This window comes from Tellurirhabdus bombi (assembly GCF_021484805.1).
GTDB classification, from domain to species: Bacteria; Bacteroidota; Bacteroidia; order Cytophagales; family Spirosomataceae; genus Tellurirhabdus; species Tellurirhabdus bombi.
The window spans coordinates 2,306,846-2,364,516 of sequence record NZ_CP090557.1 but is presented as its reverse complement, the minus strand read 5'-3'; the positions used below and the strand labels follow the sequence as shown (position 1 = coordinate 2,364,516).

46 protein-coding genes (2 of these 46 running past the window's edge) are annotated in these 57,671 nt (G+C 48.0%); 26 read left to right on the top strand and 20 right to left on the bottom strand.

The genetic code is table 11. The features are described from left to right. The 3 genes in view from L0Y31_RS10025 to L0Y31_RS10015 are tightly spaced (at most 53 nt apart) and all read right to left on the bottom strand, a layout consistent with a single transcriptional unit that may run on beyond the window. A protein-coding gene (locus L0Y31_RS10025) for a CocE/NonD family hydrolase (RefSeq protein WP_234736992.1) crosses the window boundary here: on the bottom strand, window positions 1-1,481 show its 5' portion. Its footprint begins 382 nt before the window's first position; the window shows 1,481 of its 1,863 coding nt (coding positions 1-1,481); it begins with the start codon at window positions 1,479-1,481; its stop codon lies beyond the left edge, outside the window. A gap of 53 nt (window positions 1,482-1,534) precedes the next feature. Further along, entirely contained in the window at window positions 1,535-3,766 is a 2,232-nt protein-coding gene (locus L0Y31_RS10020; protein WP_234736991.1) for a xanthine dehydrogenase family protein molybdopterin-binding subunit, read from the bottom strand. A gap of 17 nt (window positions 3,767-3,783) precedes the next feature. Then, complete coding sequence (locus L0Y31_RS10015; RefSeq protein ID WP_234736990.1) at window positions 3,784-4,257, bottom strand: (2Fe-2S)-binding protein; 474 nt, start codon at window positions 4,255-4,257, stop codon at window positions 3,784-3,786. 162 nt (window positions 4,258-4,419) lie between these two features. On the opposite strand from L0Y31_RS10015, the gene L0Y31_RS10010 reads away from it, so the two are divergent. The 3 genes from L0Y31_RS10010 (at window position 4,420) to L0Y31_RS10000 (ending at window position 8,054) form a co-directional block, all read left to right on the top strand. Continuing rightward, on the top strand, window positions 4,420-6,114 hold the full coding sequence (locus L0Y31_RS10010; RefSeq protein WP_234736989.1) for a DUF885 domain-containing protein: 1,695 nt from the start codon (window positions 4,420-4,422) through the stop codon (window positions 6,112-6,114). Window positions 6,115-6,192: 78 nt separating this feature from the next. Continuing rightward, the gene (locus L0Y31_RS10005; RefSeq protein WP_234736988.1) at window positions 6,193-7,539 is read left to right on the top strand and encodes a dihydrolipoyl dehydrogenase family protein; all 1,347 of its coding nucleotides are present in this window, start codon (window positions 6,193-6,195) and stop codon (window positions 7,537-7,539) included. A 38-nt stretch (window positions 7,540-7,577) separates the two neighbouring features. Further along, window positions 7,578-8,054, top strand: a complete 477-nt coding sequence (locus tag L0Y31_RS10000) for a DUF4126 family protein (RefSeq protein WP_234736987.1) — start codon at window positions 7,578-7,580, stop codon at window positions 8,052-8,054. 33 nt (window positions 8,055-8,087) lie between these two features. Here the strand turns inward: L0Y31_RS10000 and L0Y31_RS09995 are convergent, their stop codons facing one another. From L0Y31_RS09995 to L0Y31_RS09960, 8 genes are all read right to left on the bottom strand, one after another. Next, window positions 8,088-9,233, bottom strand: a complete 1,146-nt coding sequence (locus tag L0Y31_RS09995) for a mechanosensitive ion channel family protein (protein WP_234736986.1) — start codon at window positions 9,231-9,233, stop codon at window positions 8,088-8,090. Window positions 9,234-9,291: 58 nt separating this feature from the next. Further along, window positions 9,292-10,749 carry a DUF1501 domain-containing protein gene (locus L0Y31_RS09990; protein WP_234736985.1) on the bottom strand — a complete coding sequence of 486 codons (1,458 nt, stop codon included), beginning with the start codon at window positions 10,747-10,749 and terminating at the stop codon, window positions 9,292-9,294. Window positions 10,750-10,761: 12 nt separating this feature from the next. Beyond that, window positions 10,762-14,202, bottom strand: a complete 3,441-nt coding sequence (locus L0Y31_RS09985) for a DUF1553 domain-containing protein (RefSeq protein ID WP_234736984.1) — start codon at window positions 14,200-14,202, stop codon at window positions 10,762-10,764. An 87-nt stretch (window positions 14,203-14,289) separates the two neighbouring features. After that, window positions 14,290-15,813, bottom strand: a complete 1,524-nt coding sequence (locus L0Y31_RS09980; protein WP_234736983.1) for a c-type cytochrome domain-containing protein — start codon at window positions 15,811-15,813, stop codon at window positions 14,290-14,292. 45 nt (window positions 15,814-15,858) lie between these two features. Continuing rightward, window positions 15,859-16,251, bottom strand: a complete 393-nt coding sequence (locus L0Y31_RS09975) for a contact-dependent growth inhibition system immunity protein (RefSeq protein WP_234736982.1) — start codon at window positions 16,249-16,251, stop codon at window positions 15,859-15,861. A 7-nt stretch (window positions 16,252-16,258) separates the two neighbouring features. Beyond that, window positions 16,259-17,863, bottom strand: a complete 1,605-nt coding sequence (locus L0Y31_RS09970; protein WP_234736981.1) for an N-acyl-D-amino-acid deacylase family protein — start codon at window positions 17,861-17,863, stop codon at window positions 16,259-16,261. Between the two features lie 56 nt (window positions 17,864-17,919). Beyond that, window positions 17,920-19,422: a DUF1501 domain-containing protein gene (locus tag L0Y31_RS09965; protein WP_234737150.1), complete on the bottom strand. Its 1,503-nt coding sequence runs from the start codon at window positions 19,420-19,422 to the stop codon at window positions 17,920-17,922. A 2-nt stretch (window positions 19,423-19,424) separates the two neighbouring features. Further along, a complete protein-coding gene (locus L0Y31_RS09960) occupies window positions 19,425-22,190 on the bottom strand; it encodes a DUF1553 domain-containing protein (protein WP_234736980.1) in 2,766 nt (921 codons plus the stop codon). 226 nt (window positions 22,191-22,416) lie between these two features. On the opposite strand from L0Y31_RS09960, the gene nagB reads away from it, so the two are divergent. The 5 genes from nagB to L0Y31_RS09935 all read left to right on the top strand — a co-directional run bounded on the left by nagB (window position 22,417) and on the right by L0Y31_RS09935 (window position 27,127). Further along, complete coding sequence (gene nagB / locus L0Y31_RS09955) at window positions 22,417-24,393, top strand: glucosamine-6-phosphate deaminase (RefSeq protein WP_234736979.1); 1,977 nt, start codon at window positions 22,417-22,419, stop codon at window positions 24,391-24,393. Window positions 24,394-24,528: 135 nt separating this feature from the next. After that, the gene (locus tag L0Y31_RS09950; RefSeq protein WP_310587143.1) at window positions 24,529-25,191 is read left to right on the top strand and encodes an RNA polymerase sigma factor; all 663 of its coding nucleotides are present in this window, start codon (window positions 24,529-24,531) and stop codon (window positions 25,189-25,191) included. Beyond that, a complete protein-coding gene (locus tag L0Y31_RS09945; RefSeq protein WP_234736977.1) occupies window positions 25,122-25,694 on the top strand; it encodes a hypothetical protein in 573 nt (190 codons plus the stop codon). Before L0Y31_RS09950 ends, L0Y31_RS09945 begins: the two co-directional genes overlap by 70 nt. A 118-nt stretch (window positions 25,695-25,812) precedes the next feature. Continuing rightward, entirely contained in the window at window positions 25,813-26,256 is a 444-nt protein-coding gene (locus tag L0Y31_RS09940) for an ABA4-like family protein (protein WP_234736976.1), read from the top strand. Between the two features lie 4 nt (window positions 26,257-26,260). Beyond that, the gene (locus L0Y31_RS09935) at window positions 26,261-27,127 is read left to right on the top strand and encodes a TraB/GumN family protein (RefSeq protein WP_234736975.1); all 867 of its coding nucleotides are present in this window, start codon (window positions 26,261-26,263) and stop codon (window positions 27,125-27,127) included. A gap of 3 nt (window positions 27,128-27,130) precedes the next feature. Here the strand turns inward: L0Y31_RS09935 and L0Y31_RS09930 are convergent, their stop codons facing one another. Then, complete coding sequence (locus L0Y31_RS09930) at window positions 27,131-28,033, bottom strand: PPK2 family polyphosphate kinase (RefSeq protein ID WP_234736974.1); 903 nt, start codon at window positions 28,031-28,033, stop codon at window positions 27,131-27,133. Window positions 28,034-28,222: 189 nt separating this feature from the next. Between L0Y31_RS09930 and msrA the strand changes: the two genes are divergently transcribed. Next, the gene (msrA, locus tag L0Y31_RS09925; RefSeq protein ID WP_234736973.1) at window positions 28,223-28,813 is read left to right on the top strand and encodes a peptide-methionine (S)-S-oxide reductase MsrA; all 591 of its coding nucleotides are present in this window, start codon (window positions 28,223-28,225) and stop codon (window positions 28,811-28,813) included. A 57-nt stretch (window positions 28,814-28,870) separates the two neighbouring features. Here the strand turns inward: msrA and L0Y31_RS09920 are convergent, their stop codons facing one another. Genes L0Y31_RS09920 through kaiC form a run of 4 tightly spaced genes read right to left on the bottom strand, consistent with a single transcriptional unit; the run spans window position 28,871 to window position 32,546 of the window. After that, a complete protein-coding gene (locus L0Y31_RS09920) occupies window positions 28,871-30,178 on the bottom strand; it encodes a sensor histidine kinase (RefSeq protein WP_234736972.1) in 1,308 nt (435 codons plus the stop codon). After that, the gene (locus L0Y31_RS09915; RefSeq protein ID WP_234736971.1) at window positions 30,165-30,491 is read right to left on the bottom strand and encodes a circadian clock KaiB family protein; all 327 of its coding nucleotides are present in this window, start codon (window positions 30,489-30,491) and stop codon (window positions 30,165-30,167) included. The genes L0Y31_RS09920 and L0Y31_RS09915 overlap by 14 nt, the downstream gene beginning before the upstream one ends. Window positions 30,492-30,495: 4 nt before the next feature. Next, a complete protein-coding gene (locus tag L0Y31_RS09910; protein ID WP_234736970.1) occupies window positions 30,496-30,798 on the bottom strand; it encodes a circadian clock KaiB family protein in 303 nt (100 codons plus the stop codon). Between the two features lie 35 nt (window positions 30,799-30,833). Beyond that, on the bottom strand, window positions 30,834-32,546 hold the full coding sequence (kaiC, locus tag L0Y31_RS09905; RefSeq protein ID WP_234736969.1) for a circadian clock protein KaiC: 1,713 nt from the start codon (window positions 32,544-32,546) through the stop codon (window positions 30,834-30,836). 290 nt (window positions 32,547-32,836) lie between these two features. Here kaiC and L0Y31_RS09900 point away from each other — a divergent pair, with 290 nt between their 5' ends. The 4 genes from L0Y31_RS09900 (at window position 32,837) to L0Y31_RS09885 (ending at window position 37,522) form a co-directional block, all read left to right on the top strand. Continuing rightward, complete coding sequence (locus tag L0Y31_RS09900; protein WP_234736968.1) at window positions 32,837-33,100, top strand: hypothetical protein; 264 nt, start codon at window positions 32,837-32,839, stop codon at window positions 33,098-33,100. A 163-nt stretch (window positions 33,101-33,263) separates the two neighbouring features. After that, on the top strand, window positions 33,264-35,684 hold the full coding sequence (locus L0Y31_RS09895; RefSeq protein WP_234736967.1) for an ABC transporter permease: 2,421 nt from the start codon (window positions 33,264-33,266) through the stop codon (window positions 35,682-35,684). A gap of 113 nt (window positions 35,685-35,797) precedes the next feature. Beyond that, window positions 35,798-36,556 (top strand): glucose 1-dehydrogenase, encoded by a 759-nt coding sequence (locus L0Y31_RS09890; RefSeq protein ID WP_234736966.1) that lies wholly within the window; start codon window positions 35,798-35,800, stop codon window positions 36,554-36,556. A 147-nt stretch (window positions 36,557-36,703) separates the two neighbouring features. Beyond that, a complete protein-coding gene (locus L0Y31_RS09885) occupies window positions 36,704-37,522 on the top strand; it encodes a TerC family protein (protein WP_234736965.1) in 819 nt (272 codons plus the stop codon). Window positions 37,523-37,585: 63 nt separating this feature from the next. Here L0Y31_RS09885 and L0Y31_RS09880 read toward each other — a convergent pair whose 3' ends face one another. Beyond that, entirely contained in the window at window positions 37,586-38,251 is a 666-nt protein-coding gene (locus L0Y31_RS09880; protein WP_234736964.1) for a hypothetical protein, read from the bottom strand. 117 nt (window positions 38,252-38,368) lie between these two features. On the opposite strand from L0Y31_RS09880, the gene L0Y31_RS09875 reads away from it, so the two are divergent. From L0Y31_RS09875 to dnaG, 3 genes are all read left to right on the top strand, one after another. Continuing rightward, window positions 38,369-39,853 (top strand): NADH-quinone oxidoreductase subunit N, encoded by a 1,485-nt coding sequence (locus tag L0Y31_RS09875; protein ID WP_234736963.1) that lies wholly within the window; start codon window positions 38,369-38,371, stop codon window positions 39,851-39,853. A 195-nt stretch (window positions 39,854-40,048) separates the two neighbouring features. After that, on the top strand, window positions 40,049-41,941 hold the full coding sequence (locus L0Y31_RS09870) for an amidophosphoribosyltransferase (protein ID WP_234736962.1): 1,893 nt from the start codon (window positions 40,049-40,051) through the stop codon (window positions 41,939-41,941). A gap of 181 nt (window positions 41,942-42,122) precedes the next feature. Continuing rightward, entirely contained in the window at window positions 42,123-44,126 is a 2,004-nt protein-coding gene (dnaG, locus tag L0Y31_RS09865; RefSeq protein WP_234736961.1) for a DNA primase, read from the top strand. A gap of 90 nt (window positions 44,127-44,216) precedes the next feature. Here dnaG and L0Y31_RS09860 read toward each other — a convergent pair whose 3' ends face one another. After that, the gene (locus L0Y31_RS09860) at window positions 44,217-44,642 is read right to left on the bottom strand and encodes a helix-turn-helix domain-containing protein (protein ID WP_234736960.1); all 426 of its coding nucleotides are present in this window, start codon (window positions 44,640-44,642) and stop codon (window positions 44,217-44,219) included. A 376-nt stretch (window positions 44,643-45,018) separates the two neighbouring features. Here L0Y31_RS09860 and L0Y31_RS09855 point away from each other — a divergent pair, with 376 nt between their 5' ends. Next, window positions 45,019-45,720, top strand: a complete 702-nt coding sequence (locus L0Y31_RS09855) for a helix-turn-helix transcriptional regulator (RefSeq protein ID WP_234736959.1) — start codon at window positions 45,019-45,021, stop codon at window positions 45,718-45,720. Between the two features lie 20 nt (window positions 45,721-45,740). Here the strand turns inward: L0Y31_RS09855 and L0Y31_RS09850 are convergent, their stop codons facing one another. Further along, on the bottom strand, window positions 45,741-46,709 hold the full coding sequence (locus L0Y31_RS09850) for a LytTR family DNA-binding domain-containing protein (protein ID WP_234736958.1): 969 nt from the start codon (window positions 46,707-46,709) through the stop codon (window positions 45,741-45,743). 225 nt (window positions 46,710-46,934) lie between these two features. Between L0Y31_RS09850 and L0Y31_RS09845 the strand changes: the two genes are divergently transcribed. Together L0Y31_RS09845 and L0Y31_RS09840 are read left to right on the top strand one after the other, a co-directional pair. Further along, window positions 46,935-47,114 (top strand): hypothetical protein, encoded by a 180-nt coding sequence (locus tag L0Y31_RS09845; RefSeq protein ID WP_234736956.1) that lies wholly within the window; start codon window positions 46,935-46,937, stop codon window positions 47,112-47,114. Between the two features lie 13 nt (window positions 47,115-47,127). Continuing rightward, the gene (locus L0Y31_RS09840; RefSeq protein ID WP_234736955.1) at window positions 47,128-48,258 is read left to right on the top strand and encodes a lysophospholipid acyltransferase family protein; all 1,131 of its coding nucleotides are present in this window, start codon (window positions 47,128-47,130) and stop codon (window positions 48,256-48,258) included. 467 nt (window positions 48,259-48,725) lie between these two features. Here the strand turns inward: L0Y31_RS09840 and L0Y31_RS09835 are convergent, their stop codons facing one another. After that, on the bottom strand, window positions 48,726-49,031 hold the full coding sequence (locus tag L0Y31_RS09835) for a transposase (protein WP_255773002.1): 306 nt from the start codon (window positions 49,029-49,031) through the stop codon (window positions 48,726-48,728). 286 nt (window positions 49,032-49,317) lie between these two features. Here L0Y31_RS09835 and L0Y31_RS09830 point away from each other — a divergent pair, with 286 nt between their 5' ends. The 7 genes from L0Y31_RS09830 to L0Y31_RS09800 all read left to right on the top strand — a co-directional run. Next, on the top strand, window positions 49,318-50,103 hold the full coding sequence (locus L0Y31_RS09830) for a polysaccharide biosynthesis/export family protein (protein WP_234736954.1): 786 nt from the start codon (window positions 49,318-49,320) through the stop codon (window positions 50,101-50,103). Window positions 50,104-50,113: 10 nt separating this feature from the next. Next, window positions 50,114-52,444: a GumC family protein gene (locus tag L0Y31_RS09825; RefSeq protein WP_234736953.1), complete on the top strand. Its 2,331-nt coding sequence runs from the start codon at window positions 50,114-50,116 to the stop codon at window positions 52,442-52,444. Between the two features lie 74 nt (window positions 52,445-52,518). Further along, window positions 52,519-53,172, top strand: coding sequence for a sugar transferase (locus L0Y31_RS09820; protein WP_234736952.1), 654 nt, complete (start codon window positions 52,519-52,521; stop codon window positions 53,170-53,172). A gap of 79 nt (window positions 53,173-53,251) precedes the next feature. Then, on the top strand, window positions 53,252-54,541 hold the full coding sequence (locus tag L0Y31_RS09815; protein WP_234736951.1) for a lipopolysaccharide biosynthesis protein: 1,290 nt from the start codon (window positions 53,252-53,254) through the stop codon (window positions 54,539-54,541). Between the two features lie 207 nt (window positions 54,542-54,748). Further along, window positions 54,749-55,684: a glycosyltransferase family 2 protein gene (locus L0Y31_RS09810; RefSeq protein WP_234736950.1), complete on the top strand. Its 936-nt coding sequence runs from the start codon at window positions 54,749-54,751 to the stop codon at window positions 55,682-55,684. Between the two features lie 64 nt (window positions 55,685-55,748). Next, entirely contained in the window at window positions 55,749-56,807 is a 1,059-nt protein-coding gene (locus tag L0Y31_RS09805) for an NAD-dependent epimerase/dehydratase family protein (protein WP_234736949.1), read from the top strand. 31 nt (window positions 56,808-56,838) lie between these two features. Then, window positions 56,839-57,671, top strand: partial view of a glycosyltransferase family protein gene (locus L0Y31_RS09800; RefSeq protein ID WP_234736948.1) — the 5' portion only. It continues 328 nt past the right edge of the window; the window shows 833 of its 1,161 coding nt (coding positions 1-833); the start codon lies at window positions 56,839-56,841; its stop codon lies off the right edge, out of view.

Genomic DNA, 57,671 nt, shown 5'->3' with positions numbered 1-57,671 from the left:
TCGGCATCCGTACCCGTGGTAGACACTTTCAGATTTGCCAGGATATTGCCCGCCAGCGTAATGTCTTTATCCAGCACCTCCGTTTGAAACACCAGCACATCGGGACGGCGGGCCGCAAAACGCTGGTCTTCTACCATGTAATCGGCGTTCATGTCTATTGAAATCGTCTGCGTAAAAGGAACCGGGCGGGCGGGGTCAGAGACAAACGCGTCGAAACCGGTGTTCTTGGCTGGCGCCTCGAAAGACAGCTTTCCACCCGGCAGCAGGTACAGGCTTTTTTCCGCCGCCGCTTTGGGTGGCCAGGCATCAAAATTGCGCCACTTGTTGGTCCCCGTTTCAAAAATCTGAGCCTCGGGGAATTTAGCGTCGCCCTCGCCTTTCAGAAAATAGCCGAAAAATTTCCGCTCAATATTTTCCTGAAAATACGGTCCTGTTTTCGAGCCAAAATTAACGCTACCGAGTTTGTCACCTTCGCTGTTCCAGCCGCCATGCGTCCACGGGCCAGCCACCAGAATGTTGTAAATACCCGGATTTTGCTTTTCAATCGCTTCGTAAGTCTTGAAAATGCCGTGCAAATCTTCGGCATCGTACCAGCCACCGACAATCATCACCGCGTGTTTGATGCCTTTCAGGTGCGGCAGAATATTTCGCGACCGCCAAAATTCGTCGTTATTCGGATGCTCTAGATTAGCCGTCCAATAAGGATCTTTTCCACCGTAAAACTCCGGTTTTTGCGAGTTTTTCAACGGGCCAAGCTTTAGAAAGAAGTCGTAGCCATCTTCCGTTCCGTAATTAAACTCCGTCGTGGCTGGTTTGCTGGTCGGCGTGCCGTCGGTACGGTTCGTAAAAAATGGATAAAAATTGAAATTATGCGGAATCAGGAAAACGCCGTTGTGGTAACTATCGTCCCGCCACAAATCAGCCATGGGTGCCTGCGGAGAAGATGCTACCAGCGCCGGATGGCCGCTCAATGCCCCCGCCGACGCGTAAAAACCAGGGTAGCTAATGCCCCACTGCCCAACTTTGCCGTTGTTGTTGGGAATATTTTTGGTAAGCCACTCGACGGTATCGTACGTATCCGTGCTTTCGTCCAGGTCTTTGGGCGATTTTTTTACGTCAATGTGCGGCGTCATTTCCTGAAAAACACCCTCGCTCATCCACCGGCCACGAACGTCCTGATACGCGAAAATATACTTATCCTTCATCAGCAATTCTGAAGGCCCAAGACGCCGGGGAAAGGCATCTGTACCGTAAGGCCGGCACGAATACGGCGTCCGCTGCATCAGAATTGGGTACTTCTTTTCGGGAGTCGCATCTTTTGGTACGTAGACCGCCGTAAAGAGCTTGGTACCATCCCGCATCGGGATCTGGTATTCAAATTTGGTGTAATTTTCTTTAATGAATGGATTGGCAGGAGGAGCCTGCGCGGCACCGAGATACGTGATGCCGAGTAACAGCAAAAGCAATAATTTTGATTTCATGGAGAAATGAAGCGTTGTCGGTAGCAAAGCTAAAAAAGAAATGCTTCCGCGCTTTATTTCCCTTTTTTCTTCTCCCCTTTCGCTTCGTTTCCACCCGCCTGTACGGGCAAGTTGCGTACACGTTTCCCACTGGCCCGGTAAATCGCATTGACCAGCGCGGCGGCGGTCGGTCCTTGCGCGGCCTCACCCGCACCAAGAGGGCTTTCTGTCGGGCGATTGATGACTTCCACCTCTACCAGCGGTACATCGCGGAACCGAAAAATTGGGTATGAATACCAGTCACGACTACTGATGTGATGCTGGTCAAAAAGCACTTCTTCCTGCAACGTCCAGCTAGCGGCCTGCACCATGCCGCCCTCGGTTTGGTTTTTAATGCCGTCCAGATTAATGACCTCCCCCGCATCAATCACCGACCACATCTTGACTACCTGTACCACCCCTGTTTTTGGATCAACGGCTACCTTGGCGGCAATCGCACAGTAAGCAGCCACGTTTTTGTAGCGGGAAAAAGCATAGCCAATCCCCTCGTTTTTGGCCACTTTTTCCCGGCGGGTCAACTCCCCTAACTTCTCAATCGCTTCGATAGCCCGCTTATCGGTGAGGTGCGCGATCCGAAACGCCAGGGGATCTTTACCCGCCTTTTCCGCCAACTCATCCATAAACGATTCAATGGCAAATACGTTTCCGTAGGCGCCCAGACTGCGTAGCGCCGATACGCGCAGCGGACCTTCAAAAAAATGAGCGTCTACTTTCAGGTTTGGAATGGCATAATACGGTTCTGAGTTGCGGTAAGCACCACCACTATAGCCCGAAGAAGAAGCCGGAAAACTTTTTTTGAGGTAACGAGCTACCAGTAAATTGCCGGGATCGCCGCCGGGCCGCGTGCTGTGTGAATCCGACCAAACGGCGTATTTCCAATGGGTTATCTTTCCCGTGGCGTCCAACCGGGCCTCTACCTCCGCCTCCATCGCGCTGCCGTATGGCTCCCAGGCGTGCTCTTCCTCCCGCGACCATTGCAACCGAACGTGTTTGCCGGGATAGGCCAAGGCTAGCAAAGCGGCTTCGGCGGCTACGTCGTCCGCGCCATTATGCCCATAACAACCCGAACCGGGCACGCCCTTGATGTGAATCGATTCGGTTGGCAGGTCCAGCATTTTCTTCAAGGCTTCCCGCAGGGGATAAACGCCCTGGCTATGCGTCCAGATGTGTAGTTTTTGGTCTTCGTACAGGGCAACGGCGCACGATGGTCCAATTGAGCCGTGCATCTGATAAGGCCTGAAATAACTGGCTTTTAACGAATTACCGGATACTTCGTCAACCGAAGCCACGTTTCCTTGCTCTTTGACCGATCTGGTTTTGACGGGTAAATTTTTGATGTAGGCGGCTAGATTCTGCCCGCTCGGTAGCGGCTTCGGCGTAGACCACTTTGTCTGTTGCCTGGCAGATAGTTGTGCCTGCATGGCTTCGTATTCTTCCGCCGCGATGATGCCCACAAAAGACCCGTTAATCACCGTTTTTAAAATGCCGGGAACGGCCTGCCTGAGCTTTGCTTCATCGACCGAAATAAGCTTAGCATCGTAAGCGGGCGGGCGCACGATACGGGCGTGTACCATCCCCGGAAACCGCAAATCCTGCACATAAACCGGTTCGGCCCGTACCATCCGCTCAATGTCCTGCCGGGGAATGGCTTTGCCTACCCAGCGATAGGCCGTTTTGGGCTTTAGCGTAACGGGTAGTTTCACGTCGCCTTCCAGTTGCTTTCCGCCGAGTAGCTGCGCAAAAGTCAGTTGTTCTTTTCCGTCCGTTTTCGTGATTTTCCCGTCCTTAATCTGAAGCGTGTTTGCTGGAATATTCCAGTGCTTGGCGGCTAAATCAAGCAACTTTTGCCGGGCTGTAGCTGCAGCGTAGCGCACCGACATCGCGCTGTTTTCAATCGATCCGCTACCCGCCGTGTAACCTTCGTGGGGCGTACGGCCCGTTTCGGCCAGATGTACTTCCACCTGCATTAAATCCAGATCCAGTTCATCGGCGGCGACCTGCGCAATGGCCGTACGAATGCCTTGTCCCAACTCCATTTTCCCGGTTAAGACGCGCACCCGACCGTCGGCCAGTATCTCCAGCCAGGCGTTAATTTGCGGCTGATTTTTTAGACCTCCCGGTACTTCATCCTCAATAACTGATTGATTAGCTTCTGAAAACGTATTATTTAACAACGAAAAACCAATGGTCAGACACCCGGCTTCTTTCAGGAAAGTTCTACGGGAGGAAACGGTCACTTTTCTCATCGGGAGGTGAAGTTTGGTCAGGGATTGAGTTCTTTGGCTGCTTCCGCGATGGCACGCATAACGCGCGGTTGGACGCTACAACGGCACAAAACCCGTTGCATTCCTTCCCGAATGGCGGCCTCGTCGGGCTTTTTATTTTCCATCAACAGCGACACGGCCGAGATCACCATTCCGTTGAGGCAATATCCACACTGAGCCGCCTGTTGGTGCACAAAAGCTTTCTGCACTGGATGCAGCTGGCCATTTTTGGTAAGCCCTTCCAGCGTAACGATTTTTTTCGCCGTCACGGTCGACACCGGAATCAGGCAACTGGGAGCCGCCTTGCCGTCCAGCAGCACCATGCAGGCCCCACATTGCTCCAGACCGCAGCCGTATTTCGGTCCGTTTAGTTCCAGCTTATTCCGCAGCACGTACAACAAAGGCGTTGCCGGGTCAATTTGAACCGTGTGGTCCTTTCCGTTTACGTGGATGGTTACGTCCGTTTTGCTCATCCTGCTCTTCTTTCGGTATAGCTTTAAAACGTTGTTAACGCCATAATGTTGAATGACGAAAGTAGTATCCAGACCGCTAACAAAATCATTATCAGAGAGAAGCACCAAAATATACAGAGATTCTTTTTTTGATTTACCTTAGGCTTCCATTTAGTAGAACTCATGAAACACTATCTACCTCTTCTTCTACTTTTCCTGGCGGCCTGCCAGCCCTCCGACAAAGTCGATACTGATTTTACCGCCTTATCCGACGAATACCTCACGGTTTACATGGATAATAATCCACAAACAGCAGTTTATTTAGGTTTGCATGAATACGACAGTAAACTTGTTGTCCCGACGCAGGCGAATATTGCCCGCCGCCTGAGTCAACTTCAACACTACGATTCCGCCTTTGCCAAACTGGATACCAGCCAGCTTTCGCCTGATTTAAAAATCGATTATAAATTGCTGACGGCAGCCATCAAAAACGACATTTACAGCATTGTTGACCGCAAAGTCTACGAAAATCCGCTGAATTATAGTGTGGCTTTTAACTCTTACATTGAACGCAACTTTGCCCCCGCCGAAGAACGGTTGAAATCAGCCGTAGCGCTAGCAAAACAGGTTCCGGCTTATTACGAGGCTGCCAAGAAAAACATCGGTCCCAGCCCGGCCCGCGAGTGGGTGGACCTGGCCATTGAAAGCGCACGGGGCAGCTCCCAATACATCAAATCGGACGTTATCAGCGCTTTTTCGGGCATTAAAAACCCCGCTTTGCAGCAGGAATTGAACCAAACGATGCAGGCCGCCGCTCAGGCATCCGACGCTTTTGCGGATTACCTGACCCAGAACGTGCTACCGACTGCCAAAGGGTCGTTTGCCATTGGGCTGAGTAATTACAAAAAAATGCTACGCTATAACGAATTGCTGGAAATTGATCCCGACAGCATTCTGGCGATGGGTATGCACCAGATCGAGAAGGAAAAAGCCGAATTTGCAGCAGCGGCCAAAGTAATCGATCCAAGTAAAACTCCCGCCGCCGTTTTTCAAACCCTCCAGGACGAACACCCAACCGCCGACAGTCTGATTGACGACACGCGGCAGCAATGCGAGAAAATCCGGCAGTTTTTACTGGATAAACAAATCATCAGCATCCCTTCGGAAGTGCGGGCAACGGTAACCAAAACGCCCGAAAGCATGGTGGGAGCTACCGCCGCCATGAACACGCCGGGCCCTTTTGAAAAGCCAACCGCGTCTGAGGCTTATTACTACATCACGCTTCCCCGCAAAACCTGGAGCGCCAAAGAAAGCGAAGAGTGGCTGCGGCAATTCAATCGCTACGTGACCGAAATTGTCACCATTCACGAAGCGTATCCGGGTCATTATGTGCAATTTCTGCACCTCAACGCTTCCAAGGCCAGCAAGATTCGGAAGATTTTTTCCAGTTACGCCTTCGTCGAGGGTTGGGCGCATTACACCGAACAAATGATGCTGGAAGAAGGCTTCGGAGCAACCGATCCAGTCACTGCCGCCAAATACAAAATGGCGCAACTTTCTGAGTCTCTGCTGCGCTACTGCCGCCTGGTGAGTTCCATTCAGGAGCATACACACGGTTGGAGCGTGCAGCAATCGACGAAATTCTTCATGGATAATTGTTATTACGCCGAAAAACCCGCCTACGAAGAAGCTCGGCGCGGTACGTTTGATCCGGGTTACCTGTCCTACTCTCTGGGTAAGCTTCAGATTCTGGCACTGCGCGACGAGATTAAGAAAAAGCAGGGCGACCGTTTCAAGCTAAAAACGTTTCATGACGCCTTGCTAGCTCAGGGAATGCCACCGGTCAGCATGATCCGGGAAGTCCTGCTGCGCGAATAGTCAAACACATTTTGCCTACTCCGTTAGTTATTCGTTTAGGGCTTCCGAATAAACCACCCCAAGGATCCCAAACGCAGAATGCAGAAATTTGATGTTGTTGTCATCGGTACTGGCTCCGCCGGCAAAGGCGCGGCGGATCAGTTACATGAAGGAGGGAAAACTGTTGCCATCATTGATAAGCAACCCTTCGGAGGGACCTGCTCCCAACGCGGTTGCGATCCTAAAAAAATACTGGTAGGAGCCGCCGAAATCGTGGCTCGTTCGGAAGAATTGAGCCAGAAAGGAATTGCAGCGGTTGCCTCCATCGATTGGCCAGCCCTGATTCGTTATAAAAAGACATTTACAGACCCTATCCCGGAGAAAACCGAAGCCAGCTTTGCTAAAACGGGCATCAAAAGCTTCCACGGCACCGCTTCGTTTCTTTCGGCCAATACCATACAGGTCGGCGATACGCAGCTGGAAGCCGATTATTTCGTGATTGCCAGCGGGTCGCACCCTGCGCTGCTGGATATTCCGGGCGAGGAGCTTTTGATTGACAGCACCGGTTTCATGGAACTGAAAGAACTCCCCGACCGCATCGTCCTGGTTGGTGGTGGCTATATCGCATTTGAATTTGCGCACGTAGCTGCCCGAGCCGGTGCCCACGTCACAATCGTTCACCGAGGCGAATTACCCCTGGAAGGCTTCGATCCAGATTTGGTAAAATTGCTGGTTAAGGCAACGCAAGGGCTGGGCATTCAGGTGCTACTAAACGCTAAAGTCACTGAAATTAAAGGCGAAGCGGGCCAATTTTCCGTTTTGGTTCGGCAGGACGATAAAGATCAGGTAATTGATACGCGTCTGGTGGTACACGCCGCTGGCCGTCCACCCGATTTAAAAGACCTGGCGGTTGAAAAAGCGGGCGTTGACGCTACGAAAAAGGGCGTGACGGTCAATCCGTACATGCAGAGTGTATCCAATCCTACGATTTACGCTTGCGGTGATGCAGCCGACCGGGGACTGCCGCTGTCACCTCTGGCTTCGCAGGAAGCCAGGCTTGTCGCTACGAATATTCTGGAGGGGAACCAGCAAAAATTTCCGGAGGAGGCTATTCCGTCCGTTGTTTTCACCCTGCCTCCCCTAGCTACAGTTGGCCTATCCGAAGAAAAAGCCCGCGAGCAAGGCAAAAAAGTCAAGGTACTGTTTCAGGAAACGACTGATTGGTATACTTCCAAACGAATCAACGAACCGGCTTCGGGCTTTAAAATCCTGATTGAGGAAGAGTCTGATCTGATCGTGGGGGCGCATTTGCTGGGAAGCAACAGCGATGAATTAATCAATATTTTCACGCTGGCCATCAACCAACGCATTCCGGCCAGCACCCTGGCCAGCACCATTTTTGCATACCCAACCCGCGCTTCGGATCTGAGTCACATGCTCCGATAAAATCTTGAAAATTAACACACAATAACTCAACTAACTTTATGATTTTCACCTATGTAAACGCGGCTAAAATGGGCGTTTTAGCCGGAATGCGCAGCATGATGGCACCTGCTTTTGCCAGCCAGCAACTGATTGAACAAAGTGCCGGAGCTAATCCGAGTGGCCTTGTTCGCTTTTTTAGCTCACCCATTGCGGCAAACGCTTTCAAAGTCATGGCGGCAGGCGAAGTATTTGGCGATAAACTTCCTTTTGCTTCCGATCGCATCGAGCCAAAGGTGCTAGTAGGACGCATTGCTTCCGGGGCCATCTGCGGAGCCGTGGTTGCTGAACTGGACGGAAAGAAAGCGGCTATCGGTGCAGTCATCGGTGGTCTGGCCGCCATCGCCAGTTCTTACGCCTTTTTCTACTTACGCACGAAGTTAACGGAGAAGCAGGGAATCCCAGACCCTTATCTGGCGCTGGTCGAAGATGCCGCGACCTTTGGGCTGGGTATGCAAACCATACGAAGCAAAAATTAGCCTTTGCGTTTCGACCGGGATCGAAGGTGAATTTCAGGTATTCTTAAAAAATTCACCTTCACCCTGCCGGAAGGTATTTTCGGCTGATGCTGCCATTTGCAAGCGCGTAACGGGCAAGCTTTCCGGATAATTTTCGCGGAGAAATACAATAACGTTTTCCCGAATGTAACACCGTAAATCAAAGCCTTCACCCGAATTGCGGGTTGACGTAAGCACGCGTATTTCGATGCAAGTCGGCTTCGTATCGGTGACCTGAACGACGCACACTTCCCGATCCCACAAAGGATTATTTTCGACTAATTCCTTCACCTTCGCTCTCACCTGATCGACGGGCACGTTATAATCGAGGTAAAACATGGACGAACCCAGCACGGAAGCCTGCGAGCGCGTCCAGTTCTGAAAAGGTTTTTCGATAAAATACGTAATCGGCAAAATCAACCGGCGGCGATCCCACAAACGCACCACGACATTGGTCAGGTTGATTTCTTCGATACGGCCCCACTCCTGCTCAGCCACCACCACATCATCAACCCGGATTTGTTGGGTAAAGGCAATCTGAATGCCCGCCAATAAGTTCGCAATGGTACGTTGTGCCGCAAAACCAATCATGACCGAGGCAATCCCGGCGGAGGTCAGAAAGCTCAATCCAATTTTGCGTCCGCCATTGAACGTCAGCAACATAATCGAAAAGCCAATCACCACCACCGCAATCGAAAGCAGTTGCCGGATAAACTGAATTTGCGTAACAAATTTACGGAGGTGCAGATTGACGTCGTTGGCCGTATCGTAGCGCCGGATAATCAACCGCTCGGCGACCTTCATCAGCTGAACAACCAGCCAGGTCGTGGCGATAACAAACGCAATCTCGGCTATTTTCGACGCATATGGATAGCGTTGGAATGCCCGCTCCTGAACGTTAGTGATGATGAGAAAAAAGAGCGAAGGGACAAAAAAGTAAAAAGCAGACCGAATGTGTTGCCGCAATAAGCCCAAAACTTCAGCATTCCGCCGACGCAAAACGAGCTTTACAATTTGAGCCACTATAAAATTGACCAGCAGTCCGGCTGCGACCGAAATTGCCAGTAAAATCCAGCCCGAAAGTTTTCGGTTATGCCGCAACCAGCGGTCAATTTCCGGTCCTAGTTGCTCTATGTTGTTCCAAAAGTCCGTCCAAGTCATGTCTATCAAAAAGGTGGTTTATTAATAAATCCTTTTCAACAGAGAATTGTTGGAAAGGCTATAGCAGCACGGGCTTGATCACTTTACCGTGCACATCCGTTAGCCGATAGCGTCGGCCCTGGTGTTTGAAGATGAGTTTCTCGTGATCGACGCCCATCAGGTGCAGCAGCGTAGCCTGGAAATCATGCACATGAACGGGATTTTGAATGATATTATACCCAAATTCGTCGGTCTCTCCGTACACCATGCTTTTCCGAATACCTGCTCCGGCCATCCAGACCGTAAAGCAACGCGGGTGGTGATCACGACCGTAATTTTCTTTCGATAACTTGCCCTGGGAATAGTTTGTCCGGCCAAATTCGCCGCCCCAAATCACCAGCGTTTCATCCAGCAGACCACGCTGCTTCAAATCCATCACCAAAGCTGCCGACGCCTGATCGACGCTTTTGGCCTGAATCTTTATATCGTTCGGCAAGTTTCCGTGCTGATCCCAACCCTGGTGGTAAAGTTGGACAAACTTGACGTCTTTTTCAATCAATTTTCGGGCTAATAGGCAATTGGCCGCAAACGTCCCCGGCTTCCGCGAGTCAGGTCCGTAAAGATCAAAGATGTATTGAGGCTCCTTGCCAATATCCAGCGTTTCGGGCACCGAAGTTTGCATTCGATACGCCATTTCATACTGCGCCATGCGGTTATTGATCTCTGGATCAAGGACATGCTTGTACTGCTCCTGATGCATTTTAGCCAGGTAATCCAGCATCCGGCGGCGACTGGTTTTGTCAATTCCGGGTGGGTTGTTGAGGTAGAAAACCGGGTCGGGACCGGAGCGAAAAACGACGCCCTGATGCACAGAGGGCAAAAAGCCATTGCTCCATAATTTGGCATAAAGGGGCTGATCGCCATCCCGGCCTTTGGAAAGCAGCACCACAAAAGCCGGCATGTTCTGATTATCCGACCCAAGCCCGTAGCTCACCCACGAACCAAACGAAGGCCGCCCGCCCTGCTGCGAACCCGTCTGGAAAAAAGTAACCGCCGGATCGTGGTTGATCGCATCGGTATGTAATGTGCGGATAAAGCATAATTCGTCCACAATTTTAGACGTATAAGGCAGTAACTCACTGACCCACATCCGGCTATGGCCGTGTTGCGCAAAACGAAACTTCGAAGCAGCCAGCGGAAACCGGCTCTGTCCGGCGGTCATTCCCGTCAGGCGCTGGCCCTTCCGAATGGATTCCGGCAGGTCCTGCCCCCACATCGTTTCCAGCTTGGGTTTGTAGTCGAATAAGTCCAGTTGCGATGGCGCTCCGCTCTGAAACAGGTAGATAATTCGCTTCACTTTCGGCGGAAAATGCGGTTTCCCCAAAGCGCCGCTTTCACCTGGTTTTGTCCCGCCCGCAAACAGGTCTTTAGGGTTCAGCAGGGAGGCCAACGCCAATGTACCGATACCGGCACTGGCACGCCCCAAAAAATTACGCCGACTTAACTGGTCGTGTATTTCGTCCTGAAGATCAGCCATCTACTTGTTGTTTTATCGCTTAATGATTGCTTCATCAAAATTCATAATGGTACTCGCCACCACGGTCCAGGCAGCCAGCTCAGGAGCCGGAAGCCGAGTTTTTAAAGGGTATTCGCCAACGGCTACTAAGTCTTTCGCTCGTTTCTTATCTCTCTTAAAATCAGCCAGTTCTTCTTCATATAATTGCTGCATCAGCGCGATTTCTTGCGAACGTCCCGCCCGACTGATCACCGATTTAAACAGGAAATTGATGTTTTCTTTTGCTTCTTTTTCCTGCGACAGCTGCTGGGCCAGCACCCGCGCGGCCTCTACCAATTGTGGATCATTAAGTGTAACCAATGCCTGCAAAGGGGTCGATGTTTTTTGCCGCCGGACAATGCAGAAATGCCGCTCCGACGCATCAAAATTGAGCATCATGGGCGGTGGTGATGAGCGTTTCCAGAATGTATACATCGACCGTCGGTACAAACTGTCGTTGTGGCTTTGTACGTATTTTGTGGCGTTGCGGGTGGCTAAGGCTTCCCAGATGCCAGCGGGCTGGTAGGGATAAACGCTACCGCCCCCGACTTTGCGAGTTAAGAGTCCGCTGGCCGCTAAAGCCACATCGCGCACCTGCTCCGCCGACAGGCGGTAACTCGGCCCCCGCGACAGGTAAGTATTGTCGAAATCTTTTTCCCGAACGGCATCCGAAACCGCTGACGACTGCCGGTAGGTAGCCGACATGACAATCTGTTTATGCAACGCTTTCATGTTCCAGGGCGATGTGCCGCCACCCCCCTCGCGAAACTGAATGGCCAGGTAATCCAGTAATTCGGGATGCGAAGGCAAGGCCCCCTGATTCCCGAAATCGTCGCTTGATTTTACCAGACCCTGCCCAAAATACTGCTGCCAAACCCGATTCACGATCACGCGCGCAAACAGCGGATTATTCTTACTCAGTACCCATTTGGCCAGCCCCAGCCGATTGCGGGGAAACTCGGCGGGCATTGTTCCAAACGCCGACAAGGTTGCCGGTTTAACTTCTTCGCCGGGCGCATCGTAAGCGCCCCGTTTGAGCAGAAACGTTTTGCGGGGCGTCCTGCGCTCGCGCATCACCATCACCTGATCGGCGTTGGTGTACAGCATCAATTCGTCACCGCGAAGCTGCATGGTTTTTTTATGCGCCGCGCGGTAAGTCGTGTCAACAACCGTTACGTAGAAATTGTACAGCCCAGCTCGTTGGGCAGGAGTTCGTTTCGGAGCGGGTGTTCGCAAAGCCGCCGACAAGGCATCCGGTTGCCCGGCCAACTGGGGCATTTCCAGAGAAGTTAGGCAACGGTCGTAAATGCGGAGTTCATCGACGGCAATGTTCTTGTAGAAATAATCGTGCATGCGGCCAATGTAAAACGGATGCTGCGCCCAGTGCGTCCAGTCTTTTCCGTAGATAATGCTGTGTTTCAGGTTATCGGTAATGATTTTGGTACGGGCGGGCTGACCGTTCAGGTACAGCGACAAGCCCTTCGCCTGGCCTGAACCATCGTACGTAAAAGCGACCTGAAACCACTTTTTAACCGGTACTTTGTCAATCGTTTCGATATCCAGCGCATTGTCCGGCCAGACGTGGCTAAGGGTAACTTTCAACCGCCCGTCCTTCAGCAAATCAAGCTGATAGCCCCGTTGGCCGTCCATGGGTCCCGTGGTGCGCCCCAAAAGCGTTGCTTCCGTTCCCAACTGCGCCAGATTAAACCAACTACTGATCGTAAAAGGCTGATTCTGTTCAAATACCGCGAAGTCGAATGGGAGTTGAATCTGGCTGTCGCCCGGTAGAAAACGCGCTTTGCCAAAACGTCCCGGCACACTTTGGGCATATTTTTCGGGGTCGCCACCCAGTCGGGCGGGGAGCGTGTCATTCACCGAATTAACAAAAAGATTGCGCGGATCTTTATCTAGTTCGGCTTTCATTTTTCGCTTCGCTACGGACTTCTCTGGCTTGGGCGCTGGCTTTTTCCGCTTGGTTTCCTCCTGTTTCCGCCGGGCTTCTTCCCGCTTACTTTTTTCCTCTTCGGCTTTGGTCCAGGCAGCGTAGTCCAACGGATCGGCTTCATCAAATGAGTAATGCGCAATTAAACCCGTCGTTATGGCCGAAGGCAAACTTTGCTCTGCCTGCCCTATCCATTGACTGAATCGGCGCTGGTAATCAGGACGATTTGGTAAGAGATCTGCTTGTAATGGCTTTAATTTCTGATGGATAAAACGAAGCTTTTCTTCGGCTTCCCGAGATGTTAGCGTGATGGTCGGGGCGGCCTCCCCGTTATACGGAATCTGCCCCCGGTCGTTGTTGCTGTTAAAAAAAGCGAATAACGAGAAGTAATCTTTTTGGCTAATGGGATCGTATTTGTGGTCGTGGCAACGCGCGCACTCGACGGTCAATCCCAGCATGGCCTTCCCGAACGTATTAGTTCGATCCGCGACGTATTCCACGCGGTATTCCTCGTCCACAATGCCTCCTTCCTGGCTTTGCTGGTGATTCCGGTTAAAGGCCGTGGCGATGAGTATATCCCGGGCCTTTTCCGGCTGCGCGGGCTTCGGCAGCATGTCGCCCGCCAGTTGCCACGTAATGAACTGATCGTAAGGTAAGTTCTGGTTGTATGCTTTAATGACCCAATCGCGGTAAGGCCACATGGTACGCATGCCATCGTCCTGATACCCGTGGGTGTCGGCATACCGTGCCACATCGAGCCATTCCGCCGCCTGCCGTTCGCCGTACTGCGGGCTGTATAGCAAACGGTTCACTACTTTCTCGTACGCATTGGGCGACTGGTCAGCCAGAAACGCATCGACCTCTGCCGGGCTGGGCGGCAAACCCGTCAAATCCAGCGTAACCCGCCGCAGCAGCATCGCTTTGTCCGCTTCCGCAGCGTGTTTCAGGCCTTTTTCTTCCAGCTTTTTGAGCACAAATTGGTCAATGTCATTGCGCACCCACTGCTTTTCTTTGACTTCCGGTAAGGCGGGTTTTTCGGGCTTGACCAGCGACCAGTGCGGCTTATATTCTGCTCCCTGCTCGATCCACCGCACCAAAATGGCTTTCTCCTCAGCGGTTAAGGTCAGGTTGGATTCTGGCGTAGGCATCCGATAATCTGGATCGTTGCTGACAATGCGGTGGTAAAGCTCACTCTTGGCTAAATTTTCCGGGACGATGGCTCGTTTGCCACTTTCGGCTAAGGCTTCGTAAGCCCCTTCGGGCGTATCCAGCCGCAGACCAGCCTGTTGCTTGGCTTTATCGGGGCCGTGGCAGGCGAAGCAGCGATCCGACAGAATGGGTTTTACGTGCAGGTTATAATCAACTTTTTCGGGCAGTTGCTGTTCCACCGCCAGAATTTCGGCGGGCTTTTCGACCCGGCTGCATGAGGTCCAGCTAAAGGCAAGAAGCGTGACTCCCGCCAGAAAAAGCCGAGTAGCAAGCCAATGATTCATAGGTTAGGTAAGGAATAGTCAACTTGTCAGGCAATTGCCTAGCAGCTACTAAGTTAACTCATTATCCCAATTAATCCCAAAAACGTCCTATTTTGTTCCTTTAGCTTTTGATGCTGCTGAATCGGCTGGTTTGATAAAATCCGCGATGCTATTTTCTGCCAATCCCGTATTGACCTCTACCGAATTGTTCGCTTTTCTCAGGGCCTCCACGCCCGCTTCGGTCACTTTTGTTTGCCAGATATAAAGACTTTTCAACGCTTTCAGGTTACTTAGGTTACTCATTCCCGCATCAGTAATGGCTGTTCCATAGAGATTTAAATACTCCAGATACGGCAGTCCGGTCAAAGTTTTTAGCCCCGCATCAGTAATTTTGGTTTGCTCCAGGTGCAGTTTCTGAAGATTTTTCAATTGGGAAATCTGGCTCATGGCCGCGTCCGTAATCGGCGTATTCCCCAGCTTCAACCAGACAATCTGTTCTTTTAAGGGAAGCAGCAACGCGGCTTGGGCATCGTTAAAAGATCGGGCATTTACCGCGCTTACTTCCAGCAGATGCTGGTCTTTGGCTAAAGGCATAACCAGTAAGCCGGCCTTTTTTAGCGCCTCAATTGCTTTGGCGTCCGGGGCGGCCACCTTTAAAGCCAGTACCGGTGACTCGGTTGGCCCGTTTGTTTTCGCAGAACTACCATCCGGCGCATTCCCACCACCCAAAGCAGCCAACGCAGGTTTCACGTCGTCGGTTATTTTCAAATCCGCCACTCTTTTGTTGAACGAAGCCCCTTCGTTAATCCACCAGGTGAGCAATGTAAGTTGGCTTTCTGTGAGTTGGGTTTTGCCTTTGGGCGGCATGTGCTGGTCGTCTTCCAGCGGCAACAGACAAACCTTAATCAGTTCGCTATCAACGGCTTTCCCCGCTACCAGCACGGGACCGTCTTCACTGCCTTTTTGAATCATTTCCGGCGTATCCAACCGCAAATCCGCTTTCGATTTTTCGGCGTTATGGCACTGAATACAGCGGCTTTTCAAAATTGGACCCACAATTTGCTCGTATACCAAGGCCTGATTCACATCGGTAATGGCTGGCATAGCCACTTCTTTTTCGGGCCGGGGCGGGATGCCTGCCAGTGAGCGCAGTGGTTCGGGCGTATGCTGGGTCAGGTAGTCGGAGCCGTGGGTAAGTGCCCCGCCCAAGTGTCCGGTGGATAGCAGTAACAGCAACGAAACGCCCAGCGCGGGCAGGTACAGCAATTGTCCAAACGAAATTTTATGACTCCATTTTTCGTATTTGGCGGCCCAGGCAACCCACGAGAACAGAGCCACCCCAATCCCCTGCCATTTGTGGCTTTCCAGCGTTTCTTCCTCGTAACCACCAGTTAAGGAAAGCAGATACCCAAAAATACAGGCCAGCGTTGCGCTCACCGCCGACCAGAACAAAATCAGGGTAACGGTGTGCGACGCCACCCGTTGCCGACGCGTCAGCCGGTCAATTTCCAGCAGTCCCGCAATCAGGAGAAAACCAATCGGCAGGTGGACAATCAACGGGTGAAAATGTCCGAAAAACAAGGCCCATTCCGACGGTGCTGCGACGGCGGCCTGCAACAACAAAATTTTCATAAGGGTCTAGGAAAAGGCACTATTTTCTAGGACGAGCTTAGGTTATTACGACAATTCCAGGAAGGGCTCAGCGTTAATGTACCGCTCTTCCACTTCCCACATTCGGTCACGAATCAACTCAAAAACCTGTCGCCACAAAGCCCGATTATTCACCCAGAATGCTTCATCGATGGAAAGCACACTTTGTAAAAGATCGCCGGGGTAAAAATCTCCTTCAACAAACAGATTCTGCTGAAGCTTTTCAATGGCTAGCGGCACCAGATAGGGTAACGAAATACGCTGGCTGATCAGAATACGCACATCTTCTGCCGTAAAGCGGGCCAAAGGCGTTTTGCGCAGCGCGTGTGTTTTCTGCACGGTGTCACTGGCAAAATCCGGCTCGTCCCAGCTTGTTGCTTCTAACTCTTCGAGCGTTTTTTCACGCCAATTCCCCTCCATAGCCGGCTTATTTTTGCGCGTTAGCAATGTTTCCGGCTGCCGCTCCGCTGCCTAGTAAGATCTGTCCCGGGCGCTGGTTGTTATGCTTGCTATTTTCCACAACCGGAACCCCGTTTACCAGAATGTACGAAAATCCTTTTGAATACGCATGGGGCGCTTCGTAGGTAGCCGCATCCCCAACCGTTTTTTCGTCAAAGATCACAATATCAGCGGCGTAGTCTGGTTTTAGCAAACCCCGGTCGGCCAGCCGGAAACGCTGGGCAGGCAAGGAAGTCATGCGCCGAACGGCATCTTCTAGCGGAATAACGGCTTTCTCCCGCACATAGCGACCCAGCACGCGGGCGTTGGTGCCGTATCCGCGCGGGTGGGGCATGTTAGAGCCAAACTTCGCGACTCCGGCGTCGGACGCAATCATGGTATTAGGGTACCGCAGAATGTTCGCGACATCTACCTCCGACATGGTGTGGTAAACCATCTGGATGCGCTTCATGTCGGCTTTTTCCATCAATTCCATCACTAGATCGGCCTCCGTAGCCGCGTTCGATTTTCGGCCTAATTTCTGATTAATCGCCGAAATGCTCATGCCGTTGTAAGTCGTGTCGGGGGCATAATACGCCACCACGGCGTAGTCGTAGCTCTTGCGATTGTTTTTTTTGAGCGAAGCCAGCATCTCCTTCCGAATTTTGACGCGGGTTTCCGAATCCCGGAAGCGGGCCAACACCATCGAGTCGCTATCAGCCAGCGCCCACGAGGGAACAATGCTAGCCAGCGAAGTACTCGAAGCAGTGTACGGGTATTGATCAATGGTTACGTCCATACCTTCCCGCCGGGCGGCTTCAACCAGAGCAATCGTTTCCGAGCTAGTGCCCCAAATCGGCTTACTGGCTACCTTGAAGTGCGAAATTTCGACGGGAATACCGGCCTCGCGGCTAATATGAATGGCCTCTTCGATGGCTGCTTTAACGTTCTCGCCTTCATCGCGAATGTGGGACGCGTAAACGCCCCCGTACCGGGCGGCTACTTTGGCCAGATTCACCACTTCGGGCGTTTTGGCGTAGGTTCCCGGCGTATAAATCAAGCCCGTCGATAGGCCGACTGCCCCATCTTTCATGGCTTGCGCAACCAGCACTTCCATTTCCGCCTGTTCTTTGACCGTTGGATCGCGGAAGGCCGTTTTCATCACTTTGAAACGAACGGTATTGTGCCCTACCATCGCGGCCAGATTGGGTGTAATGCCTTTTAACCGCAGCGAGTCAAAAAACATTTTCAGGTTGGTTGCCGAGCTGCCACAGTTGCCCGTTACCAAGGTAGTGACCCCGTCGTAAATGAAATTTTCAGCACCGGGACGCTCTTCCAGGCTGCCTTCCACGTGCGTATGCACATCGATGAACCCAGGCGCTACGACTTGGCCTTTGGCGTCGATCACCGCTTTGGCACTGGTCGCAGGAATTTGTCCGATCTGCGCCACCTTGCCCGCTTTTATACCCAGGTCGGCGTAATACCAGGGGTTTCCTGTTCCATCTACGATTCGGCCATTTTTAATAACGAGATCATACGTTTGGGCGTAAGACGTAAAACTGATTAGAGCAAGCAGGTAGATGACGTGTTTCATGCGGTCGTGCGTTTACTTGTAGCTGATGAAATCTTACAGCTATAAATATACTGTTTTCAGGCTAAAACTGGCGTTATCACCTTGCCTGCCACGTCGGTCAGGCGGAAAGGCCGCCCCTGAAACTGGTAGGTAAGTTTCTCGTGATCAAAGCCTAGCAAATGTAAAATAGTAGCTTGTAAATCGTGAATATGTACTTTGTCTTTTACTCCGTAATAGCCAATGTCGTCCGTTTCTCCGAAACTAAAGCCTTTCTTAACGCCACCGCCCGCCATCCAGACCGTAAAGGCTTCGAGGTGATGGTCCCGACCCATAAACGGCAACGTCTGGCCATCGCGGTTTTCCTGCATGGGGGTCCGGCCAAACTCGCCGCCCCAAACCACCAGCGTTTCATCGAGTAAACCGCGCTGTTTCAAATCGTTCAGCAGGGCTGCCACCGCCTGATCCGACTCCTTGCACTTATCCCGAAGCCCTATTTCAATGGCTCCGTCGGAGCTGGTTCCGTGTGTATCCCAACCCCAATCGAATAACTGCACGAAGCGAACACCCCGCTCCACCAACCGCCGTGCCAGCAGGCAGTTCCGCGCGAACGACCCTTTGTTGGGATCAACGCCGTACATATCCAGCAGGTATTGCGGCTCGCCTTTTAAATCCATTGCATCAGGCACCGACATCTGCATCCGGAACGCCATCTCGTATTGCGAAATCCGCGTCAGAATTTCCGGGTCTTTTACGTCATTGTATTGCTGCTGGTTGATTTCGGTAATAGCATCAATCGTTTGTTTGCGAATATCGCGGCTCATGCCGTCCGGGTTCGAGACGTACAACACCGGATCACCGTCGGTACGGCATTGGACGCCCTGGTAAACCGTTGGCAGAAAGCCACTTCCCCAGATAGATTTGCCCGCGTCGGGTTGCTTGCCGCCGGACGCCAATACGATAAAACCCGGCAAATCGTCGTTTTCGGAGCCAAGCCCGTACGTCACCCATGACCCAATGCTGGGCCGTCCCAGACGCGCACTGCCCGTGTGCATCAGCAACTGCGCCGGCGCGTGATTAAATTGGTCGGTATACATGGCTTTCAGGAACGTTACCTCATCCGCCACGTTCTGAAAATGGGGCAAATAATCCGACACCCAGGCTCCCGACTGGCCATATTGCGCAAACTTTCCCTGTGGCCCCAGCATTTTGGGTACGCCCCGGATAAACGCGAATTTTTTCCCTTCCAGCAATTCCTGCGGACAGTCTTTGCCATTGTATTTGACCAGTTCGGGCTTATAATCAAAGAGTTCCAGCTGCGAAGGTGACCCAGCCATGTGGATGTAAATTACCTGCTTTGCTTTGGGGGTAAACAGCGACGAACGGGGTGTCATGGGCGCTCCGGCAGCCTGACCAGCCGCCACTGCTGCGCTGCCCTTGTCGGATTTATCCAGAAAACCACAGCTTCCCAACACCGACCCCATAGCCATAGCCCCGAGACCCGTGGAACAAGTATGCAAAAAATGCCGCCGCGTTTCGCGTTGCAGGGCAGCTTGTTGGAGTTCTTTCAGCAGGTTGTTCATCATTACTCTTTCGTAAGTACCTCGTCCAGATTCAAAATGGTATTCGCCGTAACTGTCAGGGCCGCCATTTCTGGAGCCGCGCCCGAACAAGCCATTAATTTGTCGGCACTCGCCCGATTTTCCCGGTATTCTTTTTCGGTGTTTCGATACAGGCGAGCCAGAACCGCTAATTTTTTAGGTGTTAAATCGCGCAGCATGACCCGTCGAAAACCCGCCTGAATTTTTTGTTCCGGTGTTTTACCGCCCTGCTGCATCACTCCCGCCAGCTTTCGGGCCACGTCAATGTAAACGGTATCATTCAGGGTGACCAGTGCCTGTAGCGGCGTATTGGTACGGAGGCGGCGCAACTGGCAAAACTCCCGGCTCGGACTATCAAACGTGATCATCGACGGATACGGGGCCGTACGTTTCCAGTAGGTATACAGCGCCCGACGGTAGCGGTCTTCGCCCTCGCTTAGTTTCCAGCTTGCCCCATCGTACGGCGATTGCCAGATGCCCGCCGGTTGGGGTGGCATGACGCTGGGGCCGTACATCTTCGGACTGAGCAAGCCACTGACCGCCAGCGCCTGATCCCGCACTTGTTCGGCGCTCAACCGCACGCGCGGTCCCCGGGCCAGCCAGCGGTTGAAAGGATCTTCAGCGATTAATGCCGGCGTGGCTTCCGAGCGTTGGCGGTAGGTTGCCGATAACACCAGCCTTTTCAACAGCTTTTTCACCGACCACTGATCGGTTGTGCTAAACTCCACAGCTAGAAAATCCAGCAGTTCGCGGTGCGTAGGTTGTATTCCCTGGGTTCCAAAATCTTCGACCGTTTCGACGATGCCCGTTCCGAAAAGCTGCTCCCAAAAGCGGTTTACTGCTACGCGGGCCGTCAGCGGGTTGTCCGGTCGCACCATCCAACGGGCCAGACCCAGGCGGTTGCGTGGCTCCTGCGGCGACAAGGCGGGAAGCGATTTAGGTACATCGGGCTGCACTTGTTTTCCTTTTACCAGCCAGTTACCGCGCTCAAAAATTGTTGTTTTTCGGGCCAAGTCGCCTTTCCCTTCATACAGGATCGGTGTTGTTTCGACGCTGGCGTTCAGCACCTGGCTCAGCTTTTGTTCCACCTCACTCAGCAACGAACCGTCTTTACTTTCGCTTCCTGGAAATGCTGGCCGGAACGACACCCATTTTACCATCACCCATTCTTTGGGCTGTTTGGGGCTATCCAGCGTCAGGTAAAGATGATGGCGTCCCTTGAGTTCGGGCAGGGCATAGATGACCACGGTATCTTTCCAGGCGTTGCCGGTTTTAGGCACAGGCAAGGTCAACACAGCGGGGCCCGTCGGGCTGTCCTGCCGAAGCGTGACAACGGCTTTGTCGGCGTTTGTTCCCCAGGCCATTACCAGTCGATTGGCGCCGGTCAGGTCAACATGCTTGATGCGCGTTGAACCGCCGTGCTGAAAACCGAAAAACTTGGCATCCAGCAGAGAAGCGTTTACGTACTGGTCAAAGTCGTGTGAATTTATTTTTGGCTCTGTTACCCGAATAAAATCCATCCACTCCCGAACCTGTTGCTGATTTTTCGTGTGGCTGGTCAGCCAGGTTTGCAATTCAGCTACTTTAATGGAGTCTTTGTCTTTGTAAAACCGCAAGGTGGGCGTTTCGCTTTGCACATCCTCGTCGCGGGTATTGTTGAAAAAGGCGAGGTATTTGTAGTATTCATCGTGCACAAACGGATCGTAGGGGTGGCTATGGCACTGCACGCACGAAAAAGTCGTCCCCTGAAAAACATCCCAGGTGGTATTGACCCGATCCAGCAGGGCCGCCACGCGAAACTCCTCGTCCACCGTACCGCCCTCATCGTTGTTCATGGTGTTCCGGTGAAAGCCGGTTGCTATGAGTTGGTCGTCCGTTCGGTCGGGGAGCAAATCGCCCGCCAGTTGCTCAATGGCAAACTGGTCGAAAGGCTTGTCCTCGTTAAAGGCTTTAATGAGCCAGTCCCGGTAACGCCATATTTTCCGGCCGCCGTCCCGTTCGTAGCCTTTCGTGTCGGCGTAGCGGGCCAGATCAAGCCAGAGGGCCGTCCAGCGCTCCCCGTAGGCGGGCAAAGCCAGCAACCGATCCACCACTTTTTCGTAGGCATTCGGCGATTGATCCGCCACGAAATCCGCTACTTCCTGCTCCGTGGGCGGTAAGCCCGTCAGATCGAGAGCAACGCGGCGCAGCAACGTGGCCCGGTCCGCTTCGGGCGATGGTTTTAGCTTTTGCTCCCGCAGTTTATTCAGCACAAAATAATCGATCTCGTTTTTAATCCATGCATGGTCTTCGTGTTCAGTCCAGCCCAGGCGGCTCCAAAACGTTCCGATTTTAGGTAGTTCCGGTTTTTCGGCGGGAGTATAAGCCCAGTGATCGCCCCATTCAGCGCCCTGATCGATCCATTTTTTGAGTAACTCAATTTCTTCTTCTTTCAGCGGGGGAGCGTCCAGCGGCATTCGTTCGTCGGGATTGTCCAACGTCAAACGGCGGATCATTTCGCTGGCGGCGGCATCGCCGGGAATGATGGCCGACTTGCCGGATTTGGTGGGAGCCAGCGCTTCGTGTTTGAAAAGCAGCGAAAAACCTTCGGCCTTTTTTACGCCGCCATGACAGGCAATGCAGTTTTTGTTAAGGAGTGGTTTTATCTGGGTATTGAAATCTACCTTCTCCTCGAAAACGCCTAAAAAGGAGGACAAGGCAATTGCTAAGATTGCACCAATCGCTAAAACTGTTATCCATCTTAGACCCATATCGAAATCAAGGCTTTCTCGTCAAAACAGGAATACCCCAAATTTACCTTTTTTTAATACAAAAACCCGAAATTGCACTTTTTTAGACCTAACACGTACTATTTTCGTGAGGCACCTTTTAGTAATTTTTAAATTTTTTTAAAATAAAACAGTTGGGTATCCGCCGAACAATCCGCAATTTTGAATTATCAATTTGCTTCGCAATCAAAAAACAGCACCATTTGCTATGATCTCCGAACCTTCTGTCCTCAATAATGCTGGTCAGGAAATTTCTTCTGCACACACGGGTGAGCCTATGCAACAGGCCATTACCTACGAAAAAATTCCGACCAATATTTATGCCGACGCCAAAGCTGCCTCTCGCGCTGTAGCTAAGGAAATTGCTGAACTCATTCGGACTAAGCAGCGCGAGAACAAGCCTTGCGTTCTGGGTCTGGCAACCGGATCTTCCCCAAAAACGGTTTATGCCGAACTGATCCGTATCCACCGGGAAGAAGGGCTGAGCTTTCGGAATGTCATTTCGTTCAACCTGGATGAATATTACCCGATGGAGCCTGATTCGCTCCAGAGCTATGTTCGGTTCATGAAGGAACAATTGTTCGATCACGTTGATATTCCGGCGGACGCTTATTTTCTTCCCGACGGCACAACGCCTTACAACCAGATTGCCGAATTCGGACGGTCGTACGAGGAAAAAATCGAAGCCATGGGTGGCCTTGATTTTCAGTTGTTGGGTATCGGGGGGAACGGCCACATTGGTTTCAACGAACCAGGTTCGCTCCAGAACTCCAAAACGCGTCTGATGATGCTTGACCACTCCACGCGGGCAGCAGCAGCGGGCGACTTCGGTAGCCTGACCAAAGTACCGAAAAAGGCCATCACGATGGGTGTCTCGTCGATTTTGAAGGCCCGCCGCGTGGTGCTACTGGCCTGGGGCGAGCGCAAAGCACCCGTTATCAGAGCTGCCGTTGAAGATACCGTAACGGAACAAGTGCCTGCTTCTTATCTCCAGTTACACCCGAATTGCCTCTTTGTAATTGACGAAGCGGCGGCTTCGGAGCTAACCCGGATGAAAGCTCCCTGGTTGGTAGATACGGTGGCCTGGGACAATAAAATGATCAAAAAGGCGGTGACGCACCTGTCATTGACGCTGGGCAAGCCAATTTTGAAACTGACTAACAAAGATTACAACGATAACGGAATGAGCGACTTACTGGCGCAGGTTGGCCAGGCGTACGAACTCAACATCGATGTCTTTAATAAACTTCAGCATACCATCACGGGCTGGCCGGGTGGCAAACCCAACGCTGACGATACCAACCGTCCCGAACGGAAATTACCCGCGCAGAAACGCTGCCTGATTTTTAGTCCGCACCCAGATGACGACATCATCTCGATGGGTGGAACCTTCCAGCGGCTGCACGACCAGGGCCACGAAGTACACGTGGGTTACCAAACATCGGGGAACATTGCCGTTGCCGATGACGAAGCCCTGCGCTTTGCGGACTACGTGGTTGACTTTAACAAGCAATTTGGTATTGACAGCCCGGAAGCCAACCGTATTTTTCAGGATGCGGCGGCCTCGCTGCGGACGAAGAAAGACAGCGAGATGGATACGGCCGAAGTGCGGTATGTCAAAGGATTAATTCGGCGCGGCGAAGCGAAATCGACCTGTCGTTTTGTAGGCATTCCGGTCGAAAACGCGCATTTCCTGAACATGCCTTTCTACGAAACGGGTAAGGTTGAGAAAAAGCCCCTGGGTGAAGATGATATTCTGGCGGTGATGAACCTGATCGAACAGATCAAACCGCATCAAATCTACGCCGCCGGTGACCTGGCCGATCCGCACGGTACGCACAAAGTGTGTCTGGATGCCATCATCGAAGCGGTTCGTCGGCTGAAGGCGTCGGGTGCTGATTTTATGCAGGATTGCTGGGTATGGCTTTACCGCGGTGCCTGGGCCGAGTGGGATATTCACGAAATTGAGATGGCCGTTCCGATGTCGCCTGATCAGTTGATGCGCAAGCGGTTGGGTATCTTCAAACACCAGTCGCAGAAGGACGGCGTTGTCTACCAAGGCACCGACTCCCGCGAATTCTGGCAACGCGCCGAAGAACGCAACCGGGGTACGGCTGAGTTGTATAACCGCCTGGGTCTGGCCGAATACGAAGCCATGGAGGCGTTTGTACGCTGGAAATTTTAAGTTTACATAAGTCTTTTGAAAGCGGCGTAGAGAAGAAACCTTCTTTGCGCCGCTTTTTTAGTTTAAAATTTCGCGCCGCTTTCCAACCTTTCTCCGGCCATTTTGCCCTTTAGAGCGGAACCTTAAAACCAACCTATGTTCCGTGTGTCCGTGCCACCCGAACTTTCCGAACGCGAGCTTGTTGAACGTTGCCAAATCCATGACCGAATGGCTCAACGCTTACTTTTTGAGCGGTATAAAAAGGCTATGTTTACCAAGGCTTTTCGCATTTTAAATGATTACGACCATGCCAATGACGCTTTGCAGGATGCCTTTGTCGAGGTATTTCGCAGCCTATCTTCATATCGTTTTCAGTCAACGCTTGGTGCCTGGATCAAGACCATCGTTGTTCGGCAGGCGCTGCGTAAACTGAAACGGGAAAGCCGTTTTGAAACGCTTTCGCCCGAGCTGCACGACCAGCCCCTGCACCTCCCCGACCAGCTTACCGGTGAAGTCCTTGACCGCGTTATCCGGTCGCTGCCCGATGGCGCCCGCGCTGTTTTTCTGCTTATCGAAGTAGAAGGCTATTCGCACAAGGAGGTAGCGACGTTACTGGACACTTCGGAAAGAACGTCCAAATCACAACTGAACTACTTTTTCTTGTTCCCTCACAGAGCCTGTTGGCTCAATCGCGCGATTCGGTCCGAACCGAATACAGCGAAGAAAACCCGGACTCTTCGCGGCAAAAAATGCGGGAAGCTTTCCGGTACATCACCCGGACAAGCGTTGAAGAGAAGACACTTATCAAGGCTGGATTAAGCATTCCTCTTCCTATTCCAGCGGGCGCTCCCGGCATTTACTATGGCTACGGAATGGAAGCGGGCATTGAGCAAAAATTATCCCCTAGCTTTTCCGTTCAGGCTTTAATAATTGGGCGTCACTACCGGGGAGGTGATTTACGTAAAGAAACGGTTTTGGAAATGCCAGTTTCACTTCGGTATTACTATTCCATCAAAAAACGAATGCGAAAAGGGTTAAGTGCCAACAATTTTTCCAATAATTACGTCGGCTTACAAACCGAAAATATTCTGTATGGGTACGGGCGTTATGAAGGAGATTTATTTGGCCTGAGAAAAAGCACAAAGACTTTCGAGATGCTTAACGCGCTATCCGTTCAATGGGGTATGCAACGTCGGCTTGGGCGTTATAGCTATTTTGATGTAAACTTCACACTCCCTATTCTTCCCACGATAAACCGATTGAAAGTGCCTGCCTTTTATACACCTATCGGAGTAAATATTAAGCTGGGGCTAGGTTGGTAGTCCCATAAATCGATCTCAAAAGCCTGCATTTCAAATGGGATGCGGGCTTTTTTGTTGCCTCGAAAAATATTGTCAAACAGGGCACTTTCCGTATATTGGCCGACTAACCCTTGCCCCTATGAAACCAGATTTAGTCTTTCTCATTGCTAATACAATCGTCCTCCCCCAATGGCTGATTATGGTGGTGGCCCCGCGCTGGCAACCCACAAAATGGCTCATTCGTTACCTGCCTATTCCGGCTCTGCTCGCTTTATTGTATATTTATTACCTGATCAATGGCATCGGTAACTTCGACTACCAATCGTTCAATACACTGGCTGGCCTTAGAGCGGCGTTTAGCAGCGACGAAACCATGCTGGCTGGCTGGATTCATTACCTGGCGTTCGATCTGGTAACCGGTAGCTGGATTTTGCAAAGCAGCCAGCGCCGAAAAGTGCCACACATTGTTATTATTCCGTGCCTGTTGCTTTGTTTTTTACTAGGACCGGTTGGCTTTCTGCTTTACTGGCCTATTCGCTTAAAAACCCGGCGCTCGTCCTCATCCCGTCACGAAGAAGATTAACGTTATGAAAAAATATAGTCTACTTATTGTTTCCCTGCTCACCGTTTCGCTGGCATCGGCCCAGTCGCTGTTGTGGAAAGTGTCGGGTAATGAGCTAAAACAGCCTTCCTACCTGTTCGGGACGTACCATATCCTGAAAGACAGTTACCTCGACGGAACGCCTAAAGTCAAAAAAGCGTACCAGCAGGCGCAGGGCGTTGTGGTTGAAACAACGGTTGATTCATCGGCTATGCTCCAGATGGCCATGCAGGCTATGATGTTCGATAACAGCCTCCGTAAGCTGATTTCGCCGGAAGATTACGAACTGGTTGCGAAGGAATTCCGAGCCTCAACGGGTATTGATCTGGCCATGTTCGACCAGATCAAGCCAGTTTATACAGCCATGATGCTCAGCATGGCCCAAATAGAGAAAGAATCGGATACGTTACGGAAATTTACCGGTTTACCCCTGGATCTATTTTTCGCCAGTGACGGTCAGAAACAGGGCAAAAGCATTACACCGCTGGAAACGATGGAGGAACAAATGGGCTTTCTGCTCAACCACGACTCCATTGATAAACAGGCCGAGCAACTCGTTCAGATTGTCAAAGACAAACGTGAAATGCAACACTCTTCAAAACGCATCACCGACCTTTACCTCAAAGAAGATCTGGCAGGCATGTGGAAGATGAATGAAGAATACAGCCAGAAATACGGCGATACGGCCTATCTGGTAGACAAACGCAACGAAAACTGGCTCAAACGGCTGCCTGCCTTGATGGCTTCCAAACCACTTTTTGTAGCCGTCGGTGCGCTTCACCTGCCTGGTCCTAATGGCCTGATCGAGTTGCTACGCAAGGCCGGTTATACGGTTGAGCCGCAGTTAAACTGACGCTTATTCCTTATTTTGCTGCTCAATAACGGCAATCATGTCCTGAAGCACTTTCTGCTCTTCCGGATCGCTCTGCGGGTAGCTGGTTTTCAGATTTTTCAGCTCTTCGAGCATAATTTTGGCCACAATGAGACGCATGTTCTTTTTGTCGTCGGCAGGAATGATGTACCAGGGTAGTTTTTCCGTTGCCGTTTTCCCGATAGCTTCCTCGTAGGCGTTGGTATACTGGTTCCAGTAGCCCCGTTCTTCCACGTCCTGTCGGTTAAATTTCCAGTTTTTGGACTCGTTTTTAATGCGGCTGATGAGGCGTTTTCCCTGTTCTTCCTTCGAGACGTGCAGGAAAAACTTCACGGTCGGAAAGCCGTTGCGGTGCAGGTATTTTTCTACATTGCGAATGTCTTTGTAGCGGCGCTTCCAGATTTTTTCGCTGTCCATCCATTCGTCTGGCAGATACTGGCTATGCAGAATTTTGGGATGCACTTTTACCGCCAGTACTTCTTCGTAATAAGATCGGTTGAAAACGCCGATAGTCCCCCGCTCTGGCAACCGAACCAGACAGCGCCACATAAAATCGCGTTCGAGTTCCTGGCTGGAAGGCTGCTTGAAAGAATGCACCCGTATTCCCGCTGGATTTACGCCGGAAAACACCCGCTGAATGGTCCCGTCCTTGCCAGCGGCATCCCTTGCCTGGAAGACCGCCAGGAGTCCGTAGCGGTTGTGGGCATACATACGCTCCTGTAAATCACTAATTTCCGTAACCGTTAGGCGCAGTAATTCCTCATATTCTTCGTTTGATTCATAAAGGCTGTCGATCTCGGTATCCCATTTGTTGAGGGAAATTGGCTCGCGACCCGTGTAGCGAAACGAGTCGAGATTTAGGTCAAAAAATGTGTCTTTCGTATTCACAGTGCTCAATAAACTTTCTGGAAAAAGGATATGTTATACAGTTATAAAACTAACCAGAAAATCAAACTAATGGTTATTCCTTCGCTCTGGAAAAGCATTACCGCATGGACATTGGCGTTGCTGCCGGCTCTGTCACTGACTTCATGCGCGCAAAACAATAACTCAGCAGCTACGGCTAAAACTAAACTTATGAATACAGAAAAAATCACCTCCATGGAGGGGCTGGAAAAAGCGACTTTCGGGACGGGCTGCTTCTGGTGTACGGAAGCTATGTTTGAATCGCTGGACGGTGTTCTTTCAGCGACTTCAGGCTACGAAGGTGGCGAAACCAAAAATCCAACGTATAAAGAAGTCTGCTCGGGCGAAACAGGTCACGCCGAGTGCGTTGAGGTTGTTTTTGATCCTAAAAAAGTTACTTACGCTGAACTGCTGGAAGCGTTTTTCCGCAGCCACGACCCAACGCAATTCAATCGCCAGGGCGCTGACGTGGGCACGCAATACCGCTCCGTCGTTTTCTTCCACAATGAAGAGCAAAAACGGCTGGCACAAACGGCTAAAGACGAATTGAATAAATCGGAAGCGTATAACCGGCCTATCGTGACGGAAATCAGTGCGGCCAGCACGTTTTACCCCGCCGAGGATTATCACCAGAATTATTACGCGAACAACCCCGAGCAAGGGTACTGTTCGTTCGTGATTGCTCCGAAGCTGGACAAATTTAAAAAAGTGTTCAAAGAGAAATTGAAAGGGGCGAATAAAGAAGTAGCCAAACACGAATAAAACGCAGAATGGGGCCTGAAAAGGCCCTTTTTTGTTGGTATCCGTCTGAATCGTCGCTTAGTTCGTTGGCAGATAAATACTGAAGGTCGCTCCCTGGTTAGGCGCACTATCTGCTTTGATATAGCCCTGGTGATTCTCAATCACCTTTTTGACAATAGCCAGACCTATTCCTGTTCCCGGATAGGTATTCTTGCCGTGCAACCGCTGAAAAGCCCCAAAAATTCGTTCGGAATACTGGGCGCTAAACCCAATCCCATTGTCAGCAACCTGAATTAAGCAAAAGTGGTTTTGATGCCCTGGCGGCTGATAATCAGGAGGCAATTCATGGCGGGCAACCGTCTGGCGACTGAGCTGGATTACGGGTGAAACGCCAGACTGGGCAAATTTGAGGGAATTGCTCAATAAATTTTGAAAAACCTGCCCCAATTGCATGGAGTCAGCAGGCACCTGCCCTAAATCGGAAACGGTTATGCGCGTTCCTGTTTCATCAATCATCAATTCCAAAGCGCTGATGGCTTCAGCAACAATCTGGTTCAGATCCTGTACCTGAAACGTTTCTGTTGGCACGGTCAGCCGCGAGTAGGTCAATAAGTCCCGCAGCAGCGTAGACATGCGGCTAGCCGACGAAGCCATACGCTCAACAAACTGCTGTCCCTGTTCGTCCAGAACGGAGGCATAGTGCATCGCCAGCAGGTTACCAAACTGTTGAATTTTTCGGAGCGGCTCCTGCAAATCGTGACTGGCGATGTACGCAAACTGTTGCAGGTTCTCATTCAGACGGTTGAGGGCGTGGTTACTCATCCCCAACTCAGCATTGGTTTGTGCTAGCTGCTCATTAGCGGCCTTTAGAAGCTGCTGCGTTTGCTTTTGCGTCGTAAGATCGGTGAGAATAATGCTCAAGCAGGGCCCTTCATCGAGGGCTAGAGGCGTCGCGGATAACAAACACGGAACGCGCACGCTACGTTGCCGAATCATCAGCTCGACTTTACTGAAAGACTCCCAGCTTTGACGAAAGAAATTGTCGTAAATAGCCTGACTCTCCTCGTCAACCAGTGACTCAAACGTGGTTCCTATAACCGACGACAGAGGCTGGTCCACCATCGCGGCAAAGGTGGAATTTCCATACAGAATCAAGCCCTGTTCGTTCACCGTAACGGCCCCCTCGTGCATGGTTTCAATAAAAACCCGGTAGGTTTGATCCGCCGTTTTCAGCGTATAAAGCTCATGGCCTTGCTCTCCCTGCACGACCAGGGCATCTACTTGCCCGGACCGAATGGCTTGGATTGTATCAGTAGCCTCTTCTAACTGAATCCGCAACTGTTCGTTCTCGGTGGCCAGTTGTTGGTACGTTTTAGCTGGTTCCATCCGCGTATAAGCCTAATCCAGTTAGAACCCGTTTTGTATCAGACATGTCACCAATCAACCGACGCCGGGGGTGGGGAGAATATTTTACCAATAAAGGCAGGGCAATCAATTGTTCCTCACTGGCCAGCTGCCCCTGCTGGTGGACATCAATAATTTCCAATGAATAGCGCCCACTCAGATACATATCGCATATTTGTTTAATGTTGGTGATTGCCCGGGCCGAATTAGGCGAGGCTCCTACCACAAACAAACGTAATACATACGGTTCTAGATCATCATCTAGATTTCCCTGCGATATATCTGATGGCTCCATTAGTTTATTTTTGAGTGGACCGGATGTCTAAGCCAACCAACACCTTTTCTTCATTGGATAAATCGCCGATGATCTTGCGAATCGGCTCTGGAACCTTTTTAACTAATGTCGGAACAGCCAGGATCTGGTCACCAGCAGCCAACTGGGGTTTTACCAAAAGATCGATTACTTCAATAACATAACGATCTTTTAAATGTTGCTCGCAATATCTCTTTAAGTTGTTTAGAGCGGTAACCGATTTGGTTGTTTTACCAGCAATATAGAGTCGCAGCTCCCATATAGCTTCTTTTTCTTCTAAGTCGTCCATTTATTTTTAAATTAGTAAGGAGCCTGGATAGCTGCCTATAATTCATTGTGCCGGTTGCGGATCATCTGTTCCCGGTTGCGTTCTAAAATTTCGTTGCGCAGCTCTTCGTCCACGAAGGTTTTGTTTAGCTCTTCCTGGACCGACTCAAACTCTTCCCGCAAGCTGGCAATTTTGGATTCCAGCACCAACCGCTTGCGATCGATCTCCCGGTCTTTGCGACTAACGGCATGACCCCGCAATTCAACCCCCGCTACCTGCTGCAACTGCTGTGCTTCCCGAGCCGAGCCCGTCAGGACGCCCTCCGGTCCTAAGTACACATCCACCAGATCCAGCCCTTTGTCGCTAATGACAAACTCACGAATTTGGTTCGAGTGTCTCATCCCCCGCGACTTAATCACGTAAAGTCCCCGATTTCGCTCGCCGTTGTGCTCAATATCTTTGACCAGCAACCAGGCGTCCACCAGTGATGAAACGCCTTCATCCGTTTGCTCATTCACCAGCGTATTCAAGGACAAAGCCGTTAAAAGCAGCGTAATCTGCTCGGTTTGCAGGAAGTCAATCAGGCGTATGAGCATCGAACGAACTTCGCTTATAGCACCCACCGTAATCAAGTTTGTCATCGGGTCAATAACGACCGCGTGCGGCTTGAACTCCTTTATAAGCTTGTGAATGGTTAGCAGGTGCATCTCCAAGCCGTTTAGCGTCGGGCGGGATGCGTGGAAGCGAAGCAAATTCTGGTCCACATGCGCTTGCAAATCAATGCCGATGGAACGCATGTTCCGCGTAATCTGCTGGGATGATTCTTCAAAGGCAAAATACAGGCACCGTTGCTGACGCTGGCAAATAGAATGCGCAAAGCTGGCCGCCAGACTCGTTTTACCCGTCCCCGCCGTGCCCGAAACCAGAATGCTGCTTCCTTTGAAAAAGCCTTTACCGCCTAGCATCCTGTCCAGAGCCGGAATGCCAGACGAAACGCGTTCGTCGGTTACGTTATGGTCCAGCGTTAACGAGGTGACCGGCAAGACCGATATTCCATCTTCATCAATCAGAAAAGGATATTCATTGGTGCCGTGTACCGAACCCCGGTACTTGACAATGCGGAAAAGCCGGGTCGAAATTTTATTGCTAATGCGGTGGTCGAGTAGGATAACACAGTCTGAAACGTATTCTTCCAGTCCGTTTCGCGTTAGGGTTCCTTCGCCTTTCTCACCGGTAATTATGGTCGTAACGCCTTTGTCTTTCAGCCAGGTAAACAAGCGTCGGAGTTCACTCCGTATAATGCTCTGGTTGGTTAAGTTGGCAAATAGGTTTTCAATGGTATCGAGTACAACTCGCTTCGCACCAATGCTGTCAATGGCGTAGCCCAGGCGGATGAATAATCCATCTAGGTCGTAGTCTCCAGTTTCTTCAATTTCGCTCGCATCAACATGAACATATTCAAGCTTAATGCGTTGTTTCTCTTGAAGCTGGTTTAAATCAAAGCCAAGTGACGCCACGTTCGCCGCTATCTCTTCAGCTTTTTCTTCAAAAGCAACGAAGACGCCGGGTTCGTCAAATTCAGTGGCCCCCCGTACAATAAATTCGATGGAGAACAGCGTTTTTCCGCAGCCAGTCCCGCCGCAAATCAAGGTAGGACGCCCTTTGGGTAACCCACCGCCCGTAATTTCATCGAGTCCCGAAATACCAGTTTGAGTTTTAGGCAATGCCGGAAGTGACGATTTATCCTTGTTAGCTACGGTCTCGCTCATTGATGCTGATAACAATTAAGGTCTTATTGACAAGAGGAATGGGCCTTTGTGATAGGCTCGGATTGAGTCAAGGGAGCTAAGTTACAAGGTTAAAGGTTAAGATGAAAAAGATCACCGAAATAGTCGCTACGACCTGCATTTACTTCGGCAAAAGCTACTTTAAATAGTTACACTCTTAATTAGTATTTAAAGATTTATAAACGGTCTTTTTTTAGCAATCGGCATGGTTTTTGACCCGCAGGTTTTCACTACAATCAATCCGTTTTCTCTCTTAATCTCTCTGAAAACACATGGTAACTAGCTCCGAAATACAGCGTCCTGCTTTGTCATCCAACTTTCTGACGCGCTTCATTCTTACCCTGAAAGGAACAGAAATTTACTTTTCTTACATTACTCAGTTTGTCCAGGCTGGCAACCCGCTGGCTCCCTCCGACCGGCGCTTCCTCACCCAGTATTTGGTTCGGCGCGGCTCGCATCCAATGGCCCTTCAGCGCAGTTCGGATGAGTGGTTGGTAACAATCATCAATAAATTACGTGAGCCGGTCGCTAACTAAGACCTGCTTCGGCACTTTTCAGGCTGTTCGCAATCGGACTGCCTCTGTACGCTTGCGGACAAACGACTCTTCTGTTTAATTAACAATTCACTGTCTATCAATTACTTAATTTAGATGGCATGAAGATTGAGCGCTTCTACATGAACGCCTCACGCTCAAGACCATGCTTCAAAATTACATCAAAATTGCCTGGCGAAACCTGATTCGCAACCGCGCCTTTGCCGCCATTAATATTACTGGGCTGGCTATCGGCCTGGCAACTTGTTTGCTAATTAGCTTATTTGTGCTAGATGAAATAAGCTTCGACCGATTCCACGAAAAAGCAAACCGCATTGTTCGCGTTGTTTTCCGAGGGACGGTGCAGGGCGGCAAAATGAATGAATCGCACGTAATGCCTCCCGTTGCCCGAACGCTCCAAGCCAATTATCCCGAGGTTGAGCAAGCCACGCGGCTTCGCCAGGGCGGGATGCCGCACTATCTCGTCGGTAATAAGCTTTTCAACGAGGAAAGCATGGCTTTTGCCGACTCTAACCTGTTTGAGGTATTCAGTTTTCCGCTGCTTCGGGGCGATTCAAAAACGGCATTGACCCAACCCAATACGGTTGTTCTTACAAAATCGACGGCGCTGAAGCTGTTCGGGCGGGACGATGTGCTGGGGCAAACCATCCTCACCAAAGGAGGCAATACGCCGCTGACCGTGACGGGCGTCATGGATGAAATCCCCGCAAATTCGCACTTTCATTTTGACGTTTTTACCTCAATGGCGAGTTTACCCGAGGCCCAATCTCCCTCCTGGATGACGTCTGAATTTTTCACCTATCTGGTCCTGCCCGAAGGTTACAGTTACAAACAACTGGAAGTCAAATTGCCGCAGATGGTCAGGAAGTACATGGGTCCGCAGATTGAGACAGCTTTTGGCATGGACTACGCGCAATTCCAAAAAAAAGGCAATGACATTGGATTATTTCTGCAACCGCTAACTGATATTCACCTCCACTCTGATTCGCCTTATGACCTGGAAGCTGCCGGTAACATTCAGTATGTCTACCTGTTTGGGGCTGTTGCGGTGTTTATCCTGCTGATTGCCAGCATTAATTTTATGAACCTGTCAACCGCCGGGGCGTCCAGGCGCGCCAAAGAAGTGGGCATCCGCAAGGTGATGGGTTCGGTACGGCTGGAACTGGCTTTTCAATTCCTGATCGAATCGCTGCTCCTAACGGCCATCGCCATGCTCGTAGCCCTGGCACTGGTTTATGCAGCCCTGCCACTTTTCAATGATTTATCCGGTAAAACGCTGGTATTTAGCTTTGTAGATGTACCCTGGCTGCTGCCTGGTTTGTTGCTATTCGGTTTGTTGGTTGGGCTGCTGGCGGGTAGTTATCCGGCGTTTTTTCTGGCCTCGTTTAAGCCCGTTGCAGTCTTGAAAGGACGTTTTAATTCCGGCAAAAATAGCATTGGCCTGCGAAGTGGTCTGGTTGTTTTTCAATTTTTCATTTCGGTCATGCTGATGGTAGGTACTACGGTTGTTTATCAGCAACTTGACTATATTCAGAACAAAAAACTTGGCTACGACAAAGACCAGGTTCTGGTGCTATCGAATACGTGGGCGCTGGGCCAGAAAGAAGAGGTTTTCCGCGATTTGCTCTTGCAGGATCCTCGCGTGATCAATGTAAGCCATTCAGGGTATTTGCCCGCTGGACCGAGTAATAACAATAACTTTTTTGTCTATCCCGACAACAACGCTACGCAGTTGGTCAAAACGCTGCGTTACGACGTTGATTACAATTACATTCCTACTCTGGGCATGGAAGTCGTTGCGGGCCGGAATTTCTCCAAATCCTTCGGAACCGATTCAACGGCGGTAATTATCAACGAAACGGCGGCCAAAACATTCGGCTGGAACGGCCATGCGCTGAACCGCACCATTACTCGCCCTAATAGCGAAGGCACGAAAACAACTTACCAGGTTGTTGGCGTCGTGAAGGATTTTCACTTTCGGTCGTTGCACGAACGGATTACGCCCCTGGTTATGGTGCTAGGCAAAAACCCCGGAACGCTGATCGCCAAAGTCAAAACCCGCGACATTGCTGGGTTACTGGCTTCGGTCAAAAAACAATGGGTGGGTTTTAAAACTGACCAGCCTTTCTCCTACTCTTTTCTGAATGAGCGGTTTATGAAAACCTACGAATCCGAACAGAAAATTGGTCAGATTCTGGGAATCTTCTCCGGCCTGACGATTTTCGTGGCCTGTCTCGGTCTGCTGGGATTAGCGATCTTTACTGCCGAACGCCGCAAAAAAGAAATTGGCGTTCGCAAAGTTCTGGGGGCTTCCGTGGGCAGCATTGTGGGCTTGCTTTCCAAAGAATTCGTCAGATTGGTCCTGATTGCCATTGCGCTGGCCTCGCCTATCGCCTGGTATGCAATGGATAAGTGGTTACAGGCATTTGAATACAAAATTAACGTTGCCTGGTGGATGTTTGCCCTGGCTGGTTCCCTGGCTATTGCCGTGGCTCTGCTAACCATTAGCTTTCAGTCCATTAAAGCCGCCCTTACCGACCCGGTGAGAAGTCTACGCGCGGAGTAAGCCTTCAGGAAGTAGGCTACTGACAAGTATCAGTTTGTAGCCTATCTTCCATCAGGAAACAGGATTTGGGTCGGGAGTAGCTTTGCTATTCTCACATTTAGCTGTATCTCCTGATGAAATTATTAGAAAATAAAGTAGCGCTCATAACCGGGGCAGGTTCTGGAATTGGAAAAGCCATTGCCCACTTGTTTGCTGCCGAAGCTGCCTGTGTTCTCTTAACGGATATTTACCCGGAAACCCTTGAAGCCGTAGTTCTGGAAATTGGACAAAACAGCGAAGTTGTAAGCAGTCTAGTCGCTGATATTTCTCACGAAAAGGATATCGACCAACTCTTTGATGAAGTCCTAAAACGCTGGGGTAGACTGGATATTCTGGTGAATAACGCGGGCGTGATGGACGATTTTACCCCCGTTGCCGATGTCAGCAACGCTCTTTGGAACCAGGTTATAGGGGTTAATCTGACTGGTCCTTTTTACAGTTGCCGCAAAGCCATTCCGATTATGTTGAAGCAAGGTGCCGGGGTTATCCTCAACGTAGCTTCCATCGGTGGACTATACGGCGGTCGGGCTGGGGCAGCGTATACAGCTTCGAAACACGGGTTGATCGGTTTAACCAAAAACATTGGTTACCAGTATGCGCCGAAAGGAATTCGCTGCAACGCCATTGCACCTGGTGGCGTAAGTACCAACATCATGCAGAATGCCCGTGTCAACCCATTCGGTTTTGAACGAATGAGTGCTGGCGCAGCCAACAACATTCGCACGGCACAAGCGGCTGAAATTGCAGAACTCGCCTTGTTTTTAGCTTCCGATAAAGCCAGTTTTCTCAATGGCACCACCGTTACTGCCGATGGTGGGTGGACTGCTTATTGATTTGCCTACCACAGAATATTCATGATCCCATTCCATCAAAATCAACCGTTCATGGACTAGAAACGCCCCTCATTTCTATAAATGCATTGCCTGCTATTCAGAAAGCAGATAATTTCGGCTGTTCATCACAATCCTTACTTACAACGAATGGAACAATTATTCTCAGCCGAGTCACTCGTCAGCTTACTAACCCTGACCTTTCTGGAGATTGTACTAGGCATTGACAACATTATTTTTATTTCCATTGCGGCCAACAAACTGGCCGCGGGCGATCAACCCAAAGCGCGGAACATCGGTTTGGTTTTGGCCATGATTTTTCGTGTTGCTCTGTTGTTTGGAATTTCAGTCTTGATTTCGCTCAGCAAGCCATTTGCTCACCTGAACTTGGGCTGGCTCGACGCTGCCCCAACGGGCCAAAGCATTATTCTGTTTATTGGCGGGCTGTTTCTTCTTTACAAGGCAACCTCTGAAATCCACCACAAGCTGGAAGGGGACGGTGACGAAGAGGACATCGACAAACCTGGCACCAAAGCAGGGGCTACCGTCGGCAGCGTTGTCACACAAATTGCCGTCATCAACGTCGTCTTTTCCATCGACTCTATTCTTACCGCCGTTGGCCTGACGCAAAACATAACGGTGATGATTGTTGCCGTTGTTTTATCGGTATTAATTATGATGTTTTTTGCGGGACCAGTTGGCAAATTTGTGAACGAACACCCTAGTATTCAGATGTTAGGATTGGCGTTTCTGATCATGATTGGTTTCATGCTCATTGCGGAAGGCGCTCACCTGGCCGAGGTTGTATTGCTTGATGCGCACATCGGTGCCGTACCAAAGGGATATTTGTATTTTGCCATTGCCTTCTCCCTGCTGGTAGAATTCCTGAATATGCGCCTGCGGAAGAAAAAACAGCCGGTTCAGCTCCGTGGATACGAACAAAGAGCAAATCAGGAAGGACTTATTTAATTACGGGTATAATGGTGTTTCAGCCGTGGGGTAACAATCGCAGCCACGGCTGAAACACTGCTTTTATTTCGCTCCCTGATCGGCCACGGCAATCAAGTTCACCAATCCGGCCTCGTCGCTGGCATTGAACTCTTTCGATGCCTTTTCCAGCTCGCTTTTTTTGTCAGGAAAGGCGCTTAAGACCGATTTTCGATTCCGCTGAATGCGTCGGAGTGACCCATCGGACTTGTTTATAAAGTAAAGTTCCTGCTTAGCAAAGGTCTTGGTCGTAGTAGCTGAGTTATAAGCTTTTGACTCATTCATGCTTATTTTTAATTGCTTAAGCAGCTTAACGGAGCCATCGTACAGCACCTGGTAGTAAGTTGCGGGCGTGTTGCCATTGGTTGCCGCAAAACCATTCTTGAATCGTAGGGTATCAGACCCGCTCAGGATTTTGAATTCGCGTAATTCGCGGGGATTCATCCGAAAAGTCTTCTCGTTTTGCTGATATTCGACTTCCCCACCATAGGCATCAAAGCGAACCTGGCTATTTGGATACGCTTTTCCTTTACTAGAGATAAGAAGGCCAGGTTTCCAGGCCTCGTCCAGATACGGAGATCCTTGCACGTCCACGTACTTGTTTTCCCGCAACACCTGACCATTGATGTCGGTCATGTAAATCTGGGCCATAGCAACCGGATGAGCCAGCCCAATGATACTCGTAATCAAAAAGAGTTTACCCCATTTCATAAAACTGATTTGTATAGCCTATTTTGAAAACTGTCCTTTTCAAAGATAGGGAATTGTCCAATATCCGAACGGTTTTTTCGTACCTTTGCCGTTCCTGTAACTGATTTTCTCTGCGCCTTGCAACTTGCTGACCAGCTCCATATTATTCTTCGTAGCTTATCCGGCTTTCGCCCCGAAGTCTTTCTGATTAGCGCTATTGCCTTGGTTGTTGTCGCCGATTTGGTTTGGCTGCGCCGGAATCCAGTTACCCACCAACGTATTTTGTTTAGTCTGAGTATAGGTGCCGTTTTGATCGCTGGTGCTTTGGTCTTCGACCAGTTTCAACGAGAGAACGGATTTTTGTTTGATACCCTGCTCTACCTGGATAATCAGGCGGTTTTCTTCAAGCTCATCGTTACGTTGGCTACCCTGATCGCTCTGGTTCACGCCTGGGTTTTGCCCTCGAAAAGTACCCCGCTCGATTGGCTCCCGATTTTGCTCTCGCTGCTACTTGGTCTTTATTTAATGACCATGTCAGTTAATTTACTGATGGTTTATTTAAGTATCGAAGTAGTTTCCATTAGTTCCTATTTGCTTACTGCGCTGTCTGCCAGCCGGAAAGCGTCGGAGGGCGGTATAAAATACCTTTTGTTTGGGGCCGTGAGTTCGGCTATTATGCTTTACGGCATCTCCCTGCTCTACGGGCTAACCGGCACCCTCGATCTAAGCAGCTCCCTCATGGAAGTCGAACTGGCGAAAAATACGGCTTACGTAGTTTATGTGGCAGGTTTCCTGACCATTGCAGGAATCTTGTTTAAGCTTTCACTGGTGCCTTTTCATATCTGGACACCGGACGTTTACGAAGCAGCCCCTACCCCTATCGTCTCGTTTTTTTCTGTAGCACCCAAAGCAGCGGCCTTACTGGTCCTGATGCGATTACTTACCGCTTTGCCCGCTGACTTTCAGACGCCAATGGCGGTTATTTCGCTGGCTAGTATTACGTTAGGGAATTTATCGGCGCTTTGGCAAACTGACGCTAAACGTCTGCTCGCGTATTCAACCATTGCCCACGCCGGTTTTCTGCTGGTTGGTCTGGTAGCCTTCAACGAGGTTGGTTTTGAAGCAACTACGTTTTATGTAGCGACTTACTTGTTCATCAATATGGCTGCTTTTGTGCTTCTTGATTTGTTAGCCCAGCCGCAAAAGGGTGAGTTGCAATTGCAGGATTTACAAGGACTTGGCTCCCAATACCCGCTCCTAAGCCTTGCTCTGACCGTTGTTGCCATTGCTTTGACCGGTCTTCCCCCCACGGTTGGCTTTACGGCAAAGCTGCTGGTTTTTTCGGCCCTCTGGGAAGCCTTCCAGCAGACGGGCAATAGCTGGCTGGTTGCCTTGTTTGCCATTGGGTTATTAAACGCCGTTGTTTCGTTATTCTATTACCTGAAACTTCCTTTCCTTCTGTATTTCCGGGCACGTATTTCGGATAATACTGCGAGTGAAGCCGTTTTAATTACCCCGGTTTCCCACCGCTCAGGCACTATTTTGGCGCTTTTATTAACGATTCCAATTCTGCTCTTTTTCTTTCAGCCCAATTGGCTAGCCCGTTGGATCGCTTCCTTCTAATCTTCTGATTGCGACAGGCATATGTTTTATGGCATTTAGCTCGATTGATCAGGTAACATTTAATATTAATTAAAATACCAGTAAAAGTAGATCGGCAAAAGGCTAGGCGTTCATCTTTTCTTAACTTTGCCTTCATCTTCTTCGAACGAAAAGACATATCCACTCGTTTACAATCTATCAACCAAAAAATCTGGCATGAGCGACGCGATTAAGCATGAGTGCGGCATTGCTCTCATTCGGCTCCGCAAACCGTATCAATATTACATCGATAAATACGGAACCCCCCTCTACGGTAGTAACAAGCTATACCTACTAATGGAAAAACAAGTGAACCGGGGCCAGGATGGAGCCGGGGTCGCTAATATAAAAATCGACGTGCCACCGGGACACCGCTACATTAGTCGATACCGTTCAGTAGAAAGCCAACCTGTGGCCGATATTTTCGGCAAAATCAGCAAGAAATTCAAGAAAGCGCTTAAGAAAAACAAAGACAAAGCCTTGGACGGCCAGTGGCTACAGGAAAATGTAGCATTCACGGGCGAAGTCTGGCTGGGTCACCTGCGTTACGGTACGCACGGCGCTAACGATATTGAAAACTGTCACCCTATGCTTCGTCAGAACAACTGGCGTAGCCGGAACCTGGTTGTGGCGGGGAACTTCAACATGACCAATGTTGACACCCTGTTCGATAAACTCGTTTCGCTGGGCCAGCACCCGAAAGACAAGGTGGATACGGTGACGGTTATGGAGAAGATCGGGCACTTCCTGGACGAAGAAAACCAGCGCGTGTTTGACCGCTTCAAAGGTATTTACGAGAATCCTGACCTGTCCGACATCATTGAGGATAACATGGATTTTCAACGTGTTCTGCACCGCTCCTGCCGCGATTTCGACGGCGGTTACGCCATGGCGGGCATGACTGGTCACGGCTCAGCGTTTGTCGCCCGCGATCCGGCGGGTATCCGCCCTGCCTACTACTATGCTGACGATGAGGTAGTTGTGGTAGCGTCGGAAAAGCCAGCCATCAAAACGGCATTCAACATCGATTATAGCCAGATTCAGGAAATCAAACCGGGCCACGCCCTGATTGTTGATAAGTACGGCGAATACGATGAATACCAGTTTGTCGAACCGATTGAGAAACGTTCGTGTAGCTTCGAGCGTATTTATTTCTCCCGCGCTACTGATCCAGATATTTACAACGAGCGGAAAATGCTGGGTAAACTGCTGATCCCGCAAATCCTGCAAGAAATTGATTACGATCTGGAGAATACCGTTTTCTCATACATCCCGAATACCGCCGAGACAGCTTTCTTTGGCATGGTGGAAGGAATTGAGGAGTATCTCTCCCAGCAACGGAAACGGGCTATTATGGAAGGTGGCCTGAACAGCGAAGAACTTGACCGGCTGTTGTCTTTCCGGCCTCGTATCGAAAAGCTGGTTGCCAAGGATGTCAAGCTCCGTACCTTCATCACGAACGATGCTCACCGCAACGACATGGTGTCGCACGTATACGATACCACTTTTGAGGTCATCAAGAAAGGGGTTGACAATGTAGTTGTCATCGACGATTCGATTGTTCGGGGTACTACCTTGGAAAAGAGCATTCTGAAAATGCTGGATCGCCTCGGTCCTAAGAAAGTGGTCATTGTCTCTTCAGCGCCGCAGATTCGCTTCCCGGATTGTTACGGCATCGATATGTCAAAGATGAAGGAGTTTGTGGCTTTCCGGGCAACGCAGCAATTGCTGAAAGAACGAGGTCTGGAAAACCGGGTTGACGAAGTATATGCGCAATGTGTAGCCGCCATTGAATCGGGTAATGCTGCGAATGAAAACTACGTTAAAGCCCTGTACGATCCGTTTACGCACGAAGACATCTCGCAGAAAGTGGCTGAAATTGTGACGCCTAAAGGCATGAATGCCGACGTTTCAGTGATCTTCCAAACGGTTGAAAACTTACGCCGTGCTTGTCCGAACCATACGGGAGACTGGTATTTCACGGGTAATTACCCAACGCCCGGTGGCAACAAGGTAGTTAATAAAGCGTTTGTCAATTTTGTGGAAGGCAAAGTAGTGCGGGCTTATTAATCGCTGCTACTTTAAGAATATACTTGGTAACTCCGCAAACCTTGCTGGTTTGCGGAGTTTTGTTTTTCTATAGGTAGAAGCGTAAAATAGCACTACTACACGTCCAGCGCGAATCGAATTTACTTATCAAAAATTTAGCTGGCTTCTGCTATCGCCCCGCATGTTTGCGTAAATTTGGGATATGCGAATTCCTGAAGAAACCATCGAACGCATCCGACAATCGGCTGACATCATTGAGGTGATTGGCGATTACGTCTCGTTGAAAAAACGCGGCCAGAACTGGATTGCCTGCTGTCCGTTTCATCACGAGAAAAGCCCTTCGTTCAGCGTTTCGCCCGTTCGGCAAATCTATAAATGTTTCGGTTGTGGCAAAGCGGGTGATCCCGTCCGGTTTGTCATGGACATCGAGAACATAAGTTACCCGGAAGCCCTTCGTTTTCTGGCCAAGAAATACGCCATTGAAATTGCGGAACAGGAGGTTTCGCCGGAAGAGCTCCTTCGCCAGAACGAACGCGAAAGTCTATACATCGTTCTTAATTTCGCCAAAGATTTTTACAAGCATTACCTGCTCGAAACAGAGGAAGGGCAAAGCATTGGTTTAAGTTATTTCCGCGAACGGGGATTTCTCGACGATACTGTCCAAGCGTTTGAACTAGGCCACAGCCCCGACCAATGGGATGCGCTCCTGCAAGCTGCCGTGCAAAAAGGCTATCAGGCCGACTTGCTGGAAAAAGCCGGTTTGGTTTTATCGAAAGAAGGTAGTACGACGCGCCAGTACGACCGTTTCCGAAGTCGGGTTATTTTTCCGATTCACAATGTATCGGGACGAGTCATTGCCTTCGGAGCGCGGATTCTGAAGACGGATAAAACGCAAAAAGGAGCCCAGCCTAAATACATTAACTCACCAGAAACAGAAGTATACCACAAGAGCCAGGTGCTCTACGGTATTTTTCAAGCCAAACAGGCAATTCGACAGGAAGATGTCTGTTACCTGACGGAAGGGTACACGGACGTGTTATCGCTCTACCAGGCCGGCATAAAAAACGTAGTTGCTTCTTCAGGGACCTCATTAACCATTGAGCAGATTCGACTCATTAGCCGGTTCACGCAAAACATTACGATCCTTTACGATGGGGATGCGGCGGGCATTAAGGCAGCCCTGCGTGGACTGGATATGGTACTGGAAGAAGGCCTAAACGTTAGCGTGGCTACTTTCCCGGATGGCGACGACCCGGATAGTTATGTACGTAAAGTCGGGACTGCCGTGTTCAAGGAACACCTACAGCAGCATACGCACGATTTCATAACATTTAAGACAGACATGCTGCTACGCGATGCGGGAGATAATCCTTTCAAGCGGGCGGAGGTTATTTCGGAAGTAGTTCAGAGTATTTCCAAGATTCCGGATGCAATTAAGCGGCAGGTCTTTTTTCAGAAAACGGCCCGTCAGCTTCAGATTGACGAGCAAACGCTGATTTCTGAAAGTAACAAACTACTGCGAAAACAGCAGGACCAGCCCCAACGCCAGGGACGTGACCAACCTAAAACGGACAGCGCGGTTTCGGGCAATGCGATCGATAATTTATTGGAGAGCGCTTTTGGCGACGACCCTGTTCTTACTGAGTCCACACCGGCGCTTGTCCCTAAGAAGACAGCGCAAAAAAACCATTCCCCGCTTTATCAGCACGAAGAGGAGTGCATTCGGTTGTTGCTGAACTACGGCCCGGTTGAACTTGAGCCAACCATCTCACTATGCCACTATATTTTGAGCGAGCTAGGGTCAATGGAGTTTACCACTGCTTTGCTCCAGGAAATGCTTGCCGAAATTCAGCAGGGTTTTGCTAATACCGAAATTCGAGGTGCTGATTACTTCCTGCGACATACCAATCAGGAATACGTTCAGCAGGCTATTCATTTGGTTACCCAGCGTTACCATCTGAGTGATGGGTGGGTCAAACACGAAATTTTTGTCCCTACGGAGATAGACAAACTTGCTGATGCGGCTTATACGAACATTTTGCGGCTAAAAAAAGCAACGGCTGAGACCAAAATGGCGACGCTCAAAGTAAAAATTGTAGAGGCGACGGACTCTGAAGAAATGGATAGCCTGATGAAAGACTACATGCACTTTAAACGAATTGACATGGAAATCTCTCAACTATTAGGCACTGTTTACTCTGGCTAGCCAGAAAATAATAATTCCTTCTTTTTAACCCCTGCGCAAGGAGTAAAAAGAAGGAATTAAACATATAAAAATCAATCAACAAACTACTAATTAAGCATTTACGGTGCTTAAAGTAGATATTTTCTTTACGAAGCGACGTAAAGTATCCTGACTAACAGGAATAGATAAATATTTGTTGATATGGTTGACGGCTTGTTGTGGTTGGCGAGGATAGTAATTCATTGCTTTCATCACCTGCTCAACATGATATGCGTTCTCTGGATTCAGTTTTGGCTTCAGTCCACGACCTGGTTTGTCTTCCAGACCCATCATACGGCCTTTCTCCCAGCGGTTCAACCAGTTATAGATGCTACGGCGATCTACTTCGAAGACTTCCATCAATTCAGATACGGAAAGTCCGTGGTAGCTATAAAGCACACACTGGCAGCGCTTTTTGAAAGCTGCGTTAGCTGTTTCGCGAATGGCTTTTCTGAGTTGTTCTACTTCTTCGGCTGCGAGATTTTGAATGTTGCGCATTGCTGTGTTGAGTAACTTTTATGATTTTTTATAATTCTTTTCCTGAATCGTTAAGTGAAACTAGCTCCTCATTTATTAATTGTAAAGTTACTTTGCGTGAAATGACCAATATGCTGCGTGAAATGACCATTTTTCTCTGCGGTTTATGCGCAAAACGCCGCAAAAAGGCTAAAAAAGTTGTTATACCCCTTTACGTACCGACCATACACTGATTTTGCTTCGTATAGTGCCTGCCGTTAAATTTTTGGTTATTTCACGCACAAAAATGGTCATTTCAGACGTGACCGATTGACATTTATAGGAGTCTACCTGTACTTTATGAGTACCTACTGTTAGTATCTGGTACGAATAACATATTTAATCAACTTGATAAATCATGAAAGGCGTAACAGGAACAGAGGGATCGGTAAACCCAAAATTTGCACTAAAAAAAAAGGACTTTTCTATTTTGGTCGCGCAGGCGGAACTCTTCAATTGCGAGGTTCTTTGCCAGCTTCTAAAACAGCAAGGTTATAATGTGGTGGGCAAAGCGGTTGAAATGGAAGATACATTGCAGCAGATCCGCGTTAAACGTCCAGAATGCGTTATTCTGGAATCGGAGATTTCCGGCCAACAAAGCGTCGATGCACTCCGGCAAGCTCAGGATGACAATAAACGCACTAAGTTTATCCTTTATACAAGTAAACCTGATATGCGTTTGATGGCAACTGCTTTACAAATGGGCTTTTTTGGGTTTCTATACGCTAAGGATGGACTTGAGGAGCTTTATAAGTGCTTTCAGACTATTGACAACGGAGGTTATTACTATAGCCCAGGCTTTCTTACACTGCTGAAAAACTACGGTATGAATATTCTAACGGAGGATAAAAAACAGCAATTAAATAAACTCAGCAAGCGGGAAAAGGAAATTTTGCGGCTTGTTTCAGACGGACATACGGGTGGTGAAATTGCCGACCGCCTGTCTATCAGTTATCGAACCTTAGCCAATCACAAGACGAATATCGCCCAGAAGTTAGATCTGGAAAGCTGCCGGCATTTAACCCGCTACGGCGTTGGTGTACGAGATTACCTGCAATGACCTAACCTATATATATACCATCAGGCCAGGTCAACTCCGGGCTCTGATCCCTGAAAATAGCCAAGGCGGTTGCGGAACTCCTGCAACCGCGCTTTAGGCATATCAATCTCATCGTTGGCAGGCGTCTGCATGCGAATAATGTATTTGCCTTTTTCCCAGTAAGCATAACTGGCAACATAACTTAGATTAATAATACAATCGCGGCGGACTCGGAAGAACTGATCAGGATTTAACTCCTCGCCGAGTTCCTGCATATTTTTATTAATAGAAAAACGTCCACTAGGGTGTACCACGGAGTAAGATCGATCCTGCGTATCAAACCAGAAGCACTCCTGAACGGGAAGTAATATTTCGCCCTGGTTGCTTTTCGCCCGTACATGCGTCAGTGCGGTTCGGGTAGGATCAGAGGGCAAAACTGCCACGGGTTCTACTGGCGCAGTTTTCCGGTTCTTTTGTTTAGCCCGGTAATCAATAAAGTCAACGATCAATGAACTATTGAGCGATACATAACCCATGATCAATACCGGAATCAGATATATTATGTAAATCCGAAACGTAAATGTCCCGAGTAGGTAATTCTGAATATACCAGTTGAACTGATAGTTAGGAAAGCGCTCCAGTAAGTAGCGGATTGTCTGCGTAATCGGGTTAAAAATAAAAAAGGCCAGTAGCAGGACTGGCAACATCCGCAGTTGGTAATTCAGAACTGATTTTACCGTTAACGATACTTTTTTCAGATTCAGAATATCGTGTGCCAAATCCAGCGTCAACAACAGAATATATAGCGTTGTGACTTCTGGCAAAAGAAGCCCTCGGACGATTTCCCATAGATAATTAAAGCCGCCCCCAAAGAAATTAACTCTTTCAATTTTGCTAGGATAGGCAAACATCCAGCTGAAGCCCTCAAAAATGAGCGCAGCAACAAGCAAAACGCTGATGCATTTAAAGGGTTTTTTTAATAAAGATCGGTTGATAACCAACTCCTGCATGGTGCCGATTTATTACTTATCGTATAGCTTCTTCGTAATTAAGAGACAATAATAGTAAATAGTTACTACTCTTACCATTAAAATTGGTTAATTCCTTCCATTGAATCCCCTCCCCTGGCGACCTAATTTTGTATTGTCAATCAGGCACAAGCACCCGGGTTAACGCGCTGAGCGACAATCGACATCTTAGAAAAAAACAATCATCTATCACAATCTTGAATCGCCATGAAAAAGAACTTTGCACTCAAAGCCGCTAAGCAATTACTGAACAACCCTGTAGTATCATTCGCATCAAAAAACGAGCAAAACGACCACCTGCGTTTGACCGGTAAAGACAAAGAGCAAATCTGCTGCGAATGGATGCCTCAATTCACAGTTACGATCTCTGGTTTACAAACAGCATAATTACTGACGCGATATGAAACGCTTCGTGCAACAATATCGGAAGGAACTGGGTCTCTGCCGGCAACGGTTTGAGGCCCTGGACCTCACCCAGGAGAAAGGATACCTTTTTAAGTTTACTACCTTCTCGGCTAACCTCCAGAATGTTCTGCCCGAAATTCCAAGAGAAAAGCACGAAGCTTTGTTTCAGGAATTGCTGCTTCAGCAAATCTACACAACTTTCGATCAGCAATTTATCACAGCTAATGATCTGATCAAAGTTACCGGGCCAGCCAAGGAAATCATGGCGAAGCAAAAGGTAAATATTTACTGCACGTTTCACCTGGGTTCCTATCGTTTGCTGACCTCTTATCTCTACCGAAACGGCGTTAACTGCGCCCTCATGATCGGGAGTAGAGCCTATCAGGAACAGGGTGCTTCTATTATGGACACAATTCAGCGTCTGCAACAGAAACACAACCTGACGAATACCTTCCGCCTGCTGGATGCCGAGCAAACGTCCTCAACCCTGCAAGTCCTGCGGGAACTACGGGCCGGCACCTCCCTGATCATTTACCTCGACGGACTTACCTCAACGACGGGTATTAACCGTAAGGAAGACAAAGAATTACAAGTTCGCCTCGGCCAACAACAGGTCTGGGCACGAAAAGGTGTAGGTTTCCTCTCGCATATTTCGCAGGTGCCTATTGTCCCGGTATTCAGTTACCGCAACAAAGACCTTAGCAACGTACTGGCTTTTGAAGAGCCAATCGATGCCAGTAACTTTCCTGACCGTGAGGATTATTGCCAGCACAGCTTACAAAGCGTCTACAATCATTTCTCGATTTACCTGAAGAAGTACCCTGCACAGTGGGAAGGCTGGACCTACATCCACAGCTTTCTGGACGCCCAGCAACTGGAGCAAGTCACTACGGTTCCCTCCTACCAGGCTAAAAACTCCAGACGCGTTGCCTTTAACCAGGAGCGCTACGCCATTTGCGATCTGGATGAGGCACCCATTTTGTTTGACCGCCGCCTGTACGTTACCTACGAAATTACCCCCGACCTACGCGATTTTCTGCTTCAACTTAGCAGCATCGCCTCTCCGGAAGATGTACTCGGAAGTGACATGTACCAGGACTTGCTTTCCAAGCAGATAATTGCCTGAAAATAATTGAATAAATGCAAAAGGCCAGCGAATGCTGGCCTTTTGCATTTATTCAATAAAATATTTGACCTAGCTCAGACAAGGCTTTAACGAATAGAATGATACCAATAAATAGTATTATACTTAAGTCACGAACCAGTTAACATAAGCATAACATACTAAATATCAAATAATTAGGCAAAGACTCGAAATTTTCGAATCAGGACTTATTATTTAATTTTTTTACAATATAGATTGGCTTCTCAAGGAAATTACTATATATTTGAACAGGAATAGTTACCTAGTAGGCGTTGAATAGTTGGATTTATTCGGGTTGAAAAGTAAAATATTTCTGCATTCTACACCGTACACCTAAGTATTTCCATTCGTAACAAGGTTTTTTGGCATTAATTCTGAATTAAAAAAGCGTACAGCAAATGCCATACGCTTCGATCAAGCTAGAAAAGCCTAAAAAAAAGACTACCTCTTTAAGATGTAGTCGTAGTTGTCAGAGTTTCGGTGGGTAGTACGACCCCCGGAAAATGCATCTGAAGAATATGAAAAATTTTTGCCAGGGTTCCATCCCGCTGCCAGCGCCGAAAACGGTCGTAAACAGTTTTCCAGGAACCGTAGCGCTCGGGTAAATCCCGCCAGGGCGCACCGGAATTGAGAATCCACAGGATTCCATTTAAAGACTGGCGATGGGAGCGCCACGGACGGCCGGGACGATTATTGGTAGGTAGACTATCTTTAATCTTTTCCCACTGAGCATCGGTTAACTCATACTTACGCATTGTGCAGACAGGTAAATAATAGTATAGAATAAAAACTATTATGGTTTCAAACAACGGAATAAACGATACGTGCTATTGAGCCAGTAAATCATTCATTCGCAAATAGGCATTTGTCTGATAAAAACACAGATCGAAAATAGGAAAATATTTCTGCAACTCCTAATGGTTTTACTAAAACCTTAGCGTCCGGTAAGGTCGGAGAAAGCAGCCCTGATTTGATTAAGACTCAGGAAGCCCAGTATCGGTCACCAAAAAGTAAATTAGATTATACGGTTAATAGTACATTATGAACAGTCTGCGTTGGTTCTTACTCAGTGGTTTAATTGCTTGTTTTGCCTCATGTGTGTCTTCCAAGAAAGTGGCTTACTTTCAAGATCTTTCTGCGGATTCAAGCGCACAAAGTATCGCTTTGACCAGCCCTTATACTCCAACCATTAAAGCAGGTGATATTTTAACTGTTCAAGTCAGTAGCTTAAATCCTGAGGCGACAACTTTCTTTAATCCTTATACGACGCTTAGCACCCAACAAAGTGCAGCAACTGGAACAGCAACTCCGGCTTCACCGATTGGCTATCTGGTTAGCGCCGATGGAAACATTGAGTTGCCCTTACTAGGAAAAGTAGTCGTCAATAACCTAACAACGGTGCAGGCAGCAGATCGAATTAGAGACCTACTCAAAAAATACCTGAAAGAACCAACGGTTAACGTTCGAAATTCTAATTTTCGTATTTCGGTAATAGGAGAAGTAAGTCGACCATCCATGTTTACAATCCCAAACGAGCAGATTACTTTACTTGAAGCCTTGGCCCTTGCGGGAGATATACCGATCTCAGGCCGACGCGATAATGTCTTGCTAATTCGGGAGGAAGGGGGCCAGCGAAAATTTATTCGCTTGGATCTGACGGGACGTGATCTGTTTAAATCCCCCTATTATTACATGCACCCTAATGACGTTCTGTATGTAGAGCCTAGTAAAGTGCGTATTGCCAGCAATGAACGGTTTTACCAAATAACGCCCATTATTTTAAGTGCTGCTTCTGTTTTATCGATTGTTTTAATACGCCTTTTATAATACCGCCCATATGACTAACAACAACTATTCGTACGTTCCTTATCAGATTGCGGACCAGAGCGGTCCCAATTTACGGGCCATTTTAATGCGGTATGTTCGTCATTGGAAATGGTTCCTCTTGTCGATAGGACTGTTTTTGGTAGGCGCTTATGTTTACTTGATGTACCAGCCGCCCATCTACAAAACGCATGCAACCTTATTGATTAAGGACGAAAGTAAAGGGCCGGATAGCGAACAAGCCCTCAAGGAGCTTGACCTCTTTGCCCCTAAAAAGGTGATTGAGAATGAAATTGAAATCTTAAAGTCCTATACGTTGATGGATCGGGTGGTTAAACACCTTGATCTGGACATTCAGTATTTTCAGGAGACATCAGTAGGTAAACGGGAGATTTTTGATGCCTCTCCGATCCGGCTTGTTATTGAAAAGGCTAACTCCACTTTATACCAAGCTCCATTAGAGATTGGATTTTCTTCAGCAAAGGCGGTAACGATCAATGAGCAGGTATACCCAATCAATCAAAGTGTTGAAACACCCTATGGCCGCCTTCGTATCTTTACCCCTCGCCCACTGACTAATACGCAGGAAGCGATTATTATTCAGGTTAAGCCACATGCTTCTGCCGTGGCAGCCTATATGAAAAACCTCAAAATAGAAGCAGTTAGTAAGGCCTCGACAGTTTTGACGCTAACGCTACTCGATGCAGTTCCTCATAAAGCGGAACTAGTACTGAATCAATTAATCGAAGAATACAACAAAGCAGCTTTGGTTGATAAAAATCGGGTTGCTGCCAATACGCTGGATTTTATTGAAGACCGGATTGGATTAATTTCTGGGGAGCTAAATTCCGTAGAAAAAGACGTTGAGTCGTACAAATCAAACCAAGGCATTACAGACCTAAGTGTTCAGGCTGAAACTTTTTTGACAACGGTTCAAGCCAATGATGCCCGACTTAATGAAGTTAACATTCAATTGGGTTCTTTGACGGATATTGAGCGTTACGTGCGGGGAAAAGCGGCAGAACGAGGTACGGTTCCAACTACCCTTGGATTGAACGATGCAACACTCCTATCCTTAATTGGTAAAATCAATGAGCTAGAGCTGCAACGAGATCTATTAGCGCGGACGACACCGGATGACAACCCGATTTTACAATCCTTAGATAGTCAGATTAAAGCTACTAAATCCAGTATTTCGGAAAACATCCAGACGATGAAAGAAGTATTAATGACTTCCAAACGTCAGTTAGTCGCCAAAAATAGCCAGTTAGAAGGCCAAATTCGGACGGTTCCCCGGAAGGAGCGGGCTCTTTTGAACATTACGCGGCAACAGGCAATTAAAAACAATTTGTATACGTACCTACTCGAAAAGCGCGAAGAAACGGCGCTATCTTATGCTTCTGCCGTTTCGGATAGCCGAACCATTGATGCAGCGCGTACAGGAGGTACTCCAGTACAGCCAGTACGTCAAACAATTTACTTAATGTTCGGTGTCTTAGGCTTCTTACTGCCCATCGGCGTTATCATGGCTAAGGAAGCACTTAACAACCGGGTAGTGCGCCGATCAGATATTGAAGATACGACGCAGGTTCCTATTTTAGGTGAGATCCTGAACAACTCCAGCAAGGAGGTTTTAGTATTTACACCCCAAAGCCGATCGGTAATTGCTGAGCAAATCCGCTCTTTGCGGACCAATCTCCAATTTTTACGGAGTAACCCTACAGCTTCGCAGGTATTGTTATTTACATCCAGCATCAGCGGCGAAGGAAAATCGTTCTTATCACTTAACCTAGGAGCGAGTTTATCGCTGGTCGGACATGCTACCGTGATTCTGGAAATGGATCTACGGAAACCAAAACTGCATGCCCAATTAGGAATAGAGACAGGAATAGGATTGAGTAACTACCTCATTGGTGAAGCATCGCTAAAAGATATCGTTCAGAGTGTTCCTGGTTATCCGAACTATAAAATTATAACGAGTGGTCCGTTGCCTCCGAATCCGTCTGAATTATTAAGCGGACCTCGCCTGGAGCAATTGTTCAAAGAGCTACGCGAAGAATTTGCGTATGTGATTGTTGACTCCCCGCCAATTGGCTTGGTAACCGATTCACAATTGCTAGCATCACACGCCGATGCAACCCTGTATGTAGTACGCCATAATGTTACGCCTAAAAACTCGCTAAAAATGATTGATGCGCTCTATAAAGAGCAGCGTTTTCAAAAGCTAAATGTCATTTTAAATGGCGTAGAAGAAGGTGATTCCTACTACTATAGCTACGGAAGCGGGGGGTACTACGAAGCAACACCTAAGAAAAAATCCTTGCGCTTGGGAGGCAAAGCTTAAATTATTGAAAGTAAAAATAGGAGGAATTTCCTCCTATTTCATCAACGTATATAAAAACTAAGGCGCTACAAGTTATGGTCGATTTTATTCAACCTAATTCGTCGTATCTACCAGCACGTAGAGGATTTACGCAAAAGACTTACTTTGCGACGAAGCGCGTGTGCGATATCCTGTTTTCGGTTCTAGTCACGGTTTTCATTTTATCCTGGTTAATTCCACTCATTGGTTTATTGATACGCCTGGAATCTCGGGGGCCAATCTTGTTTATTCAGATGCGAACAGGGCAAAATAACATGGCCTTTCCGTGTCTGAAGTTTCGGACGATGAAATACAACAAGAATGCGCACTTTGAGCAGGCCCGGCGCCAAGATCCACGAGTAACACGTATAGGTGCTTTTTTACGGAAGACAAATCTAGATGAGCTTCCTCAATTCTTGAATGTTCTAGTTGGTCAGATGAGTGTAGTGGGACCCCGCCCCCATGCGGTTCAACACGACGCCCAATTTCAACACATCATCCCAAATTACATTCAGCGTTACTCTGCAAAACCGGGGATTACAGGTTTATCGCAAGCACGAGGTTTAAGAGGTGAAACGGGGCTTCAGGAAATGGAACACCGCTTACGATTGGACCTGTGGTACATTCAAAAACAAACACCTTGGCTAGATATAAAAATTTGCTGGTGGACTGTGGAGAGAATGTTAAAAGGGGATGAAAAGGCGTGTTAAGAACGAAGGCAAATACTATAAAACTCTTGTTTATCTATAATCAAAAACATGTTTTTTATATTAGGCTAATTTTATTTTTATGAAAGCCTTGACTCAACAACTATTGCAAGATTCATCAAACAATAAGATATTTCAATGGATTAAGCTTTTATCAGTAACAGGAGGAGTACAAATCATTGTTCAGGGTACAAGTTTATTAGGAGGTATTTTAGTAATACGATTACTATCGACAGAGGAATACGCCTTTTATACACTTGCAAATACAATGTTAGGAACAATGACAGTACTAGCTGATAGTGGCATATCAATTGGCGTTATGTCTCAAGGTGGAAAAGTATGGCAAAGCAAGAAAGAATTAGGAGTTGTTTTAGCAACAGGCTTAAATTTGCGGTCGAGATTTGCTTTAGCAAGCCTTGTTGTCTCAATACCAATTTTAATTTTTTTGCTGCAAAATCAGGGGGCTGATCTGAAAACTACTTTCCTAATCGTCTTTTCATTAATACCGGCTTTCTTTGCTGCACTATCAGATTCAATACTTAGTATCGTTCCCAAATTACATCAAGACATAATACGGTTACAGAAGAACCAGCTTGGTGTTAGTATTCTAAGGCTTGCTATAATTGTGATTTCATTATTAGCATTTCCGTTAACCTTTGTAGCCTTGCTAGCAAATGGAATTCCAAGAATATATGGCAATTTTTCATTAAAGAAAATTGCCTTTTTAAATGCAGATAAAAACCAAAAGCCGAGTCCATACATAAGAAAAGATATTTTAAGAATAATCAAAAGGAAACTGCCAGAATCAATTTATTATTGTTTCTCAGGCCAAATTACTATTTGGTTAGTATCACTATTTGGAACTACTGCAGCACTAGCAAGTTTAGGAGCGCTTGGGCGGCTGGGTATGACACTTACTGTTATCTCAGTATTAATTAATACATTGTTTTCTCCGAGATTTGCTCGCTTGCCTGAAATTAAGGAAGTCTTATATAAACATGCGATACTTGTTATTATAGGCTTAACTACATTATCACTTCTCATCATATATGTAACGCATATATTTTCATCACAAATATTATGGATAATTGGCACTGAATATAGCAATCTTCATGTCGAGCTTGTATTAAGTATAATAGCCGCTTGCTTAAATTTATTTATAGGTTGTCTATTTGCATTAAACACAAGCAGGGGTTGGATAATCAATCCCTACATGTACATACTAGTAAACGTTATAAGTATTGTTCTCTCCCTCTCATTATTTGATATTTCAACCTTAACTAATGTTTTAAATTTCAACATCTTTATATCAAGTGTACAAAGCCTAATTTTAATTTATTATCTATTTTATAAAATAAATAAGGCCAATTAATTATTAGAATATCTTACTTCAAAGAAAATTCTTGTATTTCCATCATTTTATCCAAAGAACCTGTTTATTTATTTGCTTGAGAATGTTTTAGTAATTGGTTTAATTTTCTTAAATTTTTACTATTCCTCATTTTTTCAAGGCGTAGTTACCAAATCCCTATGGTTTGCTCATATTAATACCCAACGAAATTTATTTTCTTGAATAATTATGCAATTAAGCGTAATAATACCAACATATAAACGATCAAGAGATCTTGAAAGATTACTTAACTCTTTGAGCACGCAAGATTTAGCTATATACGAAGTTATAATTGTTGTTGGACCAGGAGACCAAGAGAGTTTAGGAATAGCCCAAAGTTGGAAATTAAAGTTACAGGGGTTAAAGATTTTGGAGGCCCAAAAGCCAAGTTTAGTTCATTCACTAAATTTAGGGCTTGCTCAAATAAGTGGCGAAATTGTTTGTCTACTAGACGATGATGTATTCCTACCTAATGACTGGTCAAAAAAAATCAGTAATGCATATCAATTGAATTCTGATTATGGTGCTTACGGAGGAGTTGACAGATTACAAATAGAAGGAGATGAAGCACTCTCAAACCCTAGTTTAGCTACTCATGTAGGGGTTTTTAGATGGAATGGCCTTATAGGCAATCACCATAGAGGATCTTTATATTCTCCAGCAAACGTAGATGTATTAAAAGGAGTTAATTTATCTTTTAGAAAATCGGCATTAGACAAGCTTGTAGTCGATTTGAAGCTCGAAAGTCAAGGTGCGGAAGTTTGCACGGAGATTGATATTTGCCAGAGAATCAAAAAGAATAATTATAAAGTAATTTACGATAATAATAACTATCTGCTTCATTACGCATCTCCTCGAACGAGCAGCGATAATAGGACCAATATATTTGCTTATACAATACCTAAAAGGTTATTTAACCAGGCGTATGTTTATGCTAAATATAGAACAGTTTATGATATTTTATTCTTCTTTATCCATACAACATTTATTGGGTCTAGATACCAACCAGGATTCCTATGGTCTTTAATACTATTTAAACAGCACGGCCTAAACGTTTTGAAATTACCTTTAGTACATGCGGGCTCTATTTTGCGAGGTTTTAGTGATGGCTTCAAACGTAGATAAAAAAACACATTAAACGCCATTTCAAAACATATATTTTAACATTAATTTAAAAATAAGGTACCTTATGAAAAAGCCAGTTATTTTAGTTACGGGCTCATCTGGATTAATAGGTTCAGAAGTTTGTATGTACTTCTCAAAAGAAGCAGGATATACAGTTCATGGAATTGATAATAATCAAAGAGCCGTTTTTTTTGGTCCTCAGGGAGATACTCGGTGGAATCAGCTAAGATTACAGGACGAAATAAAGAATTTTGCGCATCATGAGATTGATATACGTGATAGAAAGGGCATACTTGAATTATTAAAAGAGATAAAGCCATCAGTTATAGTACATACAGCTGCGCAACCATCTCATGATCGTGCTGCTGCAATACCTTTTGACGATTTTGATACAAATGCTGTAGGTACGTTAAATTTACTTGAAGCTGCAAGACAAGTATGTCCTGAATCTCCTTTCATACATATGTCTACTAATAAAGTGTATGGAGATGCACCTAATAACATAGCCTTAAAAGAATTAGATACTCGTTGGGACTATGACGATGAATACTACACCAATGGTATATCCGAAAACTTTACCATAGATCAGTCTAAACATTCGATTTTTGGAGCCTCAAAAGTAGCTGCAGATGTAATGGTACAAGAATATGGCCGTTATTTTGGGATACCGACCTGCTGTTTAAGAGGAGGGTGCTTAACGGGGCCTAATCACTCCGGCGTTGAGCTACATGGTTTTTTATCATATCTCGTAAAATGTAACCTTGAAGGCAAAGAATATAAAATATACGGATATAAAGGAAAGCAAGTAAGAGACAATATACATTCTCTTGATGTAGCCATGTTCATGCATGCATTTGTACAAAATCCAAGATGTGGAGAAGTTTATAATTTAGGAGGCGGTAAAGAAAATAGTACTTCAATAATAGAAGCCTTCAAAATCACTGAGCAATTCACAGGTAAAGAACAAATATATTCCTACATAGACCAAAATAGAGCAGGAGACCATATCTGCTATTATTCTGACCTAAGCAAGATGCGTAATCATTACCCGACTTGGAATATTACTCAAACTCTATCATCGACAATCAGCCAAATTGTTGACGCTTGGAAAATAAGAAATTGACAGCAATAAATGTATCAAAGCCCATAAAAGGATGAGAAAAATATGTCTATTTACTGCGCATTCACCTCTTGGCGGCGGCGGCGGCGTCATACTAAGAAGTCTCGTCGAAAATATTGAAGGAGTTTCAATTTCTTGGAAATATCTAGCTGAGAATGTAGCTAAAGGTTACGAAAGTGGATATTGGGGCCGCAACTTTATGGGTGGCAGCTTAGTTAAAGACCTTTGGCTAACAAGTAATATGTTGATGGGTAATACCTGTGCACCAATAGACCAACTAGTTAAGCAACTTTTAGAAGTCGACTGTGATGCATATTGGATCATTTCTCATAATGAAGGTCTTAGAGTTGCATTTGAACTAGCTCGTGTCCAAAGTGCAAGACCTGTACATTTAACTGTGCATGATGACTGGGCAGGTGCACTCTGTGTAAGATCTATTAGATATCGCTTGTTTAAAAGCTGGGCAAAAAAATTGACCATTGCAGCTTTAAAGCAAGTAACTTCTTTTGATGTAATTAGTAGCGGCATGCAAACTTATTATTTAAAACTAAGTGGAAAGACTGGTGAAATATGCCACAGATACTTGCCATCTAAGGCCCTCATTAAACATAAGCAAATTCAGGAAAGCGATCCCTTTGCAATAGTTGCTGGTCATATTGGTTCTGTATATAGCAAAGCAGACTTTATAAATTTTCTAAAGTTATTTAAAGAATTTGCTAACTCGAAGGGAAAACAGCCTGTAATGAACATGTGGGGATGTCATTTGACCCTAAATGACATCCCTAGCATCTTTCGATCAATTGTGCACTTTAAACCCGGCCTACCCGAGGGACAAGTTATTCCTGAACTTGCAAAATGTGATTTTGT

Excerpts from the sequence above, each read along its gene's own strand:
- L0Y31_RS09920 (WP_234736972.1), bottom strand. The coding sequence starts at position 30,178 with ATGGAACCAGCTAAAACGTACCAACAACTGGCCACCGAGAACGAACAG.
- L0Y31_RS09830 (WP_234736954.1), top strand. The coding sequence starts at position 49,318 with ATGAACAGTCTGCGTTGGTTCTTACTCAGTGGTTTAATTGCTTGTTTT.
- L0Y31_RS09970 (WP_234736981.1), bottom strand. The coding sequence starts at position 17,863 with ATGAAACACGTCATCTACCTGCTTGCTCTAATCAGTTTTACGTCTTAC.
- L0Y31_RS09820 (WP_234736952.1), top strand. The coding sequence starts at position 52,519 with ATGGTCGATTTTATTCAACCTAATTCGTCGTATCTACCAGCACGTAGA.
- L0Y31_RS09980 (WP_234736983.1), bottom strand. The coding sequence starts at position 15,813 with ATGAAAATTTTGTTGTTGCAGGCCGCCGTCGCAGCACCGTCGGAATGG.
- L0Y31_RS09960 (WP_234736980.1), bottom strand. The coding sequence starts at position 22,190 with ATGGGTCTAAGATGGATAACAGTTTTAGCGATTGGTGCAATCTTAGCA.
- L0Y31_RS09965 (WP_234737150.1), bottom strand. The coding sequence starts at position 19,422 with ATGAACAACCTGCTGAAAGAACTCCAACAAGCTGCCCTGCAACGCGAA.
- L0Y31_RS09810 (WP_234736950.1), top strand. The coding sequence starts at position 54,749 with ATGCAATTAAGCGTAATAATACCAACATATAAACGATCAAGAGATCTT.
- L0Y31_RS09825 (WP_234736953.1), top strand. The coding sequence starts at position 50,114 with ATGACTAACAACAACTATTCGTACGTTCCTTATCAGATTGCGGACCAG.
- L0Y31_RS09805 (WP_234736949.1), top strand. The coding sequence starts at position 55,749 with ATGAAAAAGCCAGTTATTTTAGTTACGGGCTCATCTGGATTAATAGGT.
- L0Y31_RS09950 (WP_310587143.1), top strand. The coding sequence starts at position 24,529 with ATGTTCCGTGTGTCCGTGCCACCCGAACTTTCCGAACGCGAGCTTGTT.
- L0Y31_RS09850 (WP_234736958.1), bottom strand. The coding sequence starts at position 46,709 with ATGCAGGAGTTGGTTATCAACCGATCTTTATTAAAAAAACCCTTTAAA.
- L0Y31_RS09995 (WP_234736986.1), bottom strand. The coding sequence starts at position 9,233 with ATGACTTGGACGGACTTTTGGAACAACATAGAGCAACTAGGACCGGAA.
- L0Y31_RS09855 (WP_234736959.1), top strand. The coding sequence starts at position 45,019 with ATGAAAGGCGTAACAGGAACAGAGGGATCGGTAAACCCAAAATTTGCA.
- dnaG (WP_234736961.1), top strand. The coding sequence starts at position 42,123 with ATGCGAATTCCTGAAGAAACCATCGAACGCATCCGACAATCGGCTGAC.
- L0Y31_RS09870 (WP_234736962.1), top strand. The coding sequence starts at position 40,049 with ATGAGCGACGCGATTAAGCATGAGTGCGGCATTGCTCTCATTCGGCTC.
- L0Y31_RS09890 (WP_234736966.1), top strand. The coding sequence starts at position 35,798 with ATGAAATTATTAGAAAATAAAGTAGCGCTCATAACCGGGGCAGGTTCT.
- L0Y31_RS09910 (WP_234736970.1), bottom strand. The coding sequence starts at position 30,798 with ATGGACGACTTAGAAGAAAAAGAAGCTATATGGGAGCTGCGACTCTAT.
- L0Y31_RS09940 (WP_234736976.1), top strand. The coding sequence starts at position 25,813 with ATGAAACCAGATTTAGTCTTTCTCATTGCTAATACAATCGTCCTCCCC.
- L0Y31_RS09945 (WP_234736977.1), top strand. The coding sequence starts at position 25,122 with ATGCGGGAAGCTTTCCGGTACATCACCCGGACAAGCGTTGAAGAGAAG.
- L0Y31_RS09975 (WP_234736982.1), bottom strand. The coding sequence starts at position 16,251 with ATGGAGGGGAATTGGCGTGAAAAAACGCTCGAAGAGTTAGAAGCAACA.
- L0Y31_RS09880 (WP_234736964.1), bottom strand. The coding sequence starts at position 38,251 with ATGAAATGGGGTAAACTCTTTTTGATTACGAGTATCATTGGGCTGGCT.
- L0Y31_RS09935 (WP_234736975.1), top strand. The coding sequence starts at position 26,261 with ATGAAAAAATATAGTCTACTTATTGTTTCCCTGCTCACCGTTTCGCTG.
- msrA (WP_234736973.1), top strand. The coding sequence starts at position 28,223 with ATGAATACAGAAAAAATCACCTCCATGGAGGGGCTGGAAAAAGCGACT.
- L0Y31_RS09835 (WP_255773002.1), bottom strand. The coding sequence starts at position 49,031 with ATGCGTAAGTATGAGTTAACCGATGCTCAGTGGGAAAAGATTAAAGAT.
- L0Y31_RS09860 (WP_234736960.1), bottom strand. The coding sequence starts at position 44,642 with ATGCGCAACATTCAAAATCTCGCAGCCGAAGAAGTAGAACAACTCAGA.
- L0Y31_RS09895 (WP_234736967.1), top strand. The coding sequence starts at position 33,264 with ATGCTTCAAAATTACATCAAAATTGCCTGGCGAAACCTGATTCGCAAC.
- L0Y31_RS10005 (WP_234736988.1), top strand. The coding sequence starts at position 6,193 with ATGCAGAAATTTGATGTTGTTGTCATCGGTACTGGCTCCGCCGGCAAA.
- L0Y31_RS09885 (WP_234736965.1), top strand. The coding sequence starts at position 36,704 with ATGGAACAATTATTCTCAGCCGAGTCACTCGTCAGCTTACTAACCCTG.
- L0Y31_RS09815 (WP_234736951.1), top strand. The coding sequence starts at position 53,252 with ATGAAAGCCTTGACTCAACAACTATTGCAAGATTCATCAAACAATAAG.
- L0Y31_RS09900 (WP_234736968.1), top strand. The coding sequence starts at position 32,837 with ATGGTAACTAGCTCCGAAATACAGCGTCCTGCTTTGTCATCCAACTTT.
- L0Y31_RS09845 (WP_234736956.1), top strand. The coding sequence starts at position 46,935 with ATGAAAAAGAACTTTGCACTCAAAGCCGCTAAGCAATTACTGAACAAC.
- L0Y31_RS10010 (WP_234736989.1), top strand. The coding sequence starts at position 4,420 with ATGAAACACTATCTACCTCTTCTTCTACTTTTCCTGGCGGCCTGCCAG.
- nagB (WP_234736979.1), top strand. The coding sequence starts at position 22,417 with ATGATCTCCGAACCTTCTGTCCTCAATAATGCTGGTCAGGAAATTTCT.
- L0Y31_RS10000 (WP_234736987.1), top strand. The coding sequence starts at position 7,578 with ATGATTTTCACCTATGTAAACGCGGCTAAAATGGGCGTTTTAGCCGGA.
- L0Y31_RS09840 (WP_234736955.1), top strand. The coding sequence starts at position 47,128 with ATGAAACGCTTCGTGCAACAATATCGGAAGGAACTGGGTCTCTGCCGG.
- kaiC (WP_234736969.1), bottom strand. The coding sequence starts at position 32,546 with ATGAGCGAGACCGTAGCTAACAAGGATAAATCGTCACTTCCGGCATTG.
- L0Y31_RS09915 (WP_234736971.1), bottom strand. The coding sequence starts at position 30,491 with ATGGAGCCATCAGATATATCGCAGGGAAATCTAGATGATGATCTAGAA.
- L0Y31_RS09985 (WP_234736984.1), bottom strand. The coding sequence starts at position 14,202 with ATGAATCATTGGCTTGCTACTCGGCTTTTTCTGGCGGGAGTCACGCTT.
- L0Y31_RS09990 (WP_234736985.1), bottom strand. The coding sequence starts at position 10,749 with ATGGCTGATCTTCAGGACGAAATACACGACCAGTTAAGTCGGCGTAAT.
- L0Y31_RS10015 (WP_234736990.1), bottom strand. The coding sequence starts at position 4,257 with ATGAGCAAAACGGACGTAACCATCCACGTAAACGGAAAGGACCACACG.
- L0Y31_RS10020 (WP_234736991.1), bottom strand. The coding sequence starts at position 3,766 with ATGAGAAAAGTGACCGTTTCCTCCCGTAGAACTTTCCTGAAAGAAGCC.